The organism is Fluviirhizobium alvei, assembly GCF_030551875.1.
Taxonomy (GTDB): Bacteria; Pseudomonadota; Alphaproteobacteria; order Rhizobiales; family Rhizobiaceae; genus Rhizobium_E; species Rhizobium_E alvei.
In genome coordinates this window covers 113,217-170,572 of record NZ_JAUOZU010000007.1, presented here as the reverse complement: position 1 = coordinate 170,572, position 57,356 = coordinate 113,217, and the positions used below count along the sequence as shown (strand labels likewise).

Here is a 57,356-nt window from a genome sequence, read left to right as displayed (position 1 = left end):
TCATCCACCGGGTCGTCTCGGAACTCGAGGAAAGCGCGGACTATCAGGCCCGCCGCGCGGCAATCATCGACTTCAACAAGACGTCACGCGTTATCCGCAAGGGTATCGCGTTGACGCCGGTGAAGTTCGGCATCTCCTTCACATTCACGCCCTACAATCAGGCCGGAGCGCTCGTCCATATCTACCAGGACGGGTCCATTCATCTCAACCATGGTGGCACGGAGATGGGGCAGGGGCTCTATACCAAGGTCGCCCAGGTGCTGGCCGATACGTTCCAGGTCGATATCGATCGGGTCAAGATCACGGCAACGACGACGGCGAAGGTGCCGAATACCTCGGCGACGGCGGCTTCGTCCGGTTCCGATCTCAATGGCATGGCGGCCTACGATGCCGCCCGTCAGATCAAGGAACGGCTCTATGCCTTCGCGGCCGAGAAATGGGGCGTGCCGGCGGCCGAAATCGAGTTCCTGCCGAACCGGGTTCGGGTCGGCCAGGAGGAAATTGCCTTCCCTGCGTTCATCAAGCAGGCCTACATGGCCCGCGTTCATCTGTCGGCGGCCGGTTTCTACAAGACGCCGAAGATCCATTGGGACCGCGCCAAGGGCATGGGACGACCGTTCTTCTACTATGCCTACGGCGCTTCCTGCTCGGAAGTTTCGATCGATACGCTGACCGGCGAATATCAGGTCGAGCGCACCGATATCCTGCATGATGTCGGCAAGTCGCTCAATCCGGCGATCGACAAGGGCCAGGTCGAAGGTGCTTTCGTGCAGGGCATGGGATGGCTGACGACCGAGGAATTGTGGTGGGATGCCAAGGGCCGGCTGCGCACGCATGCGCCGTCGACCTACAAGATCCCGCTAGCCTCCGACCGCCCGCGCATCTTCAACGCAAGGCTCGCAGAATGGTCGGAAAACCGCGAAGTGACGATCGGGCGTTCGAAAGCGGTCGGTGAGCCGCCGTTCATGCTTGGCGTTTCGGTTCTTGAGGCGTTGTCGATGGCAGTCGCTTCCGTCGCCGATTATCGGGTTTGCCCGCAGCTTGATGCGCCGGCAACGCCGGAGCGGGTGCTGATGGCGGTCGAGCGAATGCGGAAGGCCTGACCGAGCGCGTGCGGAAGGCGGGCGGAAGGACTATGAACATGGAAATTCCGGCGGATTTCCTGTCGTCGCATGAGCGATGCATCCTGATCGAGGTGATGGCCACATGGGGCTCGACGCCGCGCGAGGCAGGCGCCTTCATGTTCGTGTCGGAGCGGGCTCTCTCGGGCACCATCGGTGGTGGTCGCATGGAACATGCGGCCATCGCGCTTGCGCGATCGATGCTCGGCGATGGGCGCGAGAAAGAGACGCTGGATGTGACGCTTGGGCCCGATAGCGGTCAATGCTGCGGCGGGCGGGTGTCGTTGTCCCTCAGCCTTGCGACGGAGCAGGTCATGGAAGACCTGCGTCTGAGAAGCCGGCTCGAGGCCGATGCCTATCCGGATGTCTTCATCTTTGGCGCCGGCCATGTCGGACGAGCGCTCGCGCTCGCACTCAAGCCGCTGCCCTTCAACGTCATGGTGGTGGAGACGCGCGAGGACGAGGCGGTTCAACTCGCACCCGGGATAGACTACCGGATCGAGGCAATCGCCGAACGGGCCGTTTCAGATGTGCGCGCCGGTGGGGCGGTCGTCATCGTCACCCACGACCATGCGCTCGATTTCCTGATCGGGACCGAAGCGCTTAAACGCGCCGATCTATCCTATGTCGGCATGATTGGCTCCAAAACCAAGCGGGGATTGTTTCTCCATCATCTGCGGGACCATGGCGAGGACGAACAACGGATCGATCGGCTGATCCTGCCGATCGGCGGCAAAGCCGTGCATGACAAGCGTCCGCCGGTGATTGCCGCGCTCGTCGCAGCGGAACTCCTTACGCACTATATCGGGTCCGGCTGACTGGGGGATTCTTGACGCGTCAGAAGGATGAACCCGGCTTGATGTCTATGCCGGCGGCCTCCAGCCGTTCGATGAGGGGCTGCAACCCGTCCGCATAGCGCCAGGCGCGGTCGTCGGCGCCCTTGTAGAGACCCTTGCGCACCTGGCCGGCGCTGAGAGTGCGGACAGTGCGGTCGGTGTTGTGGAAATCGAGGCAGGCCGGATCGAAATCGAGCTCGAGAAAATCGAGAAGCTTGCGCGTCTGCTCTTCCTGGTTGGCGATCAGCGCCTCGTAGGAGAAATCGAAGATCGCATCCGCCGCGACATCGTGCCAATGGTCCATCAGTTCGCGATAGGCGAGGTAGTAATCGGCGATATCGTTGAGATCCCAGCTGTAGCGCTGGGCCTGTGACGGCAGAAAGCTCGAATAGAGCGAGAAACAGCTCGAGAGCGGCGCCCGCCGGCAATGGATGATTTTTGCGTTGGGCAGCATCAGACGGATGAAGCCGACGAGCATGAAATTGACCGGCATCTTGTCGGTATTGCGCGGCTTGTCCTTCATGGCGGGTGCGATGGCGTCCAGATAGCGGCGGCCCAGAATCTTGAAAGCCTCAGCCGTCGGTTCGGTCGCGAAGTCGCCATCGGCAATCAGGAACTGCTGATCGAGAAGCGAGTGCAATGGATGAACAAGATCCAGCTCGCCGGCGCCATGGATGTCGCGGTGGCTGGCAAGGATCTGTTCGGTCAGCGTGGTACCCGATCGCGGCAAACCGACGATGAAGATCGGCGCGCGTGAAGGATCGCCGGCGTTCCGGTGCCGTTCGAGCCGCTCTTGCGAGTAGATTCGCTCGAAATCGCGCATCCGTTCGACATCAGCCCGAACATCGTAATCGAGTGTGCTGCGCTTTCTTAAATTGGCCTGGTCGAGCCGGTCGAAGGCACGATCATCGCCAATCGCGTCATAGGCACGGAAAAGCGCGAAGCCAAGCGGAACCGATTGCGGATCATCCGGTGCCATCCGGCTTCCAAGCGCTTCCAATTCTCGGATATGCGGATGGTCGTGCGTGTAGGTCGTGAGCAGCCCGAGCAGGCGATGGGTCTCGGCATTGTCGGGCGTGATCTGGCTCAGGCGCAGAAAACTGTCGCGGGCGAGCTCGAGTTGACCGGCTTCCTGGGCAATCAGGGCCATGCTGCGCAGGAGAACGGGATTGTCCGGCAGGGTTGCAACGGCGCGTGTAATCAGCGCCTGGGCGCGCTCGATCTCGCCCCGGTTCAAAAGAAGATTGGCAAGATTGTTGGCAATGCCGGCATCATCGGGCCGCAGTTCATGCGCCCTTTCATTGGCTGCGATGGCTTCGGGGACGCGCCGTTCCTGGATCAGCGCCATGCCGAGCCTTGCAAAGGCATGGCCATTGTCGGGTTCGATCTCGGTCAGCGCCTTGAGGTGGGTGATCGCCCAGTCATTGCGTTTGACCGCCTGATAACTCGCGACCAGCTTTTCGCGCAGGGCCGTGTGCCCGGGGTTGAGATCGAGAAAGCCTTCGACAAGCTCATGCGCCAATGGCCGCTTGTTTTCCCTGACAAGCCTGTCGAACTGCAAAATGCAGGCATCGCCGATCGTTGCCAGCATCCGGGCTAGACCGTCCAGCAGATCGGGATTGCCGCCCGAGGCATCGCGAATGCGTCGCGCGGTGGCGAAGGCACTGCGGATCTTCTCGGTCTGGGGGTCTGTCATGCGGAAAATTCAGCTCCGTCGGAATGTCTTTCTGGAATCAACGTTGCGGCGACATTGGCACCGCCGGCGAGATGAGACAACCGATCGGGTCTTCGCATCGTTAAATTTGCTTTGCCCGTCTCGCAAGGGCAGGTATTTGTTGACGATTGGTCCGCTGCCCATTGCGCTTCGGCGCAAGTGTGGTGATATTTTTCCGGGCGGAGAGAAACGGGGAACAGAATGTATGAATTTGCCATAGCCTGGGAATGGCTGGCCTTCGCGGTGCGTTGGCTGCATGTCGTGACCGCGATCGCCTGGATCGGCTCGTCCTTCTTTTTCATCGCGCTCGATCTGGGTCTGGTCAAGCGGCCCGGCCTGCCGGACGGCGTCTATGGCGAGGAATGGCAGGTCCATGGCGGCGGCTTCTACCATATCCAGAAATATCTGGTCGCGCCTTCCAACATGCCCGACCATCTGACCTGGCACAAATGGGAAAGCTACACGACCTGGCTTTCGGGCTTCGCCCTTCTGGCGGTCGTCTATTATGGCGGTGCGGATCTCTTTCTCATCGATCGCAATCTGCTCGATGTGTCGTCTAGCACCGCAATCCTGATCTCGATTGCGTCGCTCTCGATCGGCTGGATCTTCTATAACCTTCTCTGCAAGTCGCCGCTGGGCAAGAACACCTGGGGGCTGATGGCACTGCTCTATGTGCTCCTCGTCATCATGGCCTGGGGCTATACGCAGATCTTCACTGGTCGCGCCGCCTTCCTGCATCTCGGTGCCTTTACCGCCACCATCATGTCGGCCAACGTCTTCTTCATCATCATCCCCAACCAGAAGATCGTTGTCGCGGACCTGATTGCCGGCCGTACGCCCGATCCCAAACTCGGCGCCCAGGCCAAACAGCGGTCGCTACACAACAATTACCTGACGCTGCCCGTCATTTTCTTCATGCTGTCGAACCACTATCCGCTGGCCTTCGCCACGGAGTTCAACTGGATCATTGCCGCACTCGTCTTCCTGATGGGGGTGACGATCCGCCACTGGTTCAACACCGTTCATGCCCGCAAGGGCCATCCGCACTGGACATGGCTGGTCACGACGCTGCTGTTCATCGCCATCATGTGGCTTTCGACGGTGCCGAAGGTGCTCACCGATGCGCTTGAGACCAGCGAAGTGGCGCCGGCCTTTTCGCAATTTGCGAGCAACGCCCATTTTTCCAATGTGGTCGAGACGGTCTCCGGTCGCTGTTCCATGTGCCATGCGGCGGAGCCGGTCTGGGAAGGGATTGTGCGTCCGCCGAAGGATGTTGTGCTGGACAGCGAGGCGGCGATTGCCGCCCATGCGCGCGAGATCTATCTGCAGGCCGGCCGCAGCCATGCCATGCCGCCGGGCAATGTGACAGAGGTCACGCCGGAAGAGCGTGCCTTGCTCGTTGCCTGGTATGAAAGTTCCGTCGCCTCGAAATGAGGTGTGATCGTCGCGATCATGCGTTCAGATAGGCGGAGAAATCGCCCTCGCGGCGGTATCTGTGGAAGAAATCCTCGATACGCTGACGGTTGCGGCTGGTAATCTGCTCGCCGCGGCCGGCCACCGCCTTGTTGACATTGAGGTTCATGCCGTCTTTTTCTGAGAGGCCGACCGCGAGTTTGAGAATATCCCCCAGCGGACGTTTCAGCTTCTCGCCGATGCGCTGAGCCAGTTGCGTCTTGTCGCCGAGGATGTCGCGCTCATAGACGATCCAGAGCGGATCGACGAGGCCGCTCTTCTCGCAGGCCTGCCAGGTGGACATGTATTTCATGTACCAGGCCAGTTTCATATCGATCAGCACGTCGATCCGGTCATCGAAATCGCGCTCGAGATAGTCGCTCGGCATACCATATCGCATGAAGGGATTTTCGCGGCTGTTGGAAAGCGCGCGGCGGAAATGGTCGTCGTAACTGATCAGCGTATCGAAGATGTTGCGGACCGACAGGATCGGCACGACGTTGTAGAGCTTGAGATAATTGGCGGTCAGCGGCGTGCAGGCAATGTGATGCTGGGCATAGACCCCCTGCGGCAGCAGGCACGACCCCAGGAGCGCCATTTCATCGATATTGGCTTCGCGAATGGCGCCGCCGAAATTGACGTCGCCCATCGAACTTGCGGAATAGAGCGTCATGCAGACGCGGATGAGATTGAAGGCAACGCCGATCTTGTGCGAAACGAAGGTCGAGCCGGATTTCGGTGCCGAGGAATAGAGCACCTTCGTTGTCGTCGAGTTGGCGGCTGCGAGCCGGGCCATGGCGATGCATTTGCGATAGGCATCGGCATTGAAGACCTTGGTGGGATCGAGGCCATCGCGGGCTTCCGGCACGAAGAACGGGTTGATGGCATTGCCGGTGACGAAGAAATCGATCTTCTGCGGATTGTCGTTGGCATAATAGATGCTGTTGGCGATTTCGCGGCTGGCATCGAGCGCCGTCTGCTTCGATGCTTCCTGAATCAAGGCTTCTTTCGTGCGAATCGCGCTCATAGGGTCCATCCAAACAATCCAATCGCGAGACGCTAGGCGGGTCGGCTTGCCCGAGCCTATCATCGACACTGGGTATAATGCCCGGTGGAAGTTTGATCTTGAGATCGCCGATGCATTCACGCTATCGTTTTTCGACTTCCAAGACAGTTCAACCAAGACAGTTCAACCGGGATGATTTGATGACATCGACGCTGCTGCGGGCCCGCCTGCTTTCCTTCCGCGCCTTGCCCGAAGGGCTCGATGATCATGCCAGCTATCTTTATCTCGAGGATGGCGGCCTCCTGATCCGTGATGGTGTGATCGCCGATATCGGACCCTTTCCGGACGTGAAGGCGCGCGCGGGAGACGGGGTTTCCGTCATCGATCATCGGCCGCATCTCATCCTGCCGGGCTTCATCGATACGCATCTGCATTTTCCGCAGATGCAGGTGGTGGGCTCCTATGCGGCCAATCTTCTGGAATGGCTCAATACCTACACATTCGTCGAGGAGCAGAAGTTCGTCGATCCGGCGCATTCGGCGCGGATTGCCGTGCGTTTCTTCGACGAACTCGTCCGCCATGGCACCACGACGGCGGTCGCCTATTGTTCGGTCCACAAGGCATCCGCCGATGCCTTTTTCGCCGAAAGCCTGCGTCGCAACATGCGCATGATCGCCGGCAAGGTGATGATGGACCGCAATGCGCCCGAGGGCCTGCGCGATACGCCGCAGAGCGGTTATGACGAGACAAAGCAGGTCATCGCTGACTGGCATGGCAAGGGGCGGAACCATGTCGCGATTACGCCGCGGTTTGCCATCACCTCGACGCCGGAGCAGATGGAGATGGCGCAAGCGCTGGCGCGCGACTATCCCGACCTGCATATCCAGACCCATCTTTCGGAGAACCATGGCGAAATCGCCTTCACCCGCGAGCTTTATCCGCAGGCGAAGGACTATACGGATGTCTATGCTCATTATGGTTTGCTGGGGCCGAAGAGCCTGTTCGGCCATTGCATCCATCTGTCGGATCGCGAGGCCGATGCGATGAGCGAGACGGGATCGGTGGCGGTGTTCTGTCCGACCTCCAACCTCTTCCTCGGCTCGGGCCTGTTCGGCCTCAAGCGCTTGTCCCAGCGCGAGAAGGCGGTGCGAATTGCGGTGGCGACCGATATTGGTGGCGGCACCTCCTATTCGATGCTGCGCACGCTCGATGAAGGCTACAAGGTGCTGCAGTTGCAGGGCGAGCGGATGACGCCGCTCGAGAGCTTCTACCGCATGACGCTCGGCAATGCCGAGGCGCTCGGCCTGGCCGACAGGATCGGCACGCTCGAGATCGGTTCGGATGCCGATCTCGTCGTGCTCGACGCGCGTTCGACGCCGGCGATGGCGCTCAAGATGGAAGTGGTGACGACGCTCGCCGAAGAACTGTTCCTCATGCAGACCATGGGGGACGATCGTACGATCACGGAAACCTATGTTGCAGGTCGTCCTGCCAAGTCGGGCCTGATCTGATCGGAACGGCGACCCGCGGAAGCGGGCCGCCTTTTAGCCTCAAGCGACCGGCAGATGCACCATCATGCCGCTGACCATGTGGTAGAGATGATGGCAGTGGAAGGGCCAATGGCCCGGCTTGCCGGCATCGAAGGCGATCGTCAGCGTCTGCATCGGCGGAACGAGCACCGTATCGCGCAGTGCGCCCGAAAAGCGTCTGCCGTTGATGGCAACGACCTGGAAATCATGCCCGTGCAGATGCATGGGATGCGCCATCATCGACATGTTCATCATCGAGAACTCGACCCGCTCGCCGCCTTTCAGGGCAAGGTCCTCGATACCCATCATCTGCCAGCGATAGCTCATCATGTCGCCGGTCAGATGCACCATGGCCTTGACGTCCGGGGTCCGTTGGGCGAGGGGATTTGTCGCCGAAAGGGTCTGTTCCAACGCGAGGTCCAGTACCGGCCCTTTCTGATCCGCCAAAGCGCTGAGCCTGCCGATCATTGCGCCAGCGGTCGCCAGAACGATGCCGGTTCGCTGCGCAGCACCTTCCCGCAGAGCGAGGATAGGGAAGGCACCACCCGAAGATGGAACATCGAGGGCGAGATCGATCCGCTGGCCCATGGTCATCGGAAACAGATTGCCGGCAACGGGCGCAACGGGCTTGCCATCGACGGCCACGAGTTTCGCTGAAAGTGCGCCGGTGTCGATCGAGAAGGCGGTGGAGGAGGCGCCGTTGATGAATCTCAGCAGAACCCGGCCACCCTTTTCGACCTGATGGACCTCCGGATCATCGAGTGTACGGTCGTTGGCGAGATAGGCGTCATAGTCGATGTCGTTGAGATCCATGGCCATGGAGCCCATGGCACCCATATCCTGCATGTTGCCATGCATGTTGCCCATGGATTCTGACATTGCGCCCATATCCATAGTGCCCATGTCCATGGCGCCATGGTTCATGCCGTGATGCATGCCGCCGTTGCCGCCGGTGAGCTTTGCCAGCAGTTCTTCAGCCGGTGTGAACGAGAAATCGTGCAGAAGAACAACGATCTCCTGCCGGTCCGCCGTCCTGTCGTCCTGCGAATGGACGATCAGCGGTGCGGCTAGAAGGTTCTGCTCCTGCAGAGTATGGGCATGCATCCAGTAGGTTCCCGGGGCGTGAATCGGGAAATCATAGGCGCGTGTCTCGGCACCTTTGAGCATGGGCAGTGGATTGTCCGGCACGCCATCCTGCTCCACTGGCGGCAACAGCCCGTGCCAATGGATGATCGTCTCCTCTTTCAGACCATTGACGAGATCGACGGCAAAATCGGCACCAGGTTCTATCGTCAGACCCGGTTTTCCATCGGCGCCTGTCAGCCCATAGACGGTGGCGGCCCGTCCGTTCACGTCGAGTGTGCGGGTGCTGATGGTGAGTTTTTGTCTTTGGGGTGCGGCGTAGGCTTTGCCGAAGGGACTTGCAATGAAGGTGGATGCGGCAAGGCCGGTTGCGGCCGCCAGAAATTCGCGTCTGTTCATCGGATCGTTTCCTTGTTGCGAAAGCGCTGGAGAGCGCTGGTGCAGATCAGGCGGAAAGGGATCTTGGCGGATCGAACAGTGGCGGAACCACGCGACCGAGAAGTGTCCGCATCGGCTGCGGCGGCGCATGCCGGGTGAGCAGATTCGACGCGTTTTCGCCATCGAGGAGCGGCAGGGCGATCTTCGCCATCTGGCAGAGGAGCGAACAGAGGTCTTTCTTCAGAACATCGCCACGATCGGACTTATGGTGGGTGTCCGGCACCATGGCCATATCGTGTTTGGTCATAGAATGCGTATGGACGGATTCGGAGATCGCCGGATGGCTTTGCGCCTGGCGGCAATCGGCGGCAAAGCCCTGTCGCTGCGGAAGGATCGCAGCCAGCAGCATGGCAAACAGAACTATGAGAACCTTCAGTCGCTTCATGATATCCGCCACATCTCGTTCCACAGCATAGTCCGCGGCTGTCGACAGTCCAAGTCACAATTCCTTGAGGCGCACAACGGGCAGATCTCCTGCCTCAGTACGGTCCGATCAGTTCGAACCGGTCGACATCCACCAGCCCCTTGTCGGAGATCTTGAGATGCGGGATGACTGGCAGTGGCAGGAAGGCGAGTTGCAGGAAGGGCTCTTCCAGTGTCGAGCCCAGCGCATAGGCCGCCTGCCGCAGATGGTGCAGGGTTTCGCGCACTTCCTCATAGGGGGCGAGACTCATCAGGCCGGCAACGGGCAGCGCGATTTCGCCCGTCACCTTGCCATTTTCCACCACGACGAAGCCGCCACGGATTTCGGAAAGCCGGTTGACGGCGACGGCCATATCCTCGTCGGACACGCCGACGACGCAGATATTGTGGCTGTCATGCCCGACGGTCGAGGCAATCGCACCTTTCTTGAGGCCAAAGCCCTGGACGAATGCCGTGGCGCGGTTGCCGTTCTTACCATGCCGCTCGACCACAGCGACCTTGAGGATGTCGCGGTCGAGATCGACGGCGGTCTGGTTGCCCGAAACCGGCAGCCGATAGCGCCGATGCTCGGTGATGATCTTGCCCGGCAGGACGCCGAGCACCGAACTGTCCGTATCACGGGCGGGGACCGTAAAATCGGCGGCCGTCACTTTCGGTGCATTGACGCTGTCGAGACCCACGGGTGCGACCGGCTTGCGGGTCGCAAAGAGTTCTTCATCCACCAGCCGTCCGCCGGAGATGACCTTGAGTACCCGGCAGGATGCGAGTTCATCGATGACCACGAGATCCGCGCGGCGTCCCGGAGCGACAAGACCGCGATCGGCGAGACCGAAGGCGCGTGCGGCCGAGACCGATGCGGCGCGATAGACGGACAGCGGGTCGGCCCCATGGGCGATCGCCCAGCGGATCATATGATCGAGGTGCCCTTGCTCGGCGATATCGAGCGGATTGCGGTCGTCGGTGCAGAGCGCGATGAAGGGCGACAGCCGTTCGGTGAAAAGCGGCAGAAGTGCTTCGAGATCCTTGGAGACGGAACCCTCGCGGATGAGGATATGCATGCCCTTGCGGATCTTCTCCAGTGCCTCTTTTGCCGAGGTGCATTCATGGTCGGTGCGGATGCCGGCAGCGAGGTAGCCGTTCAGCCCATAACCGGAAAGAAGCGGCGAATGGCCGTCGATATGGCTGCCCTGGAAAGCCTCAAGCTTGGCCATGCAGACCGGGTCCTTAGCGATTACTCCCGGAAAATTCATGAATTCGGCGAGGCCGATCACTTTCGGATGCTTGCGGAAGGGCAGGAGCCGCTCAATCGGCAGATCGGCGCCCGAGGTTTCCAGATGGGTTGCCGGAACGCAGGAGGAGAGCTGGACGCGAATGTCCATGATCGTCTCAAGGGCTGAATCGAGGAAGAACTGCAGACCTTCGGTTCCGAGCACGTTGGCGATCTCGTGCGGATCGCAGATCGCGGTCGTCACCCCATGCGGCAGCACGCAACGGTCGAATTCATGCGGGGTGACAAGCGAGCTTTCGATATGCAGATGCGTGTCGATAAAACCGGGAACCACGATCTGGCCCGAAATATCGATCTCGACCTTGCCGGCATAGGTTTCATAGGTGCCGACGATCCGGTCGCCGGAGATCGCGATATCCGATTCGATCAGTTCGCCCGTCACCAGATCATAGAAACGGCCACCCTTGAGCACGATATCGGCCGGTTCGCGTCCGGTTCCCTGGTCGATCATCGCTTCAAGTACGCTCATGCCCTGCTCCTGTTTACTGCTCCTGCCGACTGTATCGCTGTCGGCAGGAGAGGGGAATATGCGAGGGTGATGATCGGCAAATGGTTTCAGTTGCCGTACCGTCAGGCCGCATTCCTGGCAGCGTGTCGATGGGTGCCGGTTGCGGTTCCCGAAAGCTGGAACCGGCCGATCTGGTCGCTAAGATACTGGCTTTCGTTGGCAATCGAATGGGTCGCCGCATTGCTCTCCTCAACCATCGCTGCATTGCGCTGGGTGAGTTGATCCATCTGCCGGACGGCCGAGGAAATCTCCGAGATTGCACCGGCTTGCTGACGGGATCCTTCGCCGATCGTCATGATCTCCTTGTCGATGGCGAGAATGTGGGACCGGATCTCATCCATGGTACGACCGGAGTTCTGGACGAGATCGACCCCCTTCTCGATGGCCTGCACAGAGTTCTGGATCAGGGTCTTTATTTCCCGGGCGGCAGAAGCGGAACGCTGGGCCAGTTCGCGGACCTCCTGGGCCACAACGGCAAAACCCTTGCCGGACTCGCCCGCACGCGCGGCCTCGACACCGGCATTCAGCGCCAGGAGATTGGTCTGGAAAGCGATTTCATCGATGACACTGATGATCTGGACGATCTGGCCCGACGATGTCTGGATGCGCGCCATGGCGTCGACCGTTTCAGAAGTAATCTTGCCGGATGTTTCTGCAGAGGTGCGCGCATCATTCGTCATCGATGTCACCGTGCGCATGCGCAGATTGGTTTCATCGAGCGTTGCCTCGACCTCCGTCAGCGCAGCGGAGGCTTCCTCCAGCGAAGCCGCCTGGCGCTGGGTCCGTTCGGCGAGATCGTCGGCGCCGACGCGCAATTCGGAGACGCCATTCGTCAATGTCACAACAGTCGAGGCGACGGTCTGCATCGTATCCCGCAGACCGCGCATCGAATCGTTGAAGGCCTTTCTCAATGGCTCCAGTTCCGGCATGAAGGGCGGCGCGATTTCATAGGCAAGATTTCCTCTGGAGAGATTACCCAGACCTTCGCCGATATGGGTGACAGCAAATTCGACCTGAGATGCCCGCTGTGCCTCTGCGGCATAGCGCTTCTGATCGTCCTGCCGCTGTTGCTCGGCAACCAGACGCCGGGCTTCCTCATCCTCGCGGGCTTTTCGGGCATGGTTGTCGAGGCACTGGATGATCGCGCGGATCAGGCGGCCGATTTCATCCCGGGCATCGGTCGCTTCAAGCGCATCGGCTGCCTCTTCCCTTGCATGCTGCTCGACAATGTTCAGCGTCCGGCGCAGCGGGCGAACCACGGTTACCAGAGTGCCGAAGGCAAGTGCGAGCGTAATCAAGGTCGAAAGTGCCGCGACAATCGTCGAAACGATCAGTGCCTCAGTCCGTTCGGCGGCGATCTTTTCCGACGCGGCACGGATTTCGGCGAGTTCGGCCAGCGCTGCCTCATGGATGAGGTTGATGCGGGCCGTGGTTTTCTCGAACCATGTCTTTGCGTCGAGACCGTCGAAGGACTGGGTCCCGTCGTTGCGGAGCAGCTTCATCCGATATTCGTCCACGAGCGCGCTGTCGGCATTGCCGTGGAGTTGTTGCAGTTTGCCGGCCATAAGGCTGCCATCGAGCTTTCCGAATTCGCGAAGCAGCGTCTCTTCGCCGCCGGAAAGCTGGGCGAACGGCAGATACTGGTTTTCCGGTACTTTTCCCGCTGTGATGAAGCCATTGGCCAGACCGCGCTCCTGCCCGGCCAGTTCCTTCGCCAGACCGAGATAGAGAAAGGCATGCAGACGTATCGCAAGTTGATCCTCGGAGCCGGATGATACGAGCGTGCGCGTGACATTTAGTAACTCATCAATCAACCCAGTGTAGTAGTTGAATGACTGTGATGCCTTGATCGACAGTTGGTCGATCTGACTACGGAGTCCTGTGATCTGGCCTATGCTGTCGGCGATCTTTCTTGTTTGCTCTGGATCAAGACCCCACACCTGCAAGTCTTCCATAACCGACGTCAGGCCAGCTATGCTGGCGTCGGTTTTCTTGCGCACCGTCGCCAGGCTTTCTCGATTTAAAGCGCCTTTTGAGCCGATGAAACCAGCGCTTTGTCCACGTTCGGCCTGGAGTTCATGGATAAGGTGGCTGATGATTTCAATGTCGTGCGTCGCCGCTGTGATCCGTTTGGCGGCATTGTATGCCGCGCTCTCACGTTGGATCACTGTGAAAGACAGAAACGCAACCGCCAGAAGAGGAGCCAGACTCGCTATAATCAGGCGTGTCGAGATCGAGATGTTTGAGTAACGCATTTGCATACCTCCGATCCCGCGATGGTTGCATTTTGAAATAAATTTTCCCTTAATTATAAATGCAATTCTAATATTATGCTCGTTTTCCGCGAAAACGTCGATATGTCAAATGTTTGCACCCAATTGCCGTTACGGGTTTCGGAATTCTGGCGTCTTGAGAAAGAAGCAATTGGATCGCGCAAATGAAAACGGCGCCCGATCGAGCGCCGTTCCATGTCGAAAACCCGATGGTGATCAGATGTTGTTCATCAGAACCTTGCGCAGCTTGGCAAACAGTTCGTCGATCTGGGCCTTCGTGATGATGAGCGGGGGCGACAACGCAATGATATCACCGGTGGTGCGGATGAGAAGTCCATCTTCATAGGCCTTGAGGAAGGCGTTGAAGGCGCGCTTGGTCGGCTCGCCATCAATCGGCTTCAGTTCAATGGCGCCAATCAGGCCGATATTGCGGATGTCGATGACATTCGGGCAATCGGCCAGCGAATGAAGCTGCTCTTCCCAGTAGGGGGCGAGTTCAGAAGCGCGGGTGAGCAGTCCTTCGTCGCGATAGGTATCGAGTGTACCAAGACCGGCTGCCGAAGCGATCGGGTTGCCGGAATAGGTATAGCCATGGGCGAACTCGATCAGATGCTCCGGACCGGTCATGAAGGCGTCATGAATCTCGGCGGTCACGAACACGGCACCCATCGGAATGACGCCGTTGGTCAGGCCCTTGGCGGTGGTGATGATATCCGGCTTCACGTCGAAATATTGCGAGGCAAACGGTGCGCCGAGGCGGCCAAAGCCTGTGATGACTTCGTCGAAAATCAACAGGATGCCATGCTTGGTGCAGATTTCGCGCAGGCGCTGCAAGTAGCCCTTCGGCGGAATGAGAACGCCGGTGGAGCCAGCAACCGGCTCGACGATCACGGCCGCGATGGTCGAGGCATCATGCAGGGCGACGATACGTTCGAGTTCGTCTGCCAGTTCCGCGCCATGCTCCGGCTGGCCCTTGGTAAAGGCATTCTTGGCGAGAAGATGAGTGTGGGGAATATGATCGACGCCGGTCAGCAGGGTGCCGAACATCTTGCGGTTGCCGACGATGCCGCCGACCGACATGCCGCCAAAGTTGATGCCGTGGTAGCCGCGTTCACGGCCGATCAGGCGGAAGCGGGTGCCCTGACCCTTCACACGCTGATAGGCGAGTGCGATCTTCAGCGCAGTATCGACCGATTCCGAACCCGAGTTGGTGTAGAAGACATTCGCCATGCCTTCCGGCGCGATGTCGATAAGGCGGTTTGCCAGTTCGAAGGCTTTGGGATGTCCAAGCTGGAAAGCGGGTGCATAGTCCAGTTCACCGGCCTGTTCGCGAATGGCTTCGGTGATCTTGGGGCGGCAGTGACCGGCGTTCACACACCAGAGGCCAGCCGTGCCATCGAGCACCTGGCGGCCGTCATGGGTCTGGTAGTACATGTCCTTGGCGCCAACGAAGAGCCGGGGCTCCTTCTTGAACTGGCGGTTGGCGGTAAATGGCATCCAGAACGCCCGCATATCATTGGGCGTGGTATTCATGCGGTTGGACATTATATTCTCCGGAAGGTTTTCGGCTATTCGTTCGACGCCGCTGATCCTTTTGAAAGCGATCGTGGCGTTTGGCGGTAGCCGTTTAATAGCATCAGACTAGCAAGCGCGCGATGGCGGTCAAGGCGCCGAAAATAATTTCATAAGAGATCACAGGAATTGATTCTGCCAGCCAGACGCAAGACTCGTGTGGTTGAAGGAATGTGAGGAAAAGCTTGAATGGCAGGCCGGGGCAATGGACTGCATCGAAAGCGCTCCTCTGCTATCCTACAAGCTCCGTTTCCCAATGACCGGGGAAGCGGAGCTTATTGGTTGTAGATAGCTCTAATTCAACCGAAAGAATGCGAGAGTCTCGATTTCCGTTGATTTTTGTCAATGATTTCTGCTGCTGCTGTGCTAGACACGATCCATATAGAATTGGCGATCTGTGGCGGAGATTTTTTTGGAACTGCATCTCGACGATAGTCTCAAGACCGACGGACGGGCAGATCGTCTTCGCACTGGTGTCAGCGATGCCGAACTCATCGAGCTTGCGTCGAGTTTCAGGCGTTTCGGCTTCTGGCGCGCCTCGCTGGATACCGGCCATTGCTACATGTCGGGAGTCCTGTGCGGTATTTTCAACCATCCGCTAACATCGGGACCGATCGACCAGACAACCATTCGCAATTCAATTCACCCGGATGATGTCGCAATCGTTTATGGCACCATGGAGGAAGCGGCGAGAGAACGTTCGTCTGGCCATGTGATCTATCGTGTCCGCTCTGACGATGGTGGCTACAGGCCTGTCCGGACGGTCTATGCCGTGCGTGAACAGGAGGGTTCCGCCGGTGAAATCATCGGCATTACCTACGATCTTTATGTCAAGCAGCCCACACTCGTCATGGTGGAACCCACATCCTGACCGGTTGGATAAATTCGGGAGCGGCGCTGACTGTTTGGCGCAAGACCATTGGAGCGAGATATTGAAACTGGATTTTGTGGCTGGTTTTGACAGCAGTCAGGATTACTCTGACCTTGAGCTCTCAACTGCCGAGGTTGCTGATCTCATCACCGCTCATCGCGCCTATGGGGTCATCCGTTTCGACGTGGCCACTGGCGGCCTGTTCTACTCGGAAGATGCCTGCAATATTGTCGGCATTCCCCCGACCGAAGGATCAGTGAATGTGGCGGATCTCTTGCGCCATACGCATCCGGACGATGTCCAACTTGTGTCTTCAGCCTTTCCCGCCGCGATCCGCTACAAATCGGGTTTCCACGCGATCTTTCGCTATCAGCGCGATGGGGAATACCGCTTCCTGCGGATCGTCGCAAAATGGCGCGACGGAGGGGATGCCGGCGAACTGATCGGTGTCATCTACGAATTTTACGATCACCTACGCGTTGCCGGCATGTGATACCAAGCGGTTCCTATCATCGACGCTTGGTATGACGCCCCGGATCGCTTAGCGATCTAGAACGTCGCGGACTTCGATCAGGTTTGAACGCGCCCGCAGGATATAGAAGCCCTGGGTGGCAAGATGCGTCGGCATGATCCAGCCATCTTCCCGACCGTTCGAGATGATCGCGGGCTGAATGTTCAAGGCCGCCCGGAACTGGGCCAGCATGCCGGTCCAGAGGGCGCCGACATTCTTTTCGGCGATGGTTCCTGAGAAATCGGTGCGGGCTGCCGACAGGATGCCGTAATAGCCATAGAGCTGGCCATAGGCGAACCAGAAGCGGTCATCGGCGCGGGTATCGAACCAGCCGGCATTGTAGTTTTCGGAGCGCTCGCGCAGGATTGCGGAGGTGCTGCCGAGGTCGTTGGCGATCCGGTCGAGGAATTCGAGCAGGTTGTCCGCGCGACCGTCAAAGGTGGCCTGGCAGGAAGCCAGTTCGGTATTGAACTTCCGCAGTTCGGTAATCGCCGTGCGATAGGTGCTCTGCGAAGTCGGGGGGAAGCCAAACGGCGAGAAATTGATGTACCAGGCCGATTCCGAATATTGCATCGCTTCGCGCGCCGTCTGAAGCGTGCGATTGATGCCGGAGGTGCCGCGGACGCGGGCGAGTGCTTCAACCAGCTCTACGGACGTCCGGCGGATGGTCTGGTTGACGCCGCGCTGGAACGAGGCCTTGTTATCGAGCCAGGGCGTATTGTCCCAGTCCATCCCGAACAGGCCCATCTTGTAGAGCGGCGACGATGAGATCCAGGTATTCTGGTTCACTTCCATATCGATGAGGTCAGCCGTGACTTCGACGATTGCCGAAGTCGTGCAGGTCAAAGGCGTGCCGGTGTCGGATTTCGTCAACTCGAACCCGGCGGGGTTCTTGCGCTGCTCAAGCTTGTATTTCGCGACATAATCCGGGTCAAATCCATACCAGACCTGGGTCTGGTAGATGAAGAAGCCATAGGCTACCATAAGAAGAACGACAATCGCTCCGACCACGATCTTCAGGATGGCGCCGCGCGAAGCATACCAGCGGCTGGCGCTGAGGAAGGGAAACAGGATCCAGGCAATCACGATGCCGACGCCGCGCCCGATCGCGCTGAAGATGCCCTGTATGAATGCGATGATCGGATCAAGCATGGTCAGTCCTCATTGATGGCGTACAGGCGGCGGCGGAATTCGCGCTTGTCTTTCAGATATGTTCTTTCGAGCGTCTTCACAACGTATTCGCGGAACTTTTCGTCGTAGCGCTCGTAGCTATCGTAGAAGCCCTGCTTGTCGAACACGAAGCGCGAGACGAAGTCGAACGGGATCATCTGGGAAATCAGACGATTGACCAGCCAGTGATCGGGATGGCGCGCATCGGCGCGGATCAAAAGGAAACGCAGGCGTGCCGGCACATCCGGCATGCGGATCTGGCCGATCGAAGTCAGTTGCCGGTACATCTCGTTCAGGAACGGAAAGCTGCCTTCGGCGCTCACCAGGCCGGCATTGAGATGGGCCCAGGTCTGCAGCCATACAGCATCGGCCTTGTCAGGATCGAAATCGGGTTGCTTTTCGCGCGCAAGACCGATGAGGGTCATGGTCATACGGTGCTGGTAGAGGCCGGAATCCAGCACCCACGACGCCTGCGGCAGATCGATGCGCTTGGTGCGGGCGAGAAAGCCGTAGATCGTCTCATAGTCGTTTATGTCGATATAGGAGACCTGCCAGGGCCGCGCCTTGCGAAATCCGGGCACGTCGGAACGGCAGATCACCGTTGTGTTGCGTCCGTCATGAAACACATAGACGCCGCCGAAATGATTGGCCCAGAAGGCATCATGGCGGAAAACCAGCTGATCGGGAACCAGCGTGTTCTGCCGGATGTCGCCTGTCTGTTTCACCAGGTCGACCATCCGGTTCAGGAGCTCGTCGTCGCGCCAAGCGTCCGGTTGGGACTGCACGCGATCGGCCAGCTGGCGCAGTTCCGCGGCCTTGCCGAGAATGTCGTCGGCAGAATAGACCTTGAAATTCACCTCGTTGATCGACAGCAGATCCTCGATATGGTCGACTTTAGCGACCGTATCCTCGATCTCGCCGTAAAGCGCATCCTTGATCGTCACGGCAGAGATGGCGCGCGCATTGGCCGTGAAGAATTCATGCATCAGCCCGGCCGTATTGGAAAAGCTCGTATGGACGACGGGCAGGTTCTCCTGCTCGGGTGTCAGGATGATGAAACGGCGGTTGACCTTGTTGGGGTCGAGATAATCCCAATCGCCAAGTTCGGCGGCGATCTGCGGCGAAAAGCCGGTCATGTCGATATCGAATTCGGCAAGCGCGGTTTCCCGGAGCCCGAACCCCTTGAGTGCCTTGTTGTAGCGCGCAATCAGATGGGGTTCGTTCACGGTCAGCAAACGTCCGTAAATCAGTTCTGCTTCAAGAAGTCGTTCCATGCGGTGCTTGCTGCTTTATTTGTAGATGTCGCGGCGGTGGCCGAGTTTGATAACGAGGATGACGAGGCGTTGGTCTTCGATCCTGCAGATGATGCGATAGTCGCCAACTCGATACCGCCAGAGATTTGCAAATTGCTTCCCAACGAGTGCCTTGCCGAGCCGTCTTGGATTCTCATCTTTGGCAACGCGTTCGCGCAGATGTTTTAGAATTCGTTTGGCGTCGTCAGGCGCCAGTTTTTCCAGTTGTTTTTCGACGCTGCTGTCGAGCTCAATTGCCCAAACCAAGCCGCCGCTCCACTTCCTCCAGCGAATAAGTCCTGCTTTCGCCGGACTCAATCTTTCGAAGAACCTCTTCTGCTACTGTCACGTCGTCCAGATCCTCAAGATAGTCGAGAATGGCCTCCGAAATGATGTCGTCAGTAGAAAGACCACTGGATGCGGCGAGGTTGCGCAATCGCTCATAGACCTCATCAGGCAGTTGGATCGCGGTTTGGATTGTCATGATCAGACCTTTCGGAACAGATGCTTACAAAGCTACCTTATTTGTAACTACCCCGCAAATCAGCCATTCCACCGCCCATCCTTCCGCATCGCCTCGATTTCGCGGATCGCCCTTTCGCGCTGGCGTTCACGGCGAATGATGTCGTTGACGGCCACATCGTCGGATTTGTCGGTGTAGCGGAATTCGCTGTCGGCGTAGCGGTTGATCTCCTGCAGGATCATATCGATGGTGATCGGGCCGCGCAGTTCGGCGATCATCGCTCTCTTGTCATCATAGGACTTGTGCATGAAGGCTTCCGGGGTCTGGAACCATTCGTCCGGCAACTCGACATCCATCGCCCGCATCTTGATCGCATCGGTGATGTTCTTGATGGCGCGACCGGTGAAGCGCGGTTCGGCCTCGCGGATCATATGCAGGTAGGTGCCGACATCGGCGATCGTCTCGAGATGGCCGACTTCCTTCTGGAAGCGTTCCCAGACGGTCATCAGCCCTTCTTCCTTCGGCGTCTCATGCGCCTCGTAGCTGGTCGCGATTGCCCGCTTTATCTCCTGGTTGGCATAGAGCTGGTGCTCGCCAAGCGGAATCGAATGGTTCTTGCCGGCGAGCAGCGCGAAAATGTCGATATAGTCGTCGCGGCTTTGCGGGCCATCGACCAGCCAGCGGGCGCCGGCGCGCTGGCGCAGTGCGTCGTCGACATTCTCCGGATAGTTCGAGAACATGCCGAACGTGGCGTTGCCGCGGACGACGGTCGAGGCGCCGGCGAAACTTTCCATCAGAACGGCGGTCACTTCCTGCTGGCCGGCCGAAGCGCGGTCATCCGAACGTTTGGCGGCGACCTGATCGACATCGTCGATGGTGCCGAAACCGATCGCCTTCGGATTGAGGATGTTGTTGATGAATTCCTTGCAGTTCTGGCCCGATTTGCCCTGATAGGAGGAAATCTGGTCGACGCCGAAATTCTCATAGTGGAAGGCATAGCCTGCCACCTGGCAGTAATCGTTGATCAGGCCGGCGATCATCTGAATCAGCGTCGTCTTGCCGGTGCCGGGCATGCCGTCGCCGATGAAGGTGAAGAGGAAGCCGCCAAGTTCGACGAACGGGTTCATCTGGCGCTCGAAATCATAGGCCATGATCATCTTGGCGAGCTTCATGCCCTGGTATTTGGCAATGTGGTTGCCGATAACTTCTTCCGGCTTCTTGAAGCTCATCACTAGCGGCTTGCGCTTCTGGCCCGGTGCGACATCGAAGCCGTTGAGGTCGAAGTCATCCTGTTCGATGCGGATATGGACATTTTCGAACGCGGCGAGACCGGTAAAGCGCGCCTTGCGCGACACGAGGCCCGCTATCGAACCGCGAGCGAAGGCGCGTGCGCGGCTGATGAGCGCCAGATCGTCGGGAGCGCCGGCGATGGCGCGGTCGAGACCGGCGACCATGCTCTTGAGTGCATCCTGCGCCGTATCGAAAAGGTAGTCCGGCTCGGTGACATCTTCGGCCGGTTCGCCTTCGCCGGGCAGCGTGGCGCCGAGATAGGCGGCAAAGGTTAAGGCTGCCACATAGGCGGCAGCCGCCAGCAGGCCCTTGAAGTTCTCCGCTTCCGGCCCCGAAAGCGGGCTCGATGCGTTGCGCGATTGCAGGGTTTCCAGGTTGGTCTGGCGCCCGAAGACATCAGCGACTGCCAGCCCGACCATGATGGCGCGGCGGGCGCGGAAGAGCAGGCTGTGCTGGTTGGGTGACAGCATCTGATCACCGGCGCGCACCGACTGGATGGTCCGGACAAGTTCGACCTCGCGCGTGCGCCGCATGCCCGATGTCGTGACCGTCGAGACGAAGCGGCGACCGGTGCCGGCAAGGGCGGTGCCGGTGGGACCTCCATCGCTTTCGAGCACGACGAGTTTGGTCACGAAACTCTGCGCCACCGCCATGTGTTTTGCGATGTCATCTTCGGGAATGGTGGTCAGTCCGGCGTTCAGTGACATGGGTTCCTCATCGTGAAACTGTGAATTGAGGAGATTTCACCCCTCATCAAGCGGGTCCAGAATTCGATTTTCGATAACATCCTGGCCTAAGTTGGTGAGGGGGGCTCCTCCAGCGCCCCTCACACCGCACTCGTCACCTGGTTGCCGGAAATCACATGCACCTTGTAGCCGGCAAAGATCTGTTCGGCCTCGCCGGATGCATAGAGCGCCGTATAGGCTTCATGTGGAACAAGCGCATGTTTCTCGAAGGCGCTGACACCCATGCGCGCAGCCTCGAGATCATTGGTGTCGATATGGAATTCCTGTTCGGCCGGGGTCGAGGAGAAGAAGCCCTTGACCGCCGGTTTCTCGCGACGGGAAAACACTTCCTGCACCGTCCAGGTCAGAAGCCAGGCATTTTCCGCCTTTTTCACCCGCGACAGGATGCCGTTGATGACGGCATTGTTCTCGGTAATCCCGGCCGAGTAGAACGGGCCGATGACGATGCGGCGCATCTGCTTGGGATGCAGCGTCGGAAAATCCTTGTCGAGATTGGTGGCAACCGTAATCGGCGACAGCGCATAGGACGAATTGCGGATGACGAAATCATCGAAACGCGGCGCCAGTTCCGGATTGAGCAGGCCGCCGACCGGCAGTGGCACCTCGATATCCTTGTTCAATTCACCGCGCCCGTCGACCAGCATCCGCACCATATTGTCGGAGGAATCTTCGATGCGGGCGACATAGATCATCGGCAGAGTTTGGCTGCCATCGAAGGCGGCCCAGTTGACGATGCAGACCGGTCGGCGCGTTTCGGGATTGACGGAGATGGCCGAGGTTTCGGGCAGGATAAAGGGCGAGAAGACCTCGCCTTTCACCACCTGCTCGAGATAGAGCCGTTCGGAAAGGCGCGACTGGATAGCGCCCGGGAAAGCCTTGTTGCGCAGAATGAAATCGACCATCTCGGCCTTGAGACGTGCGCTTTCCGGAATGGAGGCCAGACGTTCCGGCGCGGTCTTGCGATCGTTTTCCAGTTCCAGAACGTTCTGGAAAACAGGAAAGCCCGATTCCGCCCGCGAGATGCGGAACCTGTCCATGAAACCGATCTTGTTTTCCCAGCAGCCGATCGAGGTCTTCAGCCGGTCGACATATTTCATCACCAGTCCGGCGGTCAGGTCGCGGATACCGTTCGAGCGATTGAGATCGTCAAGATAGAGCTCAAGCCCCTCGAAGGCAGCGCGAACGGTCTGGAAATACTGCTGGACCGCGGGTTCGATCGCATTCATGTCTGCGAGACGCTCCTATTTCAGGCCGATGAAGGGCAGGGCGGAACCTGGCACCATGGTGTTGGGCAGTTTGCCGTCCCACTTTTCCGTCGCTGTCAGGCTGACGAGACCGGGATTGTCCTTGAGTGCCGCAGCCTTGGCCCGGATTGTGTCGGCTTCGGCCATGCCGCGGGCACGGATGATATCGGCTTCGGCCTGACCCGCGAGACGTGTGGCCGCCGCATTGGCTTCCGCTTCCGCACGAATGGCATCGGCCCGGGCGTTGGCCTGGGTCACGGTAATTTCGGCCTGAACCTTTTCACGTTCGGCATTCTGGCGCAGTTTCTGGACTTCGACTTCCGCCAGCATGCGGTTTTCGATCGATTGCTCATAGGCATCCGAGAAATCGATATTCTCGATCTGGACGCTTTCGATCACCACCGGCCCGGCAATGAACTTGCGGATGGCCTCTTCGGTCTCGGCATTCAGGCGTGCGCGTTCCTGTATGGCGGTGACGGCGTTGAAGCGGCCAAAGACATTCTTCATCTGCTCATAGACGCGCCGATCGATCAGGCGGCTGACGATGCCTTCCTCGCCACCATATTCGGCATAGATCTTAGCGACCTGGTCGGGTGGCAGGCGGTAGTTGACAGAAAGCGTCACTGAGGCCGGCTGCTGGTCGCGCGAATAGGTTGAGACATTCTCGTAGACCTGGGCCCGGCTCTGGACTGTGATCTTCACCACCCGGTCGATCAGCGGCAGCTTGAAGCCAAGGCCGGGGTCAGCGGTGCCAACGACTGCGCCGTAACGCAGGATGACGCCACGTTCGCCCTGATCGATCGTGTAGAAACTGCCGCCGAAAATGAAAAACAGGGCTGCGAGAACGATGACGATCAGGCCGAGCATGCGCAAGGGCCGGCGTCGCGCCTCGGCCGGTGCGGTGATTTGTTGGGGCATCGATACCTCCCGTGTGGTGGCGCTCGCCGATGCGAGGCCACCAAGCTTCCGGTTCTGCTTACGAAGGTTTCACGTAGTTGGCGGAATTGTGCTTGTCGAGCACGGACTGGAATCGACGTGCGAAGGCATCGTCTGCCAGCTTCTTGCGGCGCTGGATATCCTGTGTCGCGAGCATGTTCTTCTCATGCATTTCGAGAAGATCGCCGATATGACGCTGCGAAGCGGCACCGATGCCGGCCATCGTCTCTTCCGCCGCCGTATCGACCTGGCTGCCGAGGGTATTGATCTTGTGGGCGACATCCTGCTGAGCCGCGGTCTTCAACGAATCCTCGAGCGCCTTGTAGAGCACGATGCGCTGCTCGGTATCGATCGTCAGCTTGTTGATCAGCGTGTTCTGGGCGGCCAACTGGTTGTTGAGCGAATCGACGAAGGTCTGGAACATCGAGGTGTAGCGCTCGAGCGTCTGGCTCTCGGCGAGCAGTTCCTGCTCCTTGGCCTGCTTTTCGTTGTACTCGGTCGCAAGCTTGGAGCGTTCGGCCTCGAGGTCAGAGCGAGCAATCTGGTCGGTGGTGGCCGCAATCTTGTTCTCGATATCGAGCAGCAGGGGATTGAGCTCCTCGATCCGCTTCTGGACGGCTTCAAGATTGGTGATCGTGTTCTTGCGGCGCTGGATCACCTGGATGAGGTTGGTCTCGGAGGATTTGTAGCGGTTCTCGAGGATCGACTTCTGCTCTTTCAGCATACCGACGATCGTGTCGGACTTGGCAAGCAGTTCTTGCAGGTTGCCGGCCAGCGACATGTTGCGAACGCGTTCGGTGCGCATGCGCTGGGCGCTCTGCTTGGAGAAGATGCCGACGAACTTTTCCCAGCCGGTCTGACCCTTCATGCTTTCGAATTCGCTGCCGAATACGTTGGTCGCATCTTCGAGGCCGATGATCAGATCGGCAATATTGCCTTCCATGACCTTCTGCTGGTTGATGACATCCTGGATGCGGGCATTTTCGATGTCAAAATTGACATCGCCGATCTTGGCATCGGCCTGCGCGAACTTGTCGAGAATTCCCGTCGACTGGTCGAGCTTGCCGCGCATGTCGGAAACGATCGAGCGGGTTTTTTCGATTTCGGCATCGAAGGACTGAAGCGTGGCCATATTTTTCCCCTGGGATCGCGCATTCTGGCGCGGTCGGTTGAGACAATTTCGTTCGCGACGACAATAGCCGGTTTGAGGTTTTTTGAAAGCCTCAACCGAAGTTCCTGCCGCAGACGCAGTACATTTGGTGCTCAATTGCCAACGCGCAAGGGCGGGCCTTTATTCACATAAAAATAGCGGACATGCCGGAGCATGCCCGCTCGAGAAAAGACCCGACAGATCTATCACTTGGCCTTGGACGGGTCCTTGAGATAGGTGATGACGTTGACGATGTCTTCGGGTTTCTTGAGGCCGACGAACGCCATCTTGTTCTTCGGAACAGCCTTTTTCGGGTCGGCGAGGTAGGCGGTCAGGTTCGCTTCGTCCCAGACCTTGCCGTCAGCGCCGTACTCGATCATGGCCGGGGAATATTTGAAGCCCGCTTCGGTCGCGACCTTGCGTCCGACAACGCCGACCAGCGCCGGGCCGACCTTGTTCTTGGCTTCGGTCGCGGTGTGACAGGCCATGCATTTCTTGAAGACGGTCGCACCGGCCTTGGCATCACCATCGGCATGGGCGGCACCGGCGAGGCTGAGGGCCGCGCCTGCAATCATAAGCATTCTGATTTTCATCCGTAGTCCTTTCCTGGAACCTCCGCATGCAAAGCCGCCGGCCAGATGCGAGAGTGCACGATCGCCATTTAGCGTGGCGAACGGGACGCAACATTGTCTTTGATCAAAATAAAGCAAAAAACATGCGCGAATAGACTAATGTTCAGGTCTCTTCGACCGCCTCCATCAGGTCCTGCCAGTGCCGCCGGCAATAGGAGACATATTTCTCGTTGCCGCCGATATCGACCTGGGCGCCCTCGCGGATGATCCGGCCGTTCGAATCAAGGCGTGCGACCATGGTTGCCTTGCGTCCGCAATGGCAGATCGTGCGGACTTCGCGCAGTTCATCGGCAATTGCCAGCAGCTCCTGCGAGCCCGGAAACAGCTTGCCCTGGAAATCCGTCCGAAGCCCATAGGCCATCACCGGTATACCGAGGCGGTCGGCGATGCGTGCAAGCTGCCAGACCTGATCGCGTTCGAGGAACTGGGCCTCATCGACAAAGACGCAGGCGATCGGATCGGCATCATGCATGTCGTTGACAAGCGAAAACAGATCGTCGCCGGGATGAAATGCGATGGCTTCGGCCTCAAGGCCGATGCGGGAGGCGACTTTTCCGAGGCCGGCGCGGTTGTCGAACGAGGCGAGCAGGATCACCGTCTTCATGCCGCGCTCCTGGTAATTATAGGAGGCCTGCATCAGCATGGTGGATTTGCCTGCGTTCATCGCCGCATAGGAGAAATAGAGTTTTGCCATGGTCGGGTTCCGTTGCCGTTCATCCGCTTTTGCGAAAAGACGGCGATTGGTGCCAGATGGCCTGTGCTGAAACCACAGATTTCTTGTTCGCACCTGCGCACAAATCATAGGATAAATCTTTATGCGGCATGGAAACGTCGCTAATCGGATTGTTGGCGACGCCTATCCGCTTGAATGTGTCCGGAAATGGTGCTTGGCTAGGTTATCAAATAAGAGGGAGAACATCATGAAATCCAAAATGCTCCAACTCCTGCTGACCGCGACGGTCTCAGTCTTCGCGGTAACGGGTTTGGCACAGGCTGCCGAACCGGACAGCTGTGCGACGGTTCGCTTCGCCGATGTCGGCTGGTCCGATATTGCGGCCACCACCGGAACAGCTTCCGTCATCCTCAAGGCGCTCGGCTACGAAACAGACGTCAAGGTTCTGTCAGTGCCGGTGACCTACCAGTCGATGGCCAACAAGGATATCGACGTCTTCCTCGGCAACTGGATGCCGACCATGGAAGCCGACCTCAAGCCCTATCGCGAAGCCAAGACCGTGGATGTGGTGCGCGAGAACCTTGAAGGCGCCAAGTATACGCTGACGACCAACGAAGCGGGTGCAGCTCTCGGCATCAAGGATTTTGCCGATATCGCCAAGCACAAGGACGAACTGGAAAACAAGATCTACGGCATCGAGCCGGGCAATGACGGCAACCGTCTCATCCTCGGCATGATCGATGCAGACAAGTTCGGCCTCAAGGGCATGGAACTGGTTGAATCCTCCGAGCAGGGCATGCTGGCGCAGGCCGCCAAGCTCGACAAGGACGGCAAGCCGATCGTCTTCCTCGGCTGGGAACCGCATCCGATGAACGCCAACTTCAAGCTCACCTACCTGACGGGCGGTGACGAAGTGTTCGGTCCGAACCTCGGCGGCGCGACCATCTACACCAACACGCGCGCCGGCTATGTTGGCGAATGCAGCAATGTCGGCACCTTCCTCAAGAACCTCAAGTTCTCGCTGCAGATGGAGAACGAGGTGATGAAGAAGATCCTCGACGACGGCATGGAGCCGGAAGCAGCCGCTTCGGAATGGCTGAAGGCCAACCCGGATGCGATGACCCCGTGGCTTGCCGGTGTGACGACCCGCGACGGTGCTGATGCCGCTGGCGCCGTCAAGGCTGCCCTGGACCTCTGATCAACGCATTACGACGGGCAGCTTTGTGCTGCCCGTTTTGCTTATCGTTGCGTGAGAGGGGAACCGCATGATCACTCCGCATGATCTAATGCCATGGCTGTTCGACGCCAGTAACAAAATCATGATCGGACAAGGGGCTAAAAGCTTCGTCGATTGGTTGACGACGAATCTCAAGTTTCTGTTTGATTTTATTGCAAAGGTACTCAGTGAATCCATTGAGGCCATGCTATTCGTGCTTCAGGCTCCTTATCTGAAGGACCACGCGCTTGAACCGGCCTATCCCTTCTTCATGATGCTGGTGTTTACCGGAATAGCCTATTGGATCCGCCGTTCAATAGGTGTGTCGCTTTTCGTCGCGCTGGGATTGCTGCTGATCTACAATCAGGGATATTGGAAAGAGACGATGGAAACGCTGGCGCTGGTGCTGGCTGCGACCGGCGTTTCCATGGTCGTAGGTGTTCCGATCGGCATTGCCTGTGCGCGTCGCCCCTGGCTCTATTCCATGGTACGGCCGATCCTTGACCTGATGCAGACGATCCCGACCTTCGTCTATCTGATCCCCGCGCTCATTCTCTTCGGCCTCGGCATGGTGCCCGGCCTGATCGCGACGGTGATTTTCGCCATTCCGGCTCCCATCCGGCTGACCCGCCTCGGCATCATTTCGACGCCGCCGTCGCTCGTTGAAGCCGCGCAAGCCTTCGGCGCGACCAAGCGTCAGGTTCTGACCAAGGTGGAACTGCCGTTTGCCATGCCGCAGATCATGGCGGGCCTGACCCAGACGATCATGCTGTCGCTGTCGATGGTGGTGATCGCAGCACTCGTCGGCGCAAACGGTCTTGGCGTGCCGGTGGTTCGCGCGCTCAACACCGTCAATATCGCCAAGGGCTTTGATTCCGGCCTCTGCATCGTCATTCTCGCGATCATTCTCGATCGTATCTTCCGCTCTTCCGACGATGGAGATGTTGCATGACCGCCGTCAAGTTCGACAATGTCTCGATCGTCTTCGGCTCCGGCCCCGAACGGGCGCTTGCCATGGCCGATCAGGGCAAGACGCGCGACGAGATCGGTGCCGCTACCGGCCTGGTGCTGGGCGTCGCCAATGCCTCGCTCGAAATCGAGGAAGGCGAGATCCTGGTTCTGATGGGTCTCTCCGGCTCGGGCAAATCCACGCTCCTGCGGGCCGTGAATGCACTTGCGCCGGTCGTGCGCGGCGACGTGCAGGTTTACGACAAGGGCAAGGCGATCAATCCCTACAAATGCAGCTCCGAGGAGTTGCGGCAACTGCGCATGAATACCGTTTCGATGGTGTTCCAGCAGTTCGCACTGCTACCCTGGCGCACGGTCGCCGAGAATGTCGGTTTCGGGCTCGAGCTCGCCGGTGTTCCGGAAGCAGAACGCAAGAAACGGGTCGGCGAGCAGTTGGAGTTGGTCAACCTGTCGAAATGGGCTGATCGAAAGGTTCAGGAACTGTCCGGCGGCATGCAGCAGCGTGTCGGCCTTGCCCGTGCCTTTGCCACCGGCGCGCCGATCCTTTTGATGGACGAGCCGTTTTCCGCACTCGATCCGCTCATCCGCACGCGCCTTCAGGACGAACTGCTGGAATTCCAGCGGCGCCTCAAGAAGACGATCCTGTTCGTCAGCCACGATCTCGACGAAGCCTTCCGCATCGGCAATCGCATTGCCATCATGGAAGGGGGACGCATCGTGCAATGTGGAACTCCGCAGGACATCGTGCGCAATCCGGCCGACCAGTATGTCGCTGACTTCGTTCAAAACATGAATCCGATCAACATGCTGACGGCTTCCGATGTCATGCGACCGGGGACGGACAACAGTGTCAGCGTATCGGGAACCGCAACGCCGGACACCAGTCTGGTGACCATCCTCGATGTGATGGCACGCCAGCCCGGTGTGGTGGGCGTGGTGGACAATGGCGCAGTCATTGGCGTCATTACAGCGCAGGATATCGTTGCGGGATTGACGCGCCACCGCCGCGTCTGATTGGAATTGCGCGACAAGCGGCAGGCATGGATCATGGCTGCCGCCCCTCGGGGACCATGCGCAATGACTGAAAAACCGGAACTTATCCGCCCAACCGACGATCAGGCCCGCACCCTCGCCAGAACATTGGCGCGCGGGGCGCGTTTTGCGGCGATCGCGGTCATCGACCCCGAAAGCGGTGCGCCCCTCTCCAGTCGGGTTCTCGTGGCAACCGATATCGATGCCACGCCTGTCATTCTGATTTCGCGACTGGCGCAGCATACGCAGGCACTGCTTGCCGATCCGCGCTGCTGCCTGTTGCTTGGCGAACCGCAAAAAGGTGACCCGCTGGCTTGGCCGAGGCTCAGCCTCCAGGGGAGGGCAGAGCGAGTCGAATCCGATAGCGAATCACATTCCTGTGTTCGGCGACGGTTTCTGAGACGGCACCCAAAAGCCAAGCTTTATGCCGATTTTCCCGACTTCGCCTTCTTCCGGATCATGCCGGAAGGCGCCAGTTTGAACGGAGGATTCGGAAAAGCCTATAAAATTTCAGCGGAAGATCTGATCATCCGTTCGAATTTGACGCCCATACTACTTTCGCATGAGTTGCAAGTTATTGCTAATATTTGCGCGCTTGGCGAGAATGTTCCCAATCAACTCGCGCGTCATTTTTTTAAAGGAAAAACAGGCGATTGGGAGATAAGTGGACTGGATGCCGAAGGTATGGAGCTCGCGCAAAACGAGAGTCTAATCAGAATTGAAACCGAAAAGCGTCCTGAGGATTTAAACGGCCTGATTGCCGTATATTCCGAACTGCTTACATAAGTACGCTAAATTTAGTAATATACAGAAACAGTTTCCTTTGCTTATGTTTTTCCATTCTGTTTCAAGCTGCTGCACGCTTGTTGGGCAGGCGTGCAAGAACGAGGGGCGAAAGATATTTCATATGAACACTCATGTAGTCTCGGAAAACTCGAATGCTGCCGCGGCACTTTTGTCGGCAATGGCCAACCCTAAAAGGCTCCTGATCCTCTGCAATCTCGTGAATGGAGAGGTGCCGGTCGGCGTTCTGGCCAATCAGGTCGGTCTCAGCCAATCGGCATTGTCTCAGCATCTCTCCAAGCTGCGCGCGCAAAAGCTTGTGCGCACGCGTCGTGATGCCCAGACCATCTATTATTCCAGCAATGCGTCTCAGGTTCTCGAACTTCTGCGCGCGCTGGAATCGATTTACGGTGAAACCGGGCTGAGCAAGTCGGCAGCTTGAAACCTTCGTCTGGGTCCGACAGGATGTTGCGTCGGATCCATGACATTGGTCTTGCCGCCTGGTGCGGCAGGATCAGCTAATAAGACGCATCCGCAATGCTTTGGCGACGAGTTGTGTCCGGTTGGTGCAATCAAGCTTCCGGATCGCATTGTTGAGGTAGGCGTTGACCGTATGTTCCGAAAGGCCGACGATCCGGCTGATTTCCGAAGTTGTTTTCCCCATTGCAGTCCACCGCAACGATTCAAGTTCGCGCTCTGTGAGTCCGACGGGGTTGGCCGTCATCGGAAAGCGCTTGCGATCGTAGGAATCGAAGAATCGCATGGTCAGTGCGACGAGATCGTTCAGCGAACGGCGCGAGAGTTTCGGAGCAACGCCATCAAACCGGGCGATATGGCGTGAGCCGTCCAGCGATGTCAGCGGCAGAAGTGTGGTCGCGCGAAGTCCGGTATCGAGATAGTGCTGCAAGACAGGATTGACAGTTTGAGACAGCCTGGCGTGATGTTCCGCCAGTTGATCAAGAGCCCAATAGCTCGGCAGAATGGTGCCGCGCGCCGCCTCGTAGAGGGGGCATTTGCTGACATCGCCCAAGCTGTCGCACCGCTCGAAGAAATCGCGCGTTAACTCGCTTTCGAGAATGAGTTCGGCCACGGTATGGTCGGTGCGCGACGGCAGCTTCAACAACGTGGCCGCCTTGAAACCAAACTCGGCACTGACCCGGAAAAACGCCGCGACAAGAGTCTCCTTGCACGACGCGCTTTCAATAGCGTCGTAAAGCGGCATGAGGAAACCTCTCAAAACAAGGAAGGACCATGTCCATCCGGCATTGCGCTAATATATCAGTCCTATTCAAAAGGACTTGAGCGCGCAATTCAATTTTTGTTTCCGGGTGCGCTCCATTTCCGCACACCGCGCGACGAGGTGGTCAGATGGGCAGGCGTGATGCCGACTTCACTTCCTCCATGACAGCATAGGTATGGGTTTCGCGTACACCGGGAAGGGGCAGGATCACTTCGCTGAGAAACTGGCGGTAAGCCTCCATGCCGGCCACCCGCGCCTTGACCAGATAGTCGAAGCCGCCTGCCACCATATGGCACTCCATCACGGCGGGACTGCGTCGCACAGCCGTCGCGAAGGCTTCGAATACGTCGGGGGTGGTGCGGTCGAGCTTGACCTCGACGAACACGAGAAGATTGAGCCCGAGCGACGCAGGCGAAACGAGCGCCATGTAACCGGTAATGAACCCGTCACGGGTCAGCCGCTTGACACGTTCGGAGGTTGCCGTGGGAGACAGGGCCACCTTTTCCGCCAGTTCGGCATTTGTCAAACGTCCGTCGAACTGCAGCAGATTGAGGATTTTTCGATCGATCTTGTCGAGATCCTTCATGCGTCATGCTCCGGTGCGATTTCCACTCTAATGCTCGCCGTCGTCCTTGCCGGTCGTCGATTTCAAACCCGACATGATCCGTTCGAGGAAGCCAAGCATCAACGCGGAGATAACGAAGGCAAGATGGATCAACGTCAACAGGATGAGCTTCATGTTGTCGTACTGGCCGGAATTGAGGAATACCTGCAGCAGATGGATCGAGGAGATGGCCACGATGGAGGATGCGACCTTGATCTTGAGGCTGCCCGAGTCGAGCTTGCCGAGAAATGAGACCTCGGCATCGTCTTCATCGAAGCGGCTGACGAAGTTTTCGTAGCCGGAGATCATCACCATCACGATCAGGCTGGCAACAAGTGCGGCATCGATCAATCCCAGCATGGCGAGGATCATCTCGGCCTCGGTGTAATCGACCACATGGGTCACCACCTTCAGGAACTTGAAAATGAACGAGACGCCGTAGACGAGCAGCGCAGCGGCCAGGCCGATGTAAAAGAGGACGAGGATCCAGCGGCTGGCCAGAAGGATACGTTCGATTGTCAGTTCAATCGCTTTCATTGCTTCCTGTCTCCGGAGATATTTCAGTTTCCATAGAAAGGCGCGCTCGCGAGCGCAACAAGATTCCGCGCTCAAGGGCGTATAGAGGCAGTATTGTTGCAGCAGCATGTCGCCCCGGGAATGGTGCCGGGCATTTACAAGCGATAGAGCTGGATCAATTGCCGTCCATCGAGGTCCCCATGATCATACGACCACGACCGCCCCTCTGGAAACTGTTCTTCATTCTCAAAGGGTCGATCATCCCCGATATCGTGGGCCAGCTCGTTGGCGTCAGTATTCTTTCCCTCCTGGTGGTGGCGGCCCATCACCATTGGCCCGATTGGGTGCCTTCCATCAATGGCGCGCCCTTCGCGCTGGTCGGCATCGCCCTGTCGATCTTTCTCGGGTTTCGCAACAATGCCTGCTACGACCGCTGGTGGGAGGCGCGCCGCCAATGGGGGGAGCTGATTGCGGTGTCCCGGCATTTCGCCCGCCAGACCCTCGTTCTTGACGGGATCCCTGACGGGCTGTCGGTTCGAAGCGATCTTGTCCGTCTTACGATTGCCTTTTCGCACGCGCTGAGAGGACAATTGCGGGCAGGAGGGCCAGATGGCGACAGGTGGCGTTCCTTCATACCGGACCGCTTCAAGACAGAGGTCGCCGGGATGCGCCGACCCACGGATGCCTGCCTGCGGATGATTTCCGGCGAACTGGCCCGCCTGCGCGCCGAGGGTACCTTATCCGATATTCTCTACCAGTCGCTCGACCAATCGGTCGGTCGCATGGGGCTGGTGCAAGCGGCCTGCGAACGCATCGCCAATACGCCGGTGCCATTCGCCTATACGCTTCTGCTTCACCGCACGGCCTATCTCTTCTGCGTGCTGTTGCCGTTCGGCTTTCAGGATTCGCTCGGCTGGTTTACACCGGTTGCCAGCGCCATCGTCGCCTATGCCTTCTTTGGTCTTGATGCCTTGAGTGAACATCTCGAAACACCGTTCGAGACGAATCCGAACGGGTTGGCGTTGCAGGCGATGACGAAAATGATCGAGAATAACCTTCGCGAGAGCCTCGGCGAGAAAGATGTCGATCCGCTGCCATTGCCGCAGGACTTTCTTCTCATGTGAAGAGGCTATTCATCGTCGATGTCGCATTTTGTCCAGTTCGCGACAAAACAGGCGCTGCATGCGGATCGATGATCAGGCTCATATCGTTACAGGCCGGCTTTTTGACTGAGCGAAATCCAGCGTGTTCAGGAATTGCCGAATGTCAAAATGTTCAGGGAGGAAGTCAATGGCAGAAGTCAAATCCGATATCGAGATCGCTCGCGCGGCTAAAAAGAAGAATATCATGGAAATCGGCGCCAAGCTGGGCATCGGTTCCGATCATCTTCTTCCCTATGGCCATGACAAGGCAAAAATCTCGGCCGAATTCATTGCCCAGCAGCAGTCGCGTCCCAACGGTCGCCTGGTTCTGGTGACCGCGATCAACCCGACGCCAGCCGGCGAAGGAAAGACCACGACCACCGTCGGTCTTGGCGATGGCCTCAACCGCATTGGCAAGAAGGCCGTTGTCTGCATCCGCGAAGCCTCGCTCGGCCCCTGCTTCGGCGTCAAGGGTGGCGCTGCCGGCGGCGGTTACGCCCAGGTCGTGCCGATGGAGGACATGAACCTCCATTTCACCGGCGACTTTCACGCCATCACCTCTGCCCACAATCTGCTTGCCGCTCTGATCGACAACCATATCTACTGGGGCAACGAACAGAATATCGATATCCGCCGCATCGCCTGGCGCCGCGTCATGGACATGAACGACCGCGCATTGCGTGAAATCGTCTGTTCGCTGGGCGGCGTTGCCAACGGCTATCCGCGCGAAGCCGGCTTCGACATCACGGTCGCGTCGGAAGTGATGGCGATCCTCTGCCTGTCGATGGACCTCAAGGATCTCGAAAAGCGTCTCGGCAACATCATCATCGGCTACCGCCGCGACAAGAGCCCGGTTTTCGCCCGCGACATCAAGGCCGATGGTGCCATGACCGTGCTGCTGAAGGATGCGATGCAGCCGAACCTCGTGCAGACGCTCGAGAATAATCCGGCCTTCGTGCATGGCGGTCCGTTCGCCAATATCGCGCATGGCTGCAACTCCGTCGTGGCGACGACCACCGCGCTGAAACTTGCCGACTATGTCGTCACCGAAGCCGGTTTCGGCGCCGATCTGGGTGCTGAAAAATTCTTCGATATAAAGTGCCGCAAGGCGGGCCTGAAGCCTGATGTGGCTGTCATCGTCGCCACCGCGCGTGCGATGAAAATGAACGGTGGCGTCAAGAAGGACGACCTTGGTCAGGAAAACATCGAAGCCGTCAAGAAGGGCTGCGCCAACCTGGGCCGCCACATCCAGAACGTCAAGAAGTTCGGCGTTCCGGTGGTGGTCGGCATCAACCATTTCGTCTCTGATACCGAAGGCGAGATCCAGGCGATCAAGGACTATGTCGCAACCCTCGGCGCCGAAGCCGTTCTTTGCAAGCATTGGGCGCAGGGTTCCGCCGGCATTGAGGAGCTCGCCAACAAAGTCGTCCAGCTCGCCGAATCCGGCCAGTCGCAGTTTGCGCCGCTCTATCCGGATGACATGCCGTTGTTCCAGAAGATCGAAACCATCGCCAAGTCGATCTACCATGCCGGCGAAGTGATCGCAGACAAGTCCGTCCGCGACCAGCTCAAGGCCTGGGAAGATCAAGGTTATGGCAATCTGCCGATCTGCATGGCCAAGACGCAATATTCCTTCTCGACCGATCCGAACCTGCGTGGTGCCCCCTCGGGCCACACCGTTCCGGTTCGCGAAGTGCGCCTGTCCGCAGGTGCCGGCTTCATCGTCGTCATCACCGGTGAGATCATGACCATGCCTGGCTTGCCCAAGTCGCCATCGTCGGAGCGGATTTTCCTTAACGACATGGGGCAGATCGAAGGTCTGTTCTGATTTGCGTCGTAATACCAAGCGTCGGTTCCTATCATCGGCGCTTGGAATAAATCGGGGGCGTTGCCGGTGTTTCGCCCCCGAATGATCTGAATATCGGAGCTTTCCAAAACGTTTCTTCTTCGACCGGCGGGAATGCGGGGGTTCTTGCTTGTTTTATTGGCGCAGGCAAGATGCATCCGATGATTCTTGCTGCTCATATCTTCGAAGAGAAAGTACTTCCATGGCTCAATTGACAACGAAGGACCTGAATACGGGTTCTATCCCCCAGAGCGGGGTGAAGCTGCTGAATGCCATCACGGCAAACAAGATCTGGGGAGAGACCAGTCTCCAGTACGGTTTTGGCACCCAAAGTGCGCTGACGCTCGACACAGAGTTTGCGGCCATGTTCAAGGCCATTTTCGGTAACGGCGCCAAGCCCGATGCAACATTCGCGTTCGCGACTTTGTCTGAACGTGCCTATGGCATGATCGATTCCGTCAGCCAGCTGGATTTCTCCTTCACGAGCAATGTCAACCAAGTCGATTTCGTTCTGACCAGCACGGATGACCGGCCGGATTCCACCACGGAAGGTTTCTTCCAGTTTCCCGGTAACGCCATGCACGGCGCGGGCAATGCCTGGTCGATCGGCGCCTTCAACAGCGCGCTTTCGCAGATGACGGCAACGCCCGAGAAGGGCGGCGGGGAGTATGCCAACTGGACCGTCATCCATGAGATTGGTCATAGCCTTGGCCTCAAGCATACACACCAGGAGAAAACCGGCATACCGCCCTTGCCGGAAGTCGGCCAATACATGGACAACGAGATGTACTCTGTCATGTCCTATAAGGGGGCTTCGGACGGGGTTAAGTACGGTCACGCCGTGTCGATGATGGCGCTTGATGTTGCCGCGCTCCAGGGGCTTTACGGCAAGGAAGCCTATGCCGAAGGCAAATCCTTCTATACGCTGATGGACGCCAAGGGTGGAAATCTGCAGCTTGATGAGGGCGATGTCATGATCGGCCGCGCTTATTACTGCATCTGGGATTCCGGTGGGGAGGACACGATCCAGTATTCGGGTTCAGGCAAATCGTCGATCATCAATCTCAATGATGCGACGCTCAATACGGCAGGGATCAGCGCGGATTTGAAGGCACTCTTTGCCCAGCTCAAGGCTGTCGATCTGGTTTCCTATTTCGACAAAGATCTGAAAGCAGGCATATTTGATCAGTGGCATCACGCCGGTGGCTTCTTCTCGCAGGTTCTGGATTTCTCGAACAAGAAACTTCACGCGATCGATGGTGGCTTCTCGATTGCGCATGGTGCCGTGATCGAAAATGCGGTTGGTGGCTTCGGTGCCGATTTCCTCATCGGCAATGAGCAGGACAATATGCTGATTGGCGTGGGCGGTGACGATACTCTGCTGGGTTCGTCCGGACGTGATGAACTCGTTGGCGGGGCCGGCGAGGACTGGCTGGATGGCGGCTTCGGCAATGACGCTCTGACCGGCGGCAACGGCGGAGACTTTTTCATGTTCTATGCCGGCGGCGGGACGGATACGATCATCGACTTCACGCATGCCGATTACATCGATGTCAGCAGACTCTCCGGCATCGATACATACAACGAGCTCAAGTCCAGAATGAGCAATGTCGATGGCGATCTCGTGATCAAGGTCGGCACCGCACAGATCGTGGTGGATGGATTCCAGATCAACGATATGCAGAAGGGTGATTTCCTGTTCTGAGAGAACAGGCAAAGCCAGCGCCGCTTGTCGCGGCGCTGGCTGTTCATGAAGATCAGGCAGCTCGATAACCCATATCAGCATTGCGACGCAGTTGCTGGGTGCGGCTGCGTTCATCGTCCGTATCGCGCGGCCGATTACGCCGGTTGAGCTGGAAGCGGTTGACGAGATCGGTCAACTGGCCTGCATTGTCGGCGAGTGCATGGGTGGCGGCGGCGGATTCTTCCACCATGGCTGCATTCTGCTGGGTGATCTGGTCCATCTGGTTGACGGCCGAGGTGACTTCCGAAAGGCCCGTCGCTTGCTCTTCCGTCGCATGCGCCATCGCTTCGACATCGGAAGTGATATCGGTGATATATTTCTCGATCTTGTTGAGCGCCTCGCCGGTATTGCGGACGAGATGCACGCCGCCCGATACTTCCTCGTTCGACTTGGCAATGAGGCTGCTGATTTCCTTTGCTGCATGGGCGGAGCGCTGGGCGAGCTCACGCACTTCCTGGGCAACGACGGCAAAACCCTTGCCGGCTTCACCAGCACGCGCCGCTTCAACGCCGGCATTGAGAGCAAGCAGGTTGGTCTGGAAGGCGATCTCGTCGATCACGGTCGTGATGGTGCCGATCTGGCGCGAGGCATGCTCGATCCGCTCCATCGCGGCGACGGCGTTCTGGACGACATTGGTCGAGGCGATGACATCGCGACGGACATCCTGCGCCCGGTTCCGCGTTACATTTGCCCGCTCGGCGGAGTTCTTGACATTGACCGAGATCTCTTCAAGCGCCGCTGCAGTCTCTTCAAGGGCTGCCGCCTGCTGTTCGGTGCGCTTGGACAGTTGATCCGCGGAGGATTTCATTTCGCCGCACGAGCGGTTGATTTCGAAAGCCTTGTCTAGAACCTGTGTCAGGGCCTGCTGGAAAGTCGAGATCGATGTGTTGAAGTCCCGGCGGAGAACTTCGAATTCGCCTTCGAAAGGTTCATCGAGCGTCATGCGAATGTTGCATTGAGACAGGCGTTCGAGACCGGCGCCGAGTTCCTTTACGACCTTTTCGAGGGCTGCAGCCTGGCGGTTCTTCTCATCGAGCCGCAGGTTGCGTTCGGCATCGGTGAGAGCCGATTGCTGGCGGTTGGCTTCCTCGAGCTCGATCTTTTCCAGGCCAGCCTGACGGAAGATGTTCACGGAAGCGGCCATCTCGCCGATTTCATCCTGACGGCTGACATAGGGCACGGCTTCCGAATAGTCGCCGGCCGCGAGCTTCTTCATGTAGGCGGACATGCGCTGGATGGCCACGACGGCGCGGCGGTGGGCAAAGGTGACACCGATGATCAACAGGACAATGGCGACGACCGACATGAGCATAGCCATGCGCTTGAAGAATATGGCCGTCACATTGCCTTCGTCCTCGGCGGCGGCAAGCTCCGTATTTGCCATCTTCACCAAGGTTTCGACGGAAGCCTTCTGAGCCCTGTAGAGGCCGCGCAGATCCATGAGATGGGCGCGAAGATCGGCCGCATCCCCATTTTTCGCGGCAGGAATGAAGTCCGTACGCAGAGCGTTGAAGAATGTCTCGGTTGCGGGAATCAGGTTATCAGTAAGATAGCGCTTGAACTCCGGCGAAAGCGTGGATTTGTCCCAATAGGCAATCCGGCCGCGGTACTCCTGTTCGAGTTCCTCCATGCGCTTGATGTGGCTTGTGGCGAGCGAAGGGTCTTCGGTCAGCTCGTTGGCAAGCATGTAGGTCTCGACGATGAACATGGGCGGCGGAAGGATATCAGCGACGAGATCCTTGCCGTTGACGATACGCTCATAATACGGACCGTTGATCTTGAGTTGTTCGAGTGCGAAAGTCATGACGCCGACTGCGGCAAGGAAGCCGACCATTACGATGGCGCCGAACATGGTGATGCTGCGAGCAATCGTCAATTTCATTGAACTGTTACCCCTGGTCTGAATACTTGATTTCTGGTTGTGTGTTGTTGTTTTCGGGTGGGAAAATTCAGTTTTGGTTGAATTTCCGTTATTGTTTCATGCGAAAATTATCAGGTAATTAAAAACTAAAAAAAATTTGAAGTTTATACGAAAGTTGTATTTTGTCATGAAATCGGAATCGGACTGTCGCCCTTGCAGGAGGTGCCGAGATTTCCCGCTTGCAACGGCCAAAACGCCGCGATAAGAGAAACGTCATGAACACGTCTTCGATCATGAACATCTGGTGGTGGGCCCGCTAAAATCGCGGCCTCGACCAGTCATGTGACAAGACAAGTGACGAAGCCGCCCCAACCGAGGCGGCTTTTTTCTTGTTTGGCCAAATCGGGGAACGGGCCACAACGGAGAGACTTCATGGGAACGCGGATACTGGAAGACGGAAGCGAGCAATATGTCACCAAGGGAGGCGTGACGGTTTCCCGCTCTCGCCGGGCGGTCGACTATTCGGATGCCCTTTCCTCCTATGTTGACCGGCTGGACGAGCGGCGTGGAGCTGTATTGTCGTCCAACTACGAATATCCGGGCCGCTACACGCGCTGGGATGTCGCGATCGCCGATCCGCCTGTGGGCATCTCCTCCTTTGGCCGCGATATGTGGCTCGAGGCCTATAACGAACGCGGCGAAGTGCTTCTCGACATCCTTCAGGCGCATCTTTCCGGTGTCGAGGATGTCGAACTCGGTCAACGCCAGGGGCGCAGGCTCGATCTCAAGGTTAGCAAGCCCAACCGGGTGTTCACCGAAGAAGAACGGTCCAAGATCCCGACAGTCTTCACCGTGCTCCGGGCCATTACGGGCCTTTTCCATTCGGCGGAAGACTCGCAGATCGGCCTCTATGGCGCTTTCGGCTACGATCTCGCCTTCCAGTTCGATGCCATTGACCTCAAGCTCGAACGTCCGGCGGACCAGCGCGACATGGTGCTGTTCCTTCCCGACGAAATCCTGGTCGTCGACAATTATTCTGCCAGCGCCTGGATCGATCGCTACGAGTTCGAGAAGGATGGCGCCACCACGCTGGGCAAGCAGGGCGACATCGTGCCCGAGCCGTTCAAGCCGACGGCGACCATTCCTCCGCGTGGCGATCATCGCCCAGGCGAATATGCCAACCTTGTCGTCAAGGCCAAGGAAAGCTTCCGGCGCGGTGACCTGTTCGAAGTGGTGCCGGGTCAGAAATTCATGGAACGCTGCGACAGCAAGCCGTCCGAGATTTCCCGCCGGCTCAAGGCCGTCAATCCGTCGCCCTATTCCTTCTTCATCAATCTCGGCAATCAGGAATATCTGATCGGTGCTTCGCCGGAAATGTTCGTTCGCGTATCGGGTCGTCGCATCGAAACCTGCCCGATTTCGGGTACGATCAAGCGCGGCGAAGATGCGATCTCGGATTCCGAACAGATCCTGAAGCTTTTAAATTCCAAGAAGGATGAGTCCGAACTCACCATGTGTTCGGACGTTGATCGCAACGACAAGAGCCGTGTCTGCGAACCGGGCTCGGTCAAGGTCATCGGCCGCCGCCAGATTGAAATGTATTCACGTCTGATCCATACGGTCGACCATATCGAGGGTCGCTTGCGTCCCGACATGGATGCGTTTGACGGTTTCCTCAGCCATGCCTGGGCCGTCACCGTCACCGGGGCGCCGAAGCTCTGGGCTATGCGATTCATCGAGGCGCATGAAAAGAGCCCGCGCGTCTGGTATGGCGGCGCCATCGGCTGGGTCGGCTTCAACGGCGATATGAATACGGGTCTGACGCTTCGCACCATCCGCGTCAAGGATGGCATTGCCGAGGTGCGGGCCGGGGCCACGCTGCTTTATGATTCCATTCCTGAAGAGGAGGAGGCCGAAACCGAACTCAAGGCTTCGGCGATGATTGCCGCCATCCGGGATGCCAGATCGGGGAATTCGTCCATGACCAAGCGCGACGTTGCCAAGGTGGGCGAGGGGGTCAATATCCTGCTCGTCGATCATGAGGATTCGTTCGTCCACACGCTCGCCAACTATTTCCGCCAGACCGGCGCCACCGTGACCACGGTTCGCACGCCGGTGCCGGAAGAGGTGTTCGACAAGATGAACCCGGATCTCTTGGTGCTGTCGCCCGGACCCGGTTCGCCGTCGGATTTCGATTGCAAGGCAACGATCAAGAAGGCACGGGCGCGGCAATTGCCGATCTTCGGCGTCTGCCTGGGGCTGCAGGCGCTCGCCGAAGCCTATGGCGGCGAGTTACGGCAACTGGCGATCCCGATGCATGGCAAGCCGTCCAGGATCCGCGTTCTCGAACCGGGTGTGGTCTTCTCGGGTCTCGGCAAGGAAGTGACGGTCGGCCGCTACCATTCGATCTTCGCCGATCCGGCAACGCTCAGCCGTGATTTCATCATCACCGCCGAAAGCGAAGACGGCACCATCATGGGCATCGAGCATGCCAAGGAACCGGTGGCCGCGGTGCAGTTCCATCCCGAGTCGATCATGACGCTGGGTTCGGATGCCGGCATGCGGATGATCGAGAATGTCGTGGCCCATCTCGCCAAACGTTCGAAGGTGAAGGCCGCTTGATGCGGCCAATCTCCGCAACTTAGAACGCGACAGGTCCTGAAACGACAAGCTCCTCAGCCGATGCGGTTTTCGCAAAGGTTGGGGAGCAATGCCTTGTGATCCTATCTAGGCTGTACAAAGACGTAGCCGTATGGGAAGCCTACCTCAGATTGCTGTGGTTTGAATGAGGTTGTTTCGGTGCGTTTCGGATATTTGATCGTTTTCGGCTTGTTCGTTTCATTACATTGGGCGGTGCAGGCTGAGGCATCCTGCGGCAATACCGGCACCCTCGCGACTGCACGCTCTTCGTTGCGTCAGGTTCTCGTCGCCCGTGGACTGGAAAAGAAGGAACGTGATTTTCTTCTCTCCGGCATCGATCGTCGTCTCGCCGAAATCCATGACAAGGATCTGAACGCACAAGGTGCCGGTTGTGGCATCAAGGCCGTTCGGGCTCTGGTTCTGAGTTGCATTCGCGAGACGCTGCCGCCATTTCCGCCGGCGAAGACGGTGAACAAGACGCTTTGGGGCCGCAAAGGCCTATCGAGCGGGGCGGCTGTCGTTATCGCCATGACCCATGCATGCAAGGCCAGTGCGATGGACGCGTTCGGGAGATAGGGGCGCACGTGCGTGGCGGTATGCAGATGATCGAGTATGTGGTGGCCCATCTCGCCAAACGTTTAAGGTGAGGGCTGCTTGAACGCAATGAATGTCCCTGCGAGTGCGTCGTTATCACGGTGCACCCGCGCTACCAGAGGAGGGAGACGAGGTGTTCTGGAACCGACGAAAATCTTTCTCCTATGTCTGCGGTTGCTGTGGCAGGACCGTAACTGGCTCGCCGTCGTTCAGCATTGGATTGCCGCCATTTTTCGGCCACCTGTCCGACGAAGAGGTCGAATGCCGGGTTCATTTCGACGATGATCTCTGCCATGTCCGGCAAACGCCTGGTACGATCTCAGACGACGATGTCTTTGCTATTCGAGCCCTGTTGGAAATTCCCATTCACGGGGTAGACGAGCCGTTCTCGTGGAGCGTCTGGGTGACCCAATCCAGACAAAACTTTTGTGACTACGTCGAGACAGCGGGCACGGACCAATCCGGCACCATGACATTCGGGTGGCTGCCCATCACGCTGCCGGGATATCGTCGGACAGGCGACGGCGAACCGGTCGAGAGCCTCGCCTGCGATGTGCAATGGCAAAAAGAAGGACTGCGACCCGTGATCACGCTGCACGAGTGCGATCATCCACTGTTTCTTGATCAGAGGAATGGTATGACGTGGAAGCGGGCGATCGAGATTGCCGAGCCGCTCAACCGTCGGGCGCATGGTCGAGATTGAGGAGTTATGTTCTCAGATCATCTGCAACGCTGCGCGCGGCTGGATCGTCGCGAGTTCCACGTTGATCTCTCGCCGGCGCTGCATCAGGTCATGATCGTTCTGCAGCCCTAGAAAGAAGCCTTCGCTGATGCCGAAATAGCGCGACAGCCGCAGATCGGTGTCGGCGGTGATCGCGCGCTTTCCCAGCGGCCATGGCAATCAACCCATTCAAGTCGCCAGCCGGTTGTTTGTAAATCTTGATCCGAACTCGATGGGTCAAATCGCCGCCGTTCCTGCCATGATCGAGGCTGAGCCCCATGCTCGGCTAGCCAAACATAAAGTCACCTCTTTCAAGGTTAGACAGCCGCACCTCATCTAGCCTGATTGTATCTCCATCTGCCAAGTTAATGAGAAGGAAACCGTCTTTCCGCGTTATGTGGTTATCTATAAGATCGTTGAAATTTTTGATTTCGGTTCGGAATTCCAAATTGACAACATCGTGGTCGTTGCCGAAGGCGTCAAAATCGAAAATTCTGTCATTGCCTGAGTTATTGAAAAACTTGAACTCATCGCCGCCTTCGCCGCCCCACATCTTGTCATTGCCTGCGCCGCCATAGAGAGAATCCTGCCCAGCGTTACCATAGAGACTGTCGGCTCCTGCGAAGCCGTCCAGGCGGTCATCGAATGACGAACCCCTAATGGTGTCATTTCCTCTGAAGATGACGGCAATGAGCGCATCATCGTCATCCTGACCTTCCGTAAGGCCAGCCTGATACATCGCCTTGGCGCTGTAGTTAAGGTCTTTCATTATATAGGGCTTTTCGCCACCAGAACTGAAAGTGCAACCCGTAATCGTGCCGCTCTTCAGAACGCCGCTGGCGTCGTACCAGAAATTCGTTCCGTAGAAGGTGTCGATATTGCCGCTGGAATAAACAACATCAAACTTCGTCGCGCTTCCATTGTAATCGCTACCACGGAAAAAACTTGAAAAATCAAAGTTAAACACATTAAATGCTTTAGTTGCGGTAACGACTGACACTTTTTATCCTCTCCTTTTTCATTTTTTCTCGAATTATATTAAATCGAATTTTTACAAAATACAATATATAAATCTATATAATTACAGTGGGATCTATTTTGAATATCTATTTCTATAATAAATATATTTTTCAGTTTTTATAATATATAAGGATTGTATCTCTGAGTTAATATTCAATTTAACGTCCGGTTTCTCGCGCAAATTACACCTTTTAAACGATGGGTTCGGTTTCAATTTTTGCAATGTGCGCCATTGCATAATCTTATCTTTTTTAACAAAAAAATACGTCGAACTTTCGCTAGACCGCGCTTTCCGGTAGATCAGCTCGCCGTTGATGGACGTTGCCTTTATGTTTCGATTTTCCGGCGTGCCGATTGACGGCTGAGGTGTTTTTCGGCATAGGAGTTTAAGAAGACAAACCGCGCGAACGTTCCCTCGTTCGCGCGGTTTGTCGTTTTGAAACATGCACTTGCTAATCATTCGCAATCGCGGGGCTGGCCATGGAAAAGTCAATCATCCTTGTACGCAGGCTGGCCTTCTGGGGCATGCCGCTGTCGCTTGGCGTCATGGGGCTGAAGCTCATGGCCTGGTATGTTACCGGCTCGGTGGCGCTCCTGTCGGATGCGCTGGAATCGACGGTCAACGTGGTTGCCGCCGTACTCGCCTATTCGATGGTCAGCTACGCCGCCAAGCCTGCCGATGACGATCATCCTTTCGGCCACCACAAGGCGGAGTATTTCTCTGCCGTCATCGAAGGTGTGCTCATCATGGTCGCTGCGATCATGATTGTTCAGGAAGCGGTGCCGCATCTCTGGCAGTCCGAACTGCCGGATGCACCGGCGCTGGGCCTATCGATCAACCTGCTTGCCGGCGTGATCAATGCCATCTGGGCGACCATACTGGTTCGGGTCGGTCGTTCGCATCGTTCGCCAGCTTTGGTGGCGGATGGCAAACATATCTATTCCGATGTCGTGACCTCGGTCGGCGTACTGATCGGGCTTCTGCTGGCGCTCGCCACCGGTTACGCCATTCTCGATCCGATCATGGCGATCGTGGTGGCGATGAACATTCTCTGGGAGGGCTGGAAAGTCATCTCCCAGTCTGTCGCCGGCCTGATGGACAAGGCGGTGACACCGGAAGAAGAGAAGCTCATCAAGGATGCGATCGCCACCCACGCGACGGGCGCTCTAAACGTTCATCACCTGCGCTCGCGGCAAGCGGGACGGGCAACCTTCATTGCCTTCGATATGGTGGTGCCGTCCAACATGACGGTCGCGGAAGCGCACGACATCTGTGACCGGCTGGAAATGGCGATCCAGGAAGCCCATCCGGGCTCGCAATGCACGATCCATATCGAGCCCGAAGGGGAGAAGGCGCACGGCGTCCGCATCAAGATGCAGAAACGGGCGCCTGATAGCGGGCCGCTGTTTCTGGCCTGATAACCAGCGCGAGATGCAAAAGGCCGGCGCTGGGCCGGCCTTGAATAGCAAGCGTGATGGCCGTGTGGGATCAGCCAAACGCAATGGCGGCGCCGCCAAGCACGGTGAGGGCGCCGAGGATGCGGGTGACGACGCCACCGAAACGAGTCGCCGACATGCCGATGGCCACACCGGTCGCATGAAGGAGCGCTGTCGAAAGCATGAAGCCGACGCCGAACTGCATCGCGGTTGCGGAACCGAGTTCACCACCATGGGCATGGCCGTGGAAGAGCGCGAAGGCTGCGACGATGACAGCGCTCGCAATTGCCGGGATCTTGACGGCGAGAGCGACAAGCAGGCCCAGGCCGATGACAGAGGCGAGGATCGCCGGCTCGACGTAGGGGAGGTGAACCCCGCCGACGGCGAGCAAAAAGCCCGCGCCCATCATGATCACGAATGCTGCCGGAACGCCGAAGCGGGCCTTGCCGCCCAGTTGCGCGGCCCAGAGGCCAACTGCGACCATCGCCAGGACATGATCAGCACCGGCGAAAGGATGAAGAAGGCCGGACAAGACAGAGCCATGATCCGCTGGGTTGATGTTGGCGAAGGCCGGCATGGCGGTTGTCGCCAGGGCGGCGATGGACAAGGACAGGCGCTTGAACATGAGATCCCCTTCAGAATATTCCATTCGATGAATGGCCCACTATCGCCGAGCCTATCCAACCTGTCCATACGCTGTTTGCCGCAATGCAACAGAAATAGGATGTCGGTTTTCTGACGCGGAAAGGGTGTGCAAGCTCTGCAAACTTTACCGGCAATTCACCGGTTTCCCTTATTTCGCGTTTGTTGCATTGTCATTGCATGTGAGTCGCCCTATTTCAGGGCTTGAGATCGCAAATCTGGAGAAATGAATGCTCGACGACGAAGACGACGACAAGGAAAAGAAACCCGAAGCGCCGATGGGCAAGGACATTGAGTCGAACCTTTTCAAGTCGCGTTCGATCTTCATCTATGGCGGGATCACGCAGGAACTGGCTCACAAGGTCTGCGCCCAGCTCGTAGCCTTTGCTGCGGCAAGCGACGACGATATCCGTATCTTCGTCAATTCTCCGGGCGGCCATGTGGAATCGGGCGATTCGATCCACGACATGATCAGGTTCATCAAGCCGAAGGTCTGGATCATCGGCACAGGCTGGGTCGCCTCTGCCGGCGCGCTGATCTATGTCAGCGTTCCCAAGGAGCGCCGCCTCTGCCTGCCGAACACGCGTTTCCTTTTGCACCAACCGTCGGGCGGCACCCGCGGCATGGCCTCGGACATCGAAATCCAGGCCCGTGAAATCCTGCGCATGAACGATCGCCTCAACCTGATCTTCGCCGAGGCCACCGGCCAGCCGGTCGAAAAGATCGCCAAGGATACCGATCGCGACTATTGGCTCTCCGCCCAGGAAGCCAAGGATTATGGTCTGGTTTCGCGGATCATTTCGTCGCAGGCCGACATCTGATCGAAGCGACTGCAATTGCCTGAGGTCCGCGGTGAAAGCCGCGGATCTTTTCATTTCATGCAAGTCGTTTGACTTGGATTGCGCAAGTGCACCGCTTGTATGCGCCGCAAAATCCGCCTAGCATTTCTGAAGTTGACGTGCAGATGCGGAGTTTTCATGATTGTCCTGGCACCATCCACCAGCGGTTCCTTCCTTCGCTTGCTTGGAAAGAGCCTGCCGAAACTTGGCGGTTTGCTGTTCGCGAGCCTCATGTTCACCCTGCCGGCCAAGGCGGCAGACCAGTCCCTGGTTCTCGAAGGTGGTATCGCTGCCACCCTGAACATGCCCGACCATGTCGATCCCGTACCTGCGGTGCTGATGCTGCATGGCTTTGGCAGTTCGCGCAACGAGGTCGGCGACATGTACAAGCATGCGGCCGCAGCCCTCGCCCAGAAGGGGATCGCCTCGCTCAGGATCGATTTCGCCGGTTTCGGCAAGAGCGACGGCGATACCGGTATGACGACGGTGGATTCGCAACTCGCCCAGGCCAAAGCCGCACTCGATGTCCTGATGAAGACTGATGGCATCGATCCGAAACGTATCGGCGTTCTCGGTTTCAGCCTTGGCGGTGGCGTCGGGACCTTGCTGGCGTCTGACCGCGCGGCCGACGTGAAATCGCTCGTGACCTGGTCATCGGTGGGGGATTTCCAGAGCGATTTCCTCGCCTCGCTTGGCCAGAAGGCGTTCGATCGCGCCAAGGAAGATGGTGTCGTTGGGCTCGATCTCGGATGGCGGACCATCGTGCTCAAGCAGGATTTCTTCGACAGCCTGCAGAACCGCAAGATCGACGATGCGATTGCCTCCTATCCGGGCGCCTATCTGACGATTACCGGCGCCAAGGATTTTTCCGCCGCCTATTCCGACCGGTTCATCGGCCTGTCCAAGAGCCAGACCAAGGAAGCGCTGGTGATTCCGGATGGCGACCATATTTTCGGTGTGCTGAGTGCCGACCAGAGCATGGCCAATTCGGTGATCATGAAGACTGCCGAGTGGTTTGCGAAAACGCTCTGAGGTTGATATTGGTTTGACTACGACTGGCGGCTCTTGGGCCGCCACATTTTTTTCGGTTTGGGCGGGGACCCATGTTTAAGGATTTTTCCATCCAGAGCCTGATCATGGGGCTTCTGGTCGCTTTCGTCGGGTTTGCCGGGTCTTTTGCCGTTGTCCTCCAGGGGCTGCACGGTGTTGGAGCCACGGATGCCGAGGCCGCCTCCGGCCTGATGGCGCTCTCGATTGCCATGGGTGTTTGCGGACTGCTTCTGTCGGTGTGGAAGAAGATGCCAATTTCGGTCGCCTGGTCGACGCCCGGTGGCGCCTTTCTGGCATCGTCCGGTGTGCCGGAGGGCGGCTTTAGCGTTGCCGTTGGTGCTTTCCTCGTCTGCAGCCTTCTGATCGTCGTCGCTGGTCTCTTCAAGCCGCTCAGCAAGGCGGTTGCCAATATTCCTCCGGCGCTTGCCAATGCCATGCTGGCCGGGGTTCTGGTTGGCCTCTGCTTCGCCCCCGTCAAGGCGGTCGCCTTCAATCCGGTCTGGGGGCTTGCCATTGTCGTGGCCTATTTCGCGGCCGGCGCCATCAATCGGCTGGCTGCAACGCCGGCGGCGCTCGGCGCTTTCGTGCTGGTGATCCTCTTCGGCGTCCAGATCCCGGAAGGCGCGATGGCCGAGGTGGCGGCCCGTGCGGTGCCGCATCCGGTCTGGGTCATGCCATCCTTCTCGCTCGCAACCGTGATCTCGATTGCGGTGCCGCTCTTCATCATCACCATGGCATCGCAGAACATCACCGGAATCGCGGTGCTCAAGGTCAACGGCTACACACCCAATCCGGGGCCGGTCTTCACCATCACCGGCCTGTTCTCACTTCTGAGCGCGCCTTTCGGCGGCCATGGGGTCAATCTGGCGGCGATCACGGCTGCGATGTGTGCCGGCGAGGATGCGCATGCCGATCCGGCGCGCCGTTATTGGGCGGCCATCGTTGCCGGCATCGCCTATGTGGTGCTGGGCCTCTTTGCGGGCGGGGTGACCGCTTTCGTGGCACTCGCACCGAAGATCCTCATCGAAGCCGTGGCCGGATTGGCGCTGATCGGCGCCTTTTCCGGCTCGCTGCTTGGTGCCTTCCGGGAAGCCGAGACGCGAGAAGCGGCGGCTGTAACCTTCATCGTCGCGGCTTCCGGTGTTTCGTTTGCCGGTGTCTCGGGAGCCTTCTGGGGCCTTCTTGCCGGTGGTGCTGTCATGGCAATCGCGCGTTTGGCAGCCGGATTGCGCCGCGGATAGGACCCGCGCAGTTGCGCGCGGGCCACTTGCTGGTCGCGATCAGATGAAGTCGAAATCGGATGCCTTGAGATCGGAAAGACGGGTGTCGTCGAGCCGGAGCTCGTGCTTGCCGAAATCGATCAGCACATCCTCACCGCCATCGACCTGACGGGCGAGCGCCATCAGTTCGTCAAACGTATCGACGCCGAGCGATGTCGAAATCTGGACCGTATCGTCGGCGGAAAAATCGTCGATCTCCGTTATGCCGGTGCGGAAGATGAAGGTGTCGGCGCCGAGGCCGCCCTCGAGATCATTGCGACCGCTGCCGCCATCGAGAACATCGTTTCCGGCATCGCCTTCGAGATCGTCGTTGCCTGCACCGCCATAAAGGCGATCATCGCCTGCGCCGCCCTCAAGATCGTCGTTGCCGGCAAATCCATACAGGCGATCATTGCCGGCGAGACCGTGGATCTCATCGGCCTGCGATGTACCGTCGAGACGATTGTTGTTCTTGTTGCCAGTGATACGAGCCATTGGTCACTCCTTTGGTTGCGAATGGCCCTTTCTGGCATCCGACGCCTTTTGCCTCGCTTTCAGCCAATGTCAGTCAAATGAAAGTTTCGCTGTGGTAAGGAAAGGTCATGCCAAGATTCCGAAACCCGATAGCGCTGGCGGCCCTCGTTCTGCTGGCAAGCCTGATCGCCATTCCTGCGGTCGATGCCCAGGACGACGAAACCGTCGAGGATCCTTCCTCGACCCTTTTGCATGACGAGGCGCGCCAGGCGTTGAAATCCGGCCTCGTGCTGCCGCTCGACCAGATCCTTGCAAAGATACGCAGCGATTTTCCCGGTGACATTATCGAAATCGAGTTCGAAAAGGACCGGGGACAGTATATCTATGAGATCGAGATTATTCGTCCGGATGGTCGGGTGATTGAAGTCAAGGTCGATGCCAAGACCATCGAGGTTCTCGAAGTGGAAGACGATTGATGCGGCTGCTGCTTGCCGAGGATGACAGAAAGATCGCCGGCGATATCGCAAATGCGCTCACGCAGGCCGGATATGCGCCGGACGTGGTTCACGACGGCGAGGAAGCCTGGTTTCTGGGCGATACCGAGGATTATGATCTCATCATCCTCGATATCGGCCTGCCGCAACTGGATGGACTGACCATCATCAAGCGCTGGCGGCAGAATGATCGCCATATGCCGGTGCTGATGCTGACGGCGCGGGCCAGCTGGGCGGAGCGCGTGGAGGGCATCGATGCCGGAGCCGACGACTATCTGCCGAAACCGTTCCAGTTCGAGGAACTGATCGCCCGTGTCCGCGCGCTGATCCGGCGTTCGGTCGGCATCGGTTCAGCGGTGATTGCTGTGGGTCCGCTGAGCATCGATCCGCGCAGCATGCGGGTCAGCCTCAACGGCATTCCGCAATCGCTGACACCGCTCGAATATCGGCTCGTGAGCTATCTCGGTCATCATCAGGGGCGGATTGTTCCCCCAACGGAACTGCAAAGCCATGTTTATGGCGACGATTTTTCGCGTGATGCCAACGCGCTGGAAGTGCTGATCACGCGGCTGCGCAAAAAGCTCGGGGCGGAAACGGTCGGAAACCGCCGAGGCTTTGGCTACTATATCGGGCAAGAGCCCTGACATGGTCTGGCGCGGCAATTCGCTCCGTTTGCGGCTGTCGGTGGCCGGGCTCATGCTCTTGCTTGTTGCCTGCATCATCAGCTTTTTCGGGCTGTCGTTGCTGTTCGAGCGCCATGTCGAACGGCGGCTGACCCAGGAGCTCGAAGTCGATCTGGGCCAGATCATCGCCAAACTCGAGCGCAATCCGTCCGGTCGGCTGGTGCTGGCCGGTCAACCGGTCGATAGCCGATTTGCCGCGCCTCTGTCCGGCCTCTACTGGCAGATCGAGAGCGGAGACGAGGTGCTGCGGTCGCGATCGCTCTGGGATGGGGAACTCGAAATTCCGGCACTCGAACCGGGTTCGTCGGTGGTGCGCTATGTCGATGGGCCGGGTGAGCGGCCCGTTTTCATGGTTGCACGCGAACTGGCCGGCGGGGTGCGTCTCGGGGATCGGCCGGTGCTCGTCGCCGTGGCCATCGACCGGGCCGAAATCGATCGGGCAAAAACGGAGTTCCGGTCCGATCTTGCCCCCTTTCTCACAGTCCTCGGCATCATTCTCCTGGTGGCCAACTTCATGCAGATCCAGCTGGGGCTCATGCCTCTGGCGAGTGTTAAGCAAAGGATCGCCGAAATCCGCTCCGGTCGGGCCCGGCGCATGGATGGCGCCTATCCGATGGAAATCCTTCCATTGACCGAGGAGGTCGACGGACTGCTGGCCTCACGCGAGGCGCAGCTGATCAAGGCACGCAAGCAGGCGGCTGATCTGGCGCATGGGCTGAAGACGCCTCTGCAGGCGCTGGCCGGCGATGTCGAACGGTTGAAGGCGGAAGGAAAGCCGGAATTGGCACGCGAGGTGGGGCTTTCGATCACCGCCATGCGCCGGCATGTCGACCACCAGCTGGCGCGGGCACGGCTTGCAGAACGCGGGCAGGCCAAGCCGGTTGCAATTCTTACCGTCGTCGAACGGGTGATCGCCGTTCTCGAACGCACACCGCGCGGCCAGATGCTCGACTGGACAATCGATGTGGCGGCCGATCTTCAGGTCCGGATCGAGGCGGACGATCTCGCCGAACTCATGGGCAACCTTATGGAAAATGCCGTGCGCTATGCGTCTGGTGGTGTCGCCATCACGGCCGAGCGGGATGGGAACCATGTCTGGTTTCGCATTACGGATGATGGTCCCGGTATTCCTGCCGACAAGATCGAGACAATCACCCGAAGAGGCGAGCGGCTCGACCAGTCGAGCGGCGGGGCCGGGCTTGGCCTTTCGATCGTCGAGGAAATCGTCAACACTCATGGCGGCACGCTTGCCTTCGAGAACGCCAATCCCGGCCTATCGGTGACGGTTCGCCTGCCATCGACTTGAAAACCGCTTGCGATGACGAAATGTCATGTTATAAGCGCAACCATGATCAGAAACGCGACACATTCTTTCTTGACCGGATTCGGCATCGCTGCCGAAGGTCGGGTCGCGTCTGCAAACTCGCTTCTTCTTCTTAGCCTTACTCGCGGTTGCCGGGTCTGCTGAGGAGCGCCCGGCGGCCGGGTAAGCCGTCAGGGCCAATCGCTCCTCGCGACATCCGAAATTTCCATTTCTGCTGATCGTCTTCATTTTCCTGTCGTCAGAGACGACGAAAGGCGTTATCAGCGAGGCCAATTGCCGAGGTTAAAGCGACATGATCATCAAGACCCATCCCATCCAGAACGGCATGCCTGACGCGGCCATCAAGTACCAGCCCTATCCGCAGATTGCCCTGCCGGACCGGACCTGGCCGTCGAAGACCATCACCACGCCGCCGATCTGGTGCTCCGTCGACCTGCGCGACGGCAACCAGGCGCTCGTCGATCCGATGGGCCATGACCGCAAGGCGCGCATGTTCCAGCTGTTGCTCGACATGGGTTTCAAGGAAATCGAAATCGGTTTCCCCTCCGCCTCCCAGACCGATTTCGATTTTGCCCGCTGGTGCGTCGAGGAAGGCAATGTGCCCGACGACGTATCGCTGCAGGTGCTGGTGCAGTGCCGCCCCGAGCTGATCACGCGCACTTTCGAAGCCTTGCAGGGTGCCAAGCGTCCGATCGTGCATTTCTACAATTCGACATCGGAACTGCAGCGCCGCGTTGTGTTTGCCAAGGATGTTCCGGGCATCAAGCAGATTGCCGTCGATGCCGCCAAGATGATCACCGACATGGCCGAAAAGGCCGGTGGCGGGTTCCGATTCGAATATTCGCCGGAGAGCTTCACCGGTACGGAGCTCGACGTTGCGCTGGAAATCTGCAACGCCGTTATCGCTGAAGTGAAGCCGACGCCGGACAACAAGCTGATCATCAACCTGCCGTCGACGGTCGAGATGGCGACGCCGAACATCTATGCCGACCAGATCGAATGGATGTGCCGCAACCTCGACAATCGCGAGAACCTGATCATCTCGCTGCATCCGCACAATGACCGCGGCACCGCGATCGCTGCCACCGAACTGGGTCTGATGGCCGGTGCCGACCGTGTCGAAGGCACGCTGTTCGGCAATGGCGAGCGCACCGGCAATGTCGATATCGTGACGCTGGCGCTCAACATGTACACGCAGGGTGTCGATCCGCATCTCGATTGCACCAACATCGAGCGCATGAAGGATGTCTACGAATATTCGAACCAGATGAAGATCGGCGAGCGGCACCCTTACGTCGGCGAACTGGTCTATACCGCCTTCTCCGGTTCGCATCAGGATGCGATCAACAAGGGCATGAAGGCCCTGAAGAAGGCTAACAAGCCGCTGTGGGAAGTGCCCTATCTGCCGATCGACCCGCAGGATGTCGGCCGCACTTACGAGGCGATCATCCGCATCAACTCGCAGTCGGGCAAAGGCGGCATTGCCTACATCATGCAGGAAGATTACGGCATCAACCTGCCGCGCAACCTGCAGGTCGAGTTCCGCGACGATATCCAGCGCATCACCGACGAACAGGGCAAGGAACTGCCGTCCAAGGCCATCCATGCCCGTTTCATCGAGCGTTATGTCGATCAACCGGGTGCGCGCTTCAAGTTCGTCGACCACCATACCTATCCGGATCCGGAACAGAAGGGCCGTCGCATTCTCGCTGCCGAGATCACCGATGGTGGCGTGCTCAAGCGCATCGAAGGCCACGGTACCGGCCCGATCGACGGCTTCGTCAATGCGATGTCGATCTATCTCGGTCAGGACATTTCGGTGAACGATTATTCGGAACATTCGCTCCAGCATGGTTCGAATGCTGCCGCCATCGCCTATGTTGAAATGAACACGCCGGTCGGCAAGCTCTTCGGCGCCGGCATCAATACCAACATCGTCGCCGCCTCGCTCGAGGCGATCGTCTCGGCGGTCAACCGCATGCTCGAAGAACAGAAGGCGAAGTAAGCCCTGTTATAGGCATCTTGCGATATCCCGGCTCCGGCCGGGATATTTTTTTGCCGATCCGGGACAGGAAAATCGCAGGCCTGATACTCACCTGTCCATTCTTCCCAGGATGAGCATGGCGATGGTCTGACGCTCCCGGTTCGTGGGGGTAATAAAAAGTTCGTGCGCCTTAACCACGGCCTGCCGGTTCAGGTCGGATTGAAGCCTGTTGATCAACGGCGCGATCAGCGTCTCTTCGTCGTGGGTGATGTCGAGCTGCGGTTCATCGCGGATTGCGTCATGGAGAAGCCCCAGGTCCCTGGAAAGGCCGATGAGGTCGATCAGTTCCTTGGATTGATGGGCGAGCGCAGTAAAACCTGCCGGCCAGGCAGATCTGAGCAGAAGGGCCTGCATCCAGCGATCCTGGCACCGTTTGCGCAAGTCATGCAGGGCTGCCGGATTGTTACCCTCTTTGGAAATCGTCATCAATCCGAGCGCGGTACGGGTTGTCTTTTCCCAGCGGCTGGCGAGCTGGATCGCGAAACCATGCCGGTCCTTGTCGATCTCGAGACTTGCCAGAGCCTGCCGCGATTTTTCCAGCGCACGAATTGTCTCCGGTATTGTAGCGGCCAGCGCTGTCTCTTTGGATGTCAGCCGGTCCCGGCGTTCAACGAGAGACGCTTCGACCTTGCCGATTGCCTCGCGTTCCTCCGGAGTGATGGTGTGGTTCTTGAGGGCGGCGACCGTTTCCACCAGGGCCGCCGCATCGCGCGCATGGGCCAGCCCATGCTGAATGGTGCGAAGGCGATGGTTTTCGCTGCGTTGAAACGATCGATCCGTGTGGGCGGCGAAACGATAAAGTGCGCGAAGCCGCTTGATGCGCTTGCGGGCCGCGTGAACGGCAAGGTGCGGCCCATCGGGCTGTTCGGCGAGCAGAAGGATGGCCCTGGCGATTTCAGCTTCGGCAATCCGCCGGATGTCCTTTCGTGGACTGACATCGAAATCAAACCGATAGGACATCGCGCCAGTTTTCTCCAAGGCTACCTTCGGCAAGGGCCTGGTTGGTGAAGCGGGGATCGTCGGTCACCTCGCGTCCGAGCCAGTCAGGCAGATCGGGCGAAAGATCCTCTTCTTCCATCTCGACTTCGGCGATCACCAGCCCCTCGAGCGCGCCTTCGAAACAATCAATCTCCCAGACATGGCGGCCATGGTGGATTTCGTAGCGGGTCTTGGCAATCTCGGAACCCAGCGCCATGGAGAGCATTTCGGCGGCATCCTCGGGTGGTATATCATATTCGAATTCATGCCGCCGCAGCGCGTCGATGCCGACCTTGACGGTCAATCTGGCGCGACCGTCACCATAGAGCCGCACCCGCATCATATGGCGATCCTGCGTCAGGATGACAGCCTGCCGCATCCGAATACCCGAGCCGGCTTCAAACCGCCAGGCATCCGACGTGATGAGAAATTTGCGTTCGATCTCTTTTGCCATTGGGTCCCTGCAGATTGCCTTCGTGACGGCATTAACTGTAAGGGACCGCAAAATCTCAGCAATTGCAACCGGGCATTCAGTCGCCCGGTCAACGGGATCAGAGCGCGCCGATGGTCTTTTCGGCGATCGGGGTCAGTTCTGCCAGAGGCTTCGGCGAGACCACGAACCACGCCGTATTGTTCTTGGTTCCGGCGAGAATGCCTTCCTTGCCGGCGACGCGGCTGACATTGTCGACCGATCCCTTGACGAAATAGATCGCCGTAACTGCGCCGTCCTGTGACTTGTAGAACAATCCACCGGTCGGCTTGCCTTCGAGCGAAATCAGACGGGCCCCCTGGAATACGAGTCCTTCGGCCGTCAGATCCGGGACAACGAATTCCACATTGGTGGCGCGGCGCAACCAGTTGGTCAGCGCCTTTTCGTCACCGGCCTTGAATTCGACAAGACGATCTTTCTGGCGTGCGAAGATCTCGTGCGTCGCAATGACCTTGTCGGCAAGGTCGCTTGCGGATTGAGCCGGTTCGGGAGCCACTGGCGCGGCATCGAAGGTGAAGCCCCTTGTCTTGGTTTCGCCTTCCGGGGCCTCGGCGACGATGCCTGTCGTTTCCGAGATCACCGATGGCTGTTCCCCGGCATTCTTGCCGACGAAGTAACCCGAATAACCGCCAGCGAGCAGAAGCACCGCCGAGGCGGCGATGGCCTGCGGAATGTAACGGAAGAAGGAGACCACGTTGGTATCCTTGGCCGGGCTTTCGATGCCCGAAGCGCTCGGATGGGTGGGGGCGGCGGCTTTCGGCTCCTTGATGGCCCGAACGAGGCTCAGGGGTACCGGATTGCGCAGCATTTCCTCGAAAGCATTGTTGCCGAATTCGGAACCGGCTTTCAGCGTTTCCAGAAGCTGGCGTGCCGCCTCATCCGACGCAAGCAGCGCCTCAAGAACCTCGCGTTGATGCGGCTCGACCTGCCCATCGAGATAGGCAGACAGGCGCACTTCCAGCGGCAGTGATTCAAATTCATCCATCGTCATGCCCTCGCTTCACCGGTGCCGTTGATCATGGCAGCCAGTCTCAACCTTGCAGTCGAGAGCCTGCTCATGACCGTGCCGATCGGGATGCCGAGAATTTCAGCCGCTTCCTTGTAGGAATGGCCTTCGACATTGACGAGTAGGAAGACGGAAGAGAGTCCTTCCGGCATCGATAGAATCATGGCGTGGATCTGATTGGCATAGATCGCCTTCTCAGCGCTTGCCTCGACGATCAGTTCGTCCTGCTCGCCTGCGTCGACCGTGCCGCCGCCTGTACGAACCTTCCGCTTTCTGATCTCATCGACCCAAAGATTTCTCGTCATTGCGTAAATCCAGCTTTCCAACCGGCCCTCTCCATTCCAGAGATGGCTTCTTGTAATTGCCCGTTCACACACTTCCTGCACCAGATCATCTGCATCCGATGCGTTCCGTGTCAGGGTCATGGCAAATCGTCTCAGCTTCGGCAGCAGAGTCACCAATTCGCGACTGAGATTGTCTGCCTTCG

Annotated in this window: 53 protein-coding genes and 1 pseudogene (2 of these 54 cut by a window edge); 25 read left to right on the top strand and 29 right to left on the bottom strand. The window is 58.3% G+C overall.

The features are described from left to right. Positions 1-1,103: the 3' portion of a xanthine dehydrogenase molybdopterin binding subunit gene (gene xdhB / locus Q4481_RS10135; RefSeq protein WP_377353938.1), read on the top strand. Its footprint begins 1,234 nt before the window's first position; the window shows 1,103 of its 2,337 coding nt (coding positions 1,235-2,337); the start codon falls outside the window, past its left edge; the stop codon is at positions 1,101-1,103. 38 nt (positions 1,104-1,141) lie between these two features. Then, positions 1,142-1,939, top strand: a complete 798-nt coding sequence (xdhC, locus tag Q4481_RS10130) for a xanthine dehydrogenase accessory protein XdhC (RefSeq protein WP_304376575.1) — start codon at positions 1,142-1,144, stop codon at positions 1,937-1,939. 19 nt (positions 1,940-1,958) lie between these two features. Here xdhC and Q4481_RS10125 read toward each other — a convergent pair whose 3' ends face one another. Continuing rightward, entirely contained in the window at positions 1,959-3,653 is a 1,695-nt protein-coding gene (locus Q4481_RS10125) for a tetratricopeptide repeat-containing sulfotransferase family protein (RefSeq protein ID WP_304376239.1), read from the bottom strand. Positions 3,654-3,872: 219 nt separating this feature from the next. Here Q4481_RS10125 and Q4481_RS10120 point away from each other — a divergent pair, with 219 nt between their 5' ends. Beyond that, positions 3,873-5,105 carry a urate hydroxylase PuuD gene (locus tag Q4481_RS10120; RefSeq protein ID WP_304376238.1) on the top strand — a complete coding sequence of 411 codons (1,233 nt, stop codon included), beginning with the start codon at positions 3,873-3,875 and terminating at the stop codon, positions 5,103-5,105. Positions 5,106-5,121: 16 nt separating this feature from the next. On the opposite strand, the gene Q4481_RS10115 is transcribed toward Q4481_RS10120, so the two are convergent. After that, positions 5,122-6,150 carry a hypothetical protein gene (locus tag Q4481_RS10115; protein ID WP_304376237.1) on the bottom strand — a complete coding sequence of 343 codons (1,029 nt, stop codon included), beginning with the start codon at positions 6,148-6,150 and terminating at the stop codon, positions 5,122-5,124. Between the two features lie 179 nt (positions 6,151-6,329). On the opposite strand from Q4481_RS10115, the gene guaD reads away from it, so the two are divergent. After that, on the top strand, positions 6,330-7,640 hold the full coding sequence (guaD, locus tag Q4481_RS10110; RefSeq protein WP_304376236.1) for a guanine deaminase: 1,311 nt from the start codon (positions 6,330-6,332) through the stop codon (positions 7,638-7,640). A 39-nt stretch (positions 7,641-7,679) separates the two neighbouring features. Here guaD and Q4481_RS10105 read toward each other — a convergent pair whose 3' ends face one another. The 5 genes from Q4481_RS10105 to aptA all read right to left on the bottom strand — a co-directional run bounded on the left by Q4481_RS10105 (position 7,680) and on the right by aptA (position 15,216). Beyond that, positions 7,680-9,140: a multicopper oxidase family protein gene (locus tag Q4481_RS10105; RefSeq protein WP_304376235.1), complete on the bottom strand. Its 1,461-nt coding sequence runs from the start codon at positions 9,138-9,140 to the stop codon at positions 7,680-7,682. A 46-nt stretch (positions 9,141-9,186) separates the two neighbouring features. After that, entirely contained in the window at positions 9,187-9,564 is a 378-nt protein-coding gene (locus Q4481_RS10100; protein ID WP_304376234.1) for a hypothetical protein, read from the bottom strand. 94 nt (positions 9,565-9,658) lie between these two features. Next, entirely contained in the window at positions 9,659-11,359 is a 1,701-nt protein-coding gene (gene ade / locus Q4481_RS10095) for an adenine deaminase (protein WP_304376233.1), read from the bottom strand. Between the two features lie 101 nt (positions 11,360-11,460). Beyond that, a complete protein-coding gene (locus Q4481_RS10090) occupies positions 11,461-13,653 on the bottom strand; it encodes a methyl-accepting chemotaxis protein (RefSeq protein WP_304376232.1) in 2,193 nt (730 codons plus the stop codon). A 234-nt stretch (positions 13,654-13,887) separates the two neighbouring features. Beyond that, on the bottom strand, positions 13,888-15,216 hold the full coding sequence (gene aptA / locus Q4481_RS10085) for an omega-aminotransferase AptA (RefSeq protein ID WP_304376231.1): 1,329 nt from the start codon (positions 15,214-15,216) through the stop codon (positions 13,888-13,890). Between the two features lie 439 nt (positions 15,217-15,655). On the opposite strand from aptA, the gene Q4481_RS10080 reads away from it, so the two are divergent. Continuing rightward, on the top strand, positions 15,656-16,114 hold the full coding sequence (locus Q4481_RS10080; RefSeq protein ID WP_304376230.1) for a PAS domain-containing protein: 459 nt from the start codon (positions 15,656-15,658) through the stop codon (positions 16,112-16,114). 34 nt (positions 16,115-16,148) lie between these two features. Continuing rightward, the gene (locus tag Q4481_RS10075) at positions 16,149-16,607 is read left to right on the top strand and encodes a PAS domain-containing protein (protein ID WP_304376229.1); all 459 of its coding nucleotides are present in this window, start codon (positions 16,149-16,151) and stop codon (positions 16,605-16,607) included. A 48-nt stretch (positions 16,608-16,655) separates the two neighbouring features. Here Q4481_RS10075 and Q4481_RS10070 read toward each other — a convergent pair whose 3' ends face one another. From Q4481_RS10070 to Q4481_RS10025, 10 genes are all read right to left on the bottom strand, one after another. After that, the gene (locus Q4481_RS10070; RefSeq protein WP_304376228.1) at positions 16,656-17,777 is read right to left on the bottom strand and encodes a DUF2333 family protein; all 1,122 of its coding nucleotides are present in this window, start codon (positions 17,775-17,777) and stop codon (positions 16,656-16,658) included. A gap of 2 nt (positions 17,778-17,779) precedes the next feature. Next, positions 17,780-19,069 carry a DUF6638 family protein gene (locus Q4481_RS10065; RefSeq protein ID WP_304376227.1) on the bottom strand — a complete coding sequence of 430 codons (1,290 nt, stop codon included), beginning with the start codon at positions 19,067-19,069 and terminating at the stop codon, positions 17,780-17,782. A 15-nt stretch (positions 19,070-19,084) separates the two neighbouring features. Beyond that, positions 19,085-19,354, bottom strand: coding sequence for a type II toxin-antitoxin system RelE family toxin (locus tag Q4481_RS10060; protein WP_304376226.1), 270 nt, complete (start codon positions 19,352-19,354; stop codon positions 19,085-19,087). Next, positions 19,338-19,571 (bottom strand): type II toxin-antitoxin system RelB family antitoxin, encoded by a 234-nt coding sequence (gene relB / locus Q4481_RS10055; protein ID WP_304376225.1) that lies wholly within the window; start codon positions 19,569-19,571, stop codon positions 19,338-19,340. Before relB ends, Q4481_RS10060 begins: the two co-directional genes overlap by 17 nt. 59 nt (positions 19,572-19,630) lie before the next feature. Next, the gene (locus Q4481_RS10050) at positions 19,631-21,547 is read right to left on the bottom strand and encodes an AAA family ATPase (RefSeq protein WP_304376224.1); all 1,917 of its coding nucleotides are present in this window, start codon (positions 21,545-21,547) and stop codon (positions 19,631-19,633) included. A 119-nt stretch (positions 21,548-21,666) separates the two neighbouring features. Beyond that, a complete protein-coding gene (locus Q4481_RS10045) occupies positions 21,667-22,812 on the bottom strand; it encodes a hypothetical protein (protein WP_304376223.1) in 1,146 nt (381 codons plus the stop codon). A gap of 15 nt (positions 22,813-22,827) precedes the next feature. Then, a complete protein-coding gene (locus Q4481_RS10040; protein WP_304376574.1) occupies positions 22,828-23,697 on the bottom strand; it encodes a prohibitin family protein in 870 nt (289 codons plus the stop codon). Between the two features lie 109 nt (positions 23,698-23,806). Next, complete coding sequence (locus Q4481_RS10035) at positions 23,807-24,898, bottom strand: coiled-coil domain-containing protein (RefSeq protein WP_304376222.1); 1,092 nt, start codon at positions 24,896-24,898, stop codon at positions 23,807-23,809. Between the two features lie 224 nt (positions 24,899-25,122). After that, the gene (locus Q4481_RS10030; protein WP_304376221.1) at positions 25,123-25,497 is read right to left on the bottom strand and encodes a c-type cytochrome; all 375 of its coding nucleotides are present in this window, start codon (positions 25,495-25,497) and stop codon (positions 25,123-25,125) included. 154 nt (positions 25,498-25,651) lie between these two features. Then, positions 25,652-26,242 (bottom strand): thymidine kinase, encoded by a 591-nt coding sequence (locus Q4481_RS10025; RefSeq protein ID WP_304376220.1) that lies wholly within the window; start codon positions 26,240-26,242, stop codon positions 25,652-25,654. A 226-nt stretch (positions 26,243-26,468) separates the two neighbouring features. Between Q4481_RS10025 and Q4481_RS10020 the strand changes: the two genes are divergently transcribed. The 5 genes from Q4481_RS10020 (at position 26,469) to Q4481_RS10000 (ending at position 30,663) form a co-directional block, all read left to right on the top strand. Further along, positions 26,469-27,419 carry a choline ABC transporter substrate-binding protein gene (locus Q4481_RS10020; RefSeq protein ID WP_377353946.1) on the top strand — a complete coding sequence of 317 codons (951 nt, stop codon included), beginning with the start codon at positions 26,469-26,471 and terminating at the stop codon, positions 27,417-27,419. 88 nt (positions 27,420-27,507) lie between these two features. After that, the gene (gene choW / locus Q4481_RS10015) at positions 27,508-28,389 is read left to right on the top strand and encodes a choline ABC transporter permease subunit (protein ID WP_304376571.1); all 882 of its coding nucleotides are present in this window, start codon (positions 27,508-27,510) and stop codon (positions 28,387-28,389) included. Next, a complete protein-coding gene (gene choV / locus Q4481_RS10010; protein ID WP_304376219.1) occupies positions 28,386-29,420 on the top strand; it encodes a choline ABC transporter ATP-binding protein in 1,035 nt (344 codons plus the stop codon). The genes choW and choV overlap by 4 nt, the downstream gene beginning before the upstream one ends. A gap of 63 nt (positions 29,421-29,483) precedes the next feature. Beyond that, positions 29,484-30,224, top strand: coding sequence for a HugZ family pyridoxamine 5'-phosphate oxidase (locus Q4481_RS10005; protein ID WP_304376218.1), 741 nt, complete (start codon positions 29,484-29,486; stop codon positions 30,222-30,224). A gap of 121 nt (positions 30,225-30,345) precedes the next feature. After that, on the top strand, positions 30,346-30,663 hold the full coding sequence (locus Q4481_RS10000; RefSeq protein WP_304376217.1) for an ArsR/SmtB family transcription factor: 318 nt from the start codon (positions 30,346-30,348) through the stop codon (positions 30,661-30,663). 72 nt (positions 30,664-30,735) lie between these two features. On the opposite strand, the gene Q4481_RS09995 is transcribed toward Q4481_RS10000, so the two are convergent. The 3 genes from Q4481_RS09995 to Q4481_RS09985 all read right to left on the bottom strand — a co-directional run bounded on the left by Q4481_RS09995 (position 30,736) and on the right by Q4481_RS09985 (position 32,602). After that, positions 30,736-31,443, bottom strand: a complete 708-nt coding sequence (locus tag Q4481_RS09995; RefSeq protein WP_304376216.1) for a helix-turn-helix transcriptional regulator — start codon at positions 31,441-31,443, stop codon at positions 30,736-30,738. A 142-nt stretch (positions 31,444-31,585) separates the two neighbouring features. Further along, positions 31,586-32,047 carry an Lrp/AsnC ligand binding domain-containing protein gene (locus Q4481_RS09990; RefSeq protein ID WP_304376215.1) on the bottom strand — a complete coding sequence of 154 codons (462 nt, stop codon included), beginning with the start codon at positions 32,045-32,047 and terminating at the stop codon, positions 31,586-31,588. A 27-nt stretch (positions 32,048-32,074) separates the two neighbouring features. Then, positions 32,075-32,602 carry a TIGR00645 family protein gene (locus Q4481_RS09985; RefSeq protein ID WP_304376214.1) on the bottom strand — a complete coding sequence of 176 codons (528 nt, stop codon included), beginning with the start codon at positions 32,600-32,602 and terminating at the stop codon, positions 32,075-32,077. Positions 32,603-32,781: 179 nt separating this feature from the next. Between Q4481_RS09985 and Q4481_RS09980 the strand changes: the two genes are divergently transcribed. From Q4481_RS09980 to Q4481_RS09970, 3 genes are all read left to right on the top strand, one after another. Next, positions 32,782-33,705, top strand: coding sequence for a bestrophin family protein (locus Q4481_RS09980; RefSeq protein ID WP_304376213.1), 924 nt, complete (start codon positions 32,782-32,784; stop codon positions 33,703-33,705). A gap of 166 nt (positions 33,706-33,871) precedes the next feature. Then, positions 33,872-35,551, top strand: coding sequence for a formate--tetrahydrofolate ligase (locus Q4481_RS09975; RefSeq protein WP_304376212.1), 1,680 nt, complete (start codon positions 33,872-33,874; stop codon positions 35,549-35,551). Between the two features lie 220 nt (positions 35,552-35,771). After that, positions 35,772-37,274 carry a M10 family metallopeptidase C-terminal domain-containing protein gene (locus Q4481_RS09970; RefSeq protein ID WP_304376211.1) on the top strand — a complete coding sequence of 501 codons (1,503 nt, stop codon included), beginning with the start codon at positions 35,772-35,774 and terminating at the stop codon, positions 37,272-37,274. A gap of 52 nt (positions 37,275-37,326) precedes the next feature. Here Q4481_RS09970 and Q4481_RS09965 read toward each other — a convergent pair whose 3' ends face one another. Then, the gene (locus Q4481_RS09965) at positions 37,327-39,195 is read right to left on the bottom strand and encodes a methyl-accepting chemotaxis protein (RefSeq protein ID WP_304376210.1); all 1,869 of its coding nucleotides are present in this window, start codon (positions 39,193-39,195) and stop codon (positions 37,327-37,329) included. Positions 39,196-39,606: 411 nt separating this feature from the next. On the opposite strand from Q4481_RS09965, the gene Q4481_RS09960 reads away from it, so the two are divergent. From Q4481_RS09960 to Q4481_RS09950, 3 genes are all read left to right on the top strand, one after another. After that, a complete protein-coding gene (locus tag Q4481_RS09960) occupies positions 39,607-41,796 on the top strand; it encodes an anthranilate synthase (RefSeq protein ID WP_304376209.1) in 2,190 nt (729 codons plus the stop codon). A gap of 207 nt (positions 41,797-42,003) precedes the next feature. Next, positions 42,004-42,390: a hypothetical protein gene (locus Q4481_RS09955; RefSeq protein WP_304376208.1), complete on the top strand. Its 387-nt coding sequence runs from the start codon at positions 42,004-42,006 to the stop codon at positions 42,388-42,390. 151 nt (positions 42,391-42,541) lie between these two features. Then, positions 42,542-43,111, top strand: a complete 570-nt coding sequence (locus Q4481_RS09950; protein ID WP_304376207.1) for a DUF2199 domain-containing protein — start codon at positions 42,542-42,544, stop codon at positions 43,109-43,111. A gap of 12 nt (positions 43,112-43,123) precedes the next feature. On the opposite strand, the pseudogene Q4481_RS09945 reads toward Q4481_RS09950, so the two are convergent. Then, positions 43,124-43,297, bottom strand: a pseudogene (locus Q4481_RS09945) (helix-turn-helix transcriptional regulator); the annotation flags it as partial. 118 nt (positions 43,298-43,415) lie between these two features. Beyond that, positions 43,416-44,129: a calcium-binding protein gene (locus tag Q4481_RS09940; RefSeq protein WP_304376206.1), complete on the bottom strand. Its 714-nt coding sequence runs from the start codon at positions 44,127-44,129 to the stop codon at positions 43,416-43,418. 500 nt (positions 44,130-44,629) lie between these two features. On the opposite strand from Q4481_RS09940, the gene Q4481_RS09935 reads away from it, so the two are divergent. Next, entirely contained in the window at positions 44,630-45,568 is a 939-nt protein-coding gene (locus Q4481_RS09935; RefSeq protein WP_304376205.1) for a cation diffusion facilitator family transporter, read from the top strand. Positions 45,569-45,638: 70 nt separating this feature from the next. Here the strand turns inward: Q4481_RS09935 and Q4481_RS09930 are convergent, their stop codons facing one another. After that, entirely contained in the window at positions 45,639-46,211 is a 573-nt protein-coding gene (locus Q4481_RS09930) for a HupE/UreJ family protein (protein ID WP_304376204.1), read from the bottom strand. A gap of 247 nt (positions 46,212-46,458) precedes the next feature. On the opposite strand from Q4481_RS09930, the gene Q4481_RS09925 reads away from it, so the two are divergent. From Q4481_RS09925 to Q4481_RS09915, 3 genes are all read left to right on the top strand, one after another. Beyond that, positions 46,459-47,049, top strand: a complete 591-nt coding sequence (locus Q4481_RS09925; protein ID WP_304376203.1) for an ATP-dependent Clp protease proteolytic subunit — start codon at positions 46,459-46,461, stop codon at positions 47,047-47,049. A gap of 156 nt (positions 47,050-47,205) precedes the next feature. Further along, positions 47,206-48,099: an alpha/beta hydrolase family protein gene (locus Q4481_RS09920; RefSeq protein WP_304376202.1), complete on the top strand. Its 894-nt coding sequence runs from the start codon at positions 47,206-47,208 to the stop codon at positions 48,097-48,099. Positions 48,100-48,170: 71 nt separating this feature from the next. Continuing rightward, positions 48,171-49,358: a benzoate/H(+) symporter BenE family transporter gene (locus Q4481_RS09915; protein WP_304376201.1), complete on the top strand. Its 1,188-nt coding sequence runs from the start codon at positions 48,171-48,173 to the stop codon at positions 49,356-49,358. A gap of 39 nt (positions 49,359-49,397) precedes the next feature. On the opposite strand, the gene Q4481_RS09910 is transcribed toward Q4481_RS09915, so the two are convergent. Further along, positions 49,398-49,871: a calcium-binding protein gene (locus Q4481_RS09910; RefSeq protein WP_304376200.1), complete on the bottom strand. Its 474-nt coding sequence runs from the start codon at positions 49,869-49,871 to the stop codon at positions 49,398-49,400. 107 nt (positions 49,872-49,978) lie between these two features. On the opposite strand from Q4481_RS09910, the gene Q4481_RS09905 reads away from it, so the two are divergent. The 4 genes from Q4481_RS09905 to leuA all read left to right on the top strand — a co-directional run bounded on the left by Q4481_RS09905 (position 49,979) and on the right by leuA (position 54,356). Then, the gene (locus tag Q4481_RS09905; protein ID WP_304376199.1) at positions 49,979-50,326 is read left to right on the top strand and encodes a PepSY domain-containing protein; all 348 of its coding nucleotides are present in this window, start codon (positions 49,979-49,981) and stop codon (positions 50,324-50,326) included. Next, positions 50,326-50,988 (top strand): response regulator transcription factor, encoded by a 663-nt coding sequence (locus Q4481_RS09900; protein WP_304376198.1) that lies wholly within the window; start codon positions 50,326-50,328, stop codon positions 50,986-50,988. Before Q4481_RS09905 ends, Q4481_RS09900 begins: the two co-directional genes overlap by 1 nt. A 1-nt stretch (position 50,989) precedes the next feature. Continuing rightward, positions 50,990-52,333, top strand: coding sequence for a sensor histidine kinase (locus Q4481_RS09895; protein ID WP_304376197.1), 1,344 nt, complete (start codon positions 50,990-50,992; stop codon positions 52,331-52,333). A gap of 310 nt (positions 52,334-52,643) precedes the next feature. Beyond that, entirely contained in the window at positions 52,644-54,356 is a 1,713-nt protein-coding gene (gene leuA, locus Q4481_RS09890) for a 2-isopropylmalate synthase (protein ID WP_304376196.1), read from the top strand. Positions 54,357-54,443: 87 nt separating this feature from the next. Here the strand turns inward: leuA and Q4481_RS09885 are convergent, their stop codons facing one another. The 4 genes from Q4481_RS09885 to Q4481_RS09870 form a co-directional block, all read right to left on the bottom strand. Continuing rightward, positions 54,444-55,355: a CHAD domain-containing protein gene (locus Q4481_RS09885; RefSeq protein WP_304376195.1), complete on the bottom strand. Its 912-nt coding sequence runs from the start codon at positions 55,353-55,355 to the stop codon at positions 54,444-54,446. Further along, a complete protein-coding gene (locus Q4481_RS09880; protein WP_304376194.1) occupies positions 55,339-55,827 on the bottom strand; it encodes a CYTH domain-containing protein in 489 nt (162 codons plus the stop codon). Before Q4481_RS09880 ends, Q4481_RS09885 begins: the two co-directional genes overlap by 17 nt. A 97-nt stretch (positions 55,828-55,924) precedes the next feature. Beyond that, positions 55,925-56,848 (bottom strand): anti-sigma factor family protein, encoded by a 924-nt coding sequence (locus tag Q4481_RS09875; RefSeq protein WP_304376193.1) that lies wholly within the window; start codon positions 56,846-56,848, stop codon positions 55,925-55,927. A gap of 2 nt (positions 56,849-56,850) precedes the next feature. Further along, positions 56,851-57,356 carry the 3' portion of an RNA polymerase sigma factor gene (locus Q4481_RS09870; protein WP_304376192.1) on the bottom strand. 13 nt of this gene lie beyond the right edge of the window, so only the last 506 of its 519 coding nucleotides appear in the window; the start codon falls outside the window, past its right edge; it ends in the stop codon at positions 56,851-56,853.

Coding starts and splice junctions, on each gene's coding strand:
- xdhC (WP_304376575.1), top strand. CDS start 1,142: ATGGAAATTCCGGCGGATTTCCTGTCGTCGCATGAGCGATGCATCCTG.
- Q4481_RS10125 (WP_304376239.1), bottom strand. CDS start 3,653: ATGACAGACCCCCAGACCGAGAAGATCCGCAGTGCCTTCGCCACCGCG.
- Q4481_RS10120 (WP_304376238.1), top strand. CDS start 3,873: ATGTATGAATTTGCCATAGCCTGGGAATGGCTGGCCTTCGCGGTGCGT.
- Q4481_RS10115 (WP_304376237.1), bottom strand. CDS start 6,150: ATGAGCGCGATTCGCACGAAAGAAGCCTTGATTCAGGAAGCATCGAAG.
- guaD (WP_304376236.1), top strand. CDS start 6,330: ATGACATCGACGCTGCTGCGGGCCCGCCTGCTTTCCTTCCGCGCCTTG.
- Q4481_RS10105 (WP_304376235.1), bottom strand. CDS start 9,140: ATGAACAGACGCGAATTTCTGGCGGCCGCAACCGGCCTTGCCGCATCC.
- Q4481_RS10100 (WP_304376234.1), bottom strand. CDS start 9,564: ATGAAGCGACTGAAGGTTCTCATAGTTCTGTTTGCCATGCTGCTGGCT.
- ade (WP_304376233.1), bottom strand. CDS start 11,359: ATGAGCGTACTTGAAGCGATGATCGACCAGGGAACCGGACGCGAACCG.
- Q4481_RS10090 (WP_304376232.1), bottom strand. CDS start 13,653: ATGCGTTACTCAAACATCTCGATCTCGACACGCCTGATTATAGCGAGT.
- aptA (WP_304376231.1), bottom strand. CDS start 15,216: ATGTCCAACCGCATGAATACCACGCCCAATGATATGCGGGCGTTCTGG.
- Q4481_RS10070 (WP_304376228.1), bottom strand. CDS start 17,777: ATGCTTGATCCGATCATCGCATTCATACAGGGCATCTTCAGCGCGATC.
- Q4481_RS10065 (WP_304376227.1), bottom strand. CDS start 19,069: ATGGAACGACTTCTTGAAGCAGAACTGATTTACGGACGTTTGCTGACC.
- relB (WP_304376225.1), bottom strand. CDS start 19,571: ATGACAATCCAAACCGCGATCCAACTGCCTGATGAGGTCTATGAGCGA.
- Q4481_RS10050 (WP_304376224.1), bottom strand. CDS start 21,547: ATGTCACTGAACGCCGGACTGACCACCATTCCCGAAGATGACATCGCA.
- Q4481_RS10045 (WP_304376223.1), bottom strand. CDS start 22,812: ATGAATGCGATCGAACCCGCGGTCCAGCAGTATTTCCAGACCGTTCGC.
- Q4481_RS10040 (WP_304376574.1), bottom strand. CDS start 23,697: ATGCTCGGCCTGATCGTCATCGTTCTCGCAGCCCTGTTTTTCATTTTC.
- Q4481_RS10035 (WP_304376222.1), bottom strand. CDS start 24,898: ATGGCCACGCTTCAGTCCTTCGATGCCGAAATCGAAAAAACCCGCTCG.
- Q4481_RS10030 (WP_304376221.1), bottom strand. CDS start 25,497: ATGCTTATGATTGCAGGCGCGGCCCTCAGCCTCGCCGGTGCCGCCCAT.
- Q4481_RS10025 (WP_304376220.1), bottom strand. CDS start 26,242: ATGGCAAAACTCTATTTCTCCTATGCGGCGATGAACGCAGGCAAATCC.
- Q4481_RS10020 (WP_377353946.1), top strand. CDS start 26,469: ATGAAATCCAAAATGCTCCAACTCCTGCTGACCGCGACGGTCTCAGTC.
- choW (WP_304376571.1), top strand. CDS start 27,508: ATGCCATGGCTGTTCGACGCCAGTAACAAAATCATGATCGGACAAGGG.
- choV (WP_304376219.1), top strand. CDS start 28,386: ATGACCGCCGTCAAGTTCGACAATGTCTCGATCGTCTTCGGCTCCGGC.
- Q4481_RS10005 (WP_304376218.1), top strand. CDS start 29,484: ATGACTGAAAAACCGGAACTTATCCGCCCAACCGACGATCAGGCCCGC.
- Q4481_RS10000 (WP_304376217.1), top strand. CDS start 30,346: ATGAACACTCATGTAGTCTCGGAAAACTCGAATGCTGCCGCGGCACTT.
- Q4481_RS09995 (WP_304376216.1), bottom strand. CDS start 31,443: ATGCCGCTTTACGACGCTATTGAAAGCGCGTCGTGCAAGGAGACTCTT.
- Q4481_RS09990 (WP_304376215.1), bottom strand. CDS start 32,047: ATGAAGGATCTCGACAAGATCGATCGAAAAATCCTCAATCTGCTGCAG.
- Q4481_RS09985 (WP_304376214.1), bottom strand. CDS start 32,602: ATGAAAGCGATTGAACTGACAATCGAACGTATCCTTCTGGCCAGCCGC.
- Q4481_RS09980 (WP_304376213.1), top strand. CDS start 32,782: ATGATCATACGACCACGACCGCCCCTCTGGAAACTGTTCTTCATTCTC.
- Q4481_RS09975 (WP_304376212.1), top strand. CDS start 33,872: ATGGCAGAAGTCAAATCCGATATCGAGATCGCTCGCGCGGCTAAAAAG.
- Q4481_RS09970 (WP_304376211.1), top strand. CDS start 35,772: ATGGCTCAATTGACAACGAAGGACCTGAATACGGGTTCTATCCCCCAG.
- Q4481_RS09965 (WP_304376210.1), bottom strand. CDS start 39,195: ATGAAATTGACGATTGCTCGCAGCATCACCATGTTCGGCGCCATCGTA.
- Q4481_RS09960 (WP_304376209.1), top strand. CDS start 39,607: ATGGGAACGCGGATACTGGAAGACGGAAGCGAGCAATATGTCACCAAG.
- Q4481_RS09935 (WP_304376205.1), top strand. CDS start 44,630: ATGGAAAAGTCAATCATCCTTGTACGCAGGCTGGCCTTCTGGGGCATG.
- Q4481_RS09930 (WP_304376204.1), bottom strand. CDS start 46,211: ATGTTCAAGCGCCTGTCCTTGTCCATCGCCGCCCTGGCGACAACCGCC.
- Q4481_RS09925 (WP_304376203.1), top strand. CDS start 46,459: ATGCTCGACGACGAAGACGACGACAAGGAAAAGAAACCCGAAGCGCCG.
- Q4481_RS09920 (WP_304376202.1), top strand. CDS start 47,206: ATGATTGTCCTGGCACCATCCACCAGCGGTTCCTTCCTTCGCTTGCTT.
- Q4481_RS09915 (WP_304376201.1), top strand. CDS start 48,171: ATGTTTAAGGATTTTTCCATCCAGAGCCTGATCATGGGGCTTCTGGTC.
- Q4481_RS09910 (WP_304376200.1), bottom strand. CDS start 49,871: ATGGCTCGTATCACTGGCAACAAGAACAACAATCGTCTCGACGGTACA.
- Q4481_RS09905 (WP_304376199.1), top strand. CDS start 49,979: ATGCCAAGATTCCGAAACCCGATAGCGCTGGCGGCCCTCGTTCTGCTG.
- Q4481_RS09900 (WP_304376198.1), top strand. CDS start 50,326: ATGCGGCTGCTGCTTGCCGAGGATGACAGAAAGATCGCCGGCGATATC.
- Q4481_RS09895 (WP_304376197.1), top strand. CDS start 50,990: ATGGTCTGGCGCGGCAATTCGCTCCGTTTGCGGCTGTCGGTGGCCGGG.
- leuA (WP_304376196.1), top strand. CDS start 52,644: ATGATCATCAAGACCCATCCCATCCAGAACGGCATGCCTGACGCGGCC.
- Q4481_RS09885 (WP_304376195.1), bottom strand. CDS start 55,355: ATGTCCTATCGGTTTGATTTCGATGTCAGTCCACGAAAGGACATCCGG.
- Q4481_RS09880 (WP_304376194.1), bottom strand. CDS start 55,827: ATGGCAAAAGAGATCGAACGCAAATTTCTCATCACGTCGGATGCCTGG.
- Q4481_RS09875 (WP_304376193.1), bottom strand. CDS start 56,848: ATGGATGAATTTGAATCACTGCCGCTGGAAGTGCGCCTGTCTGCCTAT.